This window comes from Ruegeria sp. HKCCA4633, assembly GCF_013034605.1.
Taxonomy (GTDB): domain Bacteria; phylum Pseudomonadota; class Alphaproteobacteria; order Rhodobacterales; family Rhodobacteraceae; genus Ruegeria.
The window spans coordinates 1308846-1363891 of sequence record NZ_WQGJ01000001.1 but is presented as its reverse complement, the minus strand read 5'-3'; the positions used below and the strand labels follow the sequence as shown (position 1 = coordinate 1363891).

General features: G+C 57.2%; 57 protein-coding genes (2 of these 57 cut by a window edge). 35 read left to right on the top strand and 22 right to left on the bottom strand.

What is annotated here, in order from left to right:
• A protein-coding gene (locus tag GOV85_RS06605; protein WP_171176136.1) for a class I SAM-dependent methyltransferase crosses the window boundary here: on the bottom strand, positions 1-506 show its beginning. The gene continues 562 nt to the left of window position 1, outside the view; only the first 506 of its 1068 coding nucleotides appear in the window; it begins with the start codon at positions 504-506; its stop codon lies beyond the left edge, outside the window.
• Positions 503-1390, bottom strand: a complete 888-nt coding sequence (gene lgt, locus GOV85_RS06600; RefSeq protein ID WP_171176134.1) for a prolipoprotein diacylglyceryl transferase — start codon at positions 1388-1390, stop codon at positions 503-505. The genes GOV85_RS06605 and lgt overlap by 4 nt, the downstream gene beginning before the upstream one ends.
• 97 nt (positions 1391-1487) lie before the next feature.
• Between lgt and GOV85_RS06595 the strand changes: the two genes are divergently transcribed.
• The 5 genes from GOV85_RS06595 to GOV85_RS06575 all read left to right on the top strand — a co-directional run bounded on the left by GOV85_RS06595 (position 1488) and on the right by GOV85_RS06575 (position 4694).
• Positions 1488-1736, top strand: a complete 249-nt coding sequence (locus GOV85_RS06595; protein WP_050604795.1) for an accessory factor UbiK family protein — start codon at positions 1488-1490, stop codon at positions 1734-1736.
• A 321-nt stretch (positions 1737-2057) separates the two neighbouring features.
• On the top strand, positions 2058-2558 hold the full coding sequence (locus tag GOV85_RS06590; RefSeq protein WP_171176132.1) for a YbjN domain-containing protein: 501 nt from the start codon (positions 2058-2060) through the stop codon (positions 2556-2558).
• A 39-nt stretch (positions 2559-2597) separates the two neighbouring features.
• Positions 2598-3413, top strand: a complete 816-nt coding sequence (gene proC, locus GOV85_RS06585) for a pyrroline-5-carboxylate reductase (protein ID WP_171176130.1) — start codon at positions 2598-2600, stop codon at positions 3411-3413.
• Positions 3406-3744 carry a tRNA-binding protein gene (locus tag GOV85_RS06580; protein WP_171176128.1) on the top strand — a complete coding sequence of 113 codons (339 nt, stop codon included), beginning with the start codon at positions 3406-3408 and terminating at the stop codon, positions 3742-3744. Before proC ends, GOV85_RS06580 begins: the two co-directional genes overlap by 8 nt.
• Positions 3744-4694: a D-glycerate dehydrogenase gene (locus GOV85_RS06575; RefSeq protein ID WP_171176126.1), complete on the top strand. Its 951-nt coding sequence runs from the start codon at positions 3744-3746 to the stop codon at positions 4692-4694. Before GOV85_RS06580 ends, GOV85_RS06575 begins: the two co-directional genes overlap by 1 nt.
• Here GOV85_RS06575 and GOV85_RS06570 read toward each other — a convergent pair.
• A complete protein-coding gene (locus GOV85_RS06570; RefSeq protein WP_171176124.1) occupies positions 4691-5269 on the bottom strand; it encodes a thymidine kinase in 579 nt (192 codons plus the stop codon). The two genes, GOV85_RS06575 and GOV85_RS06570, sit on opposite strands and share 4 nt — an antisense overlap.
• A 357-nt stretch (positions 5270-5626) precedes the next feature.
• Here GOV85_RS06570 and GOV85_RS06565 point away from each other — a divergent pair, with 357 nt between their 5' ends.
• A complete protein-coding gene (locus tag GOV85_RS06565) occupies positions 5627-6088 on the top strand; it encodes a hypothetical protein (protein WP_171176122.1) in 462 nt (153 codons plus the stop codon).
• A gap of 179 nt (positions 6089-6267) precedes the next feature.
• Positions 6268-8070: a hypothetical protein gene (locus tag GOV85_RS06560; RefSeq protein ID WP_171176120.1), complete on the top strand. Its 1803-nt coding sequence runs from the start codon at positions 6268-6270 to the stop codon at positions 8068-8070.
• Positions 8071-8077: 7 nt separating this feature from the next.
• On the opposite strand, the gene GOV85_RS06555 is transcribed toward GOV85_RS06560, so the two are convergent.
• Positions 8078-9202 (bottom strand): beta-ketoacyl-ACP synthase III, encoded by a 1125-nt coding sequence (locus GOV85_RS06555; protein WP_171176118.1) that lies wholly within the window; start codon positions 9200-9202, stop codon positions 8078-8080.
• Positions 9203-9361: 159 nt separating this feature from the next.
• On the opposite strand from GOV85_RS06555, the gene GOV85_RS06550 reads away from it, so the two are divergent.
• From GOV85_RS06550 to GOV85_RS06535, 4 genes are all read left to right on the top strand, one after another.
• Positions 9362-9829 carry a MarR family winged helix-turn-helix transcriptional regulator gene (locus GOV85_RS06550; protein WP_171176115.1) on the top strand — a complete coding sequence of 156 codons (468 nt, stop codon included), beginning with the start codon at positions 9362-9364 and terminating at the stop codon, positions 9827-9829.
• Positions 9826-10863: an efflux RND transporter periplasmic adaptor subunit gene (locus tag GOV85_RS06545; protein ID WP_171176113.1), complete on the top strand. Its 1038-nt coding sequence runs from the start codon at positions 9826-9828 to the stop codon at positions 10861-10863. The genes GOV85_RS06550 and GOV85_RS06545 overlap by 4 nt, the downstream gene beginning before the upstream one ends.
• 11 nt (positions 10864-10874) lie before the next feature.
• Positions 10875-13919, top strand: coding sequence for an efflux RND transporter permease subunit (locus tag GOV85_RS06540; RefSeq protein ID WP_171176111.1), 3045 nt, complete (start codon positions 10875-10877; stop codon positions 13917-13919).
• Positions 13920-14140: 221 nt separating this feature from the next.
• The gene (locus GOV85_RS06535; RefSeq protein ID WP_171176109.1) at positions 14141-15445 is read left to right on the top strand and encodes a glycoside hydrolase family 108 protein; all 1305 of its coding nucleotides are present in this window, start codon (positions 14141-14143) and stop codon (positions 15443-15445) included.
• Positions 15446-15467: 22 nt separating this feature from the next.
• On the opposite strand, the gene carB is transcribed toward GOV85_RS06535, so the two are convergent.
• Positions 15468-18812, bottom strand: coding sequence for a carbamoyl-phosphate synthase large subunit (gene carB, locus GOV85_RS06530; protein WP_171176108.1), 3345 nt, complete (start codon positions 18810-18812; stop codon positions 15468-15470).
• Between the two features lie 178 nt (positions 18813-18990).
• Between carB and GOV85_RS06525 the strand changes: the two genes are divergently transcribed.
• The 4 genes from GOV85_RS06525 (at position 18991) to aspS (ending at position 23243) form a co-directional block, all read left to right on the top strand.
• Positions 18991-20118, top strand: coding sequence for an aminodeoxychorismate synthase component I (locus GOV85_RS06525; protein WP_171176099.1), 1128 nt, complete (start codon positions 18991-18993; stop codon positions 20116-20118).
• Positions 20073-20720: an aminotransferase class IV family protein gene (locus tag GOV85_RS06520; RefSeq protein WP_171176097.1), complete on the top strand. Its 648-nt coding sequence runs from the start codon at positions 20073-20075 to the stop codon at positions 20718-20720. Before GOV85_RS06525 ends, GOV85_RS06520 begins: the two co-directional genes overlap by 46 nt.
• The gene (locus tag GOV85_RS06515; RefSeq protein WP_348540087.1) at positions 20717-21388 is read left to right on the top strand and encodes a CPBP family intramembrane glutamic endopeptidase; all 672 of its coding nucleotides are present in this window, start codon (positions 20717-20719) and stop codon (positions 21386-21388) included. The genes GOV85_RS06520 and GOV85_RS06515 overlap by 4 nt, the downstream gene beginning before the upstream one ends.
• A gap of 79 nt (positions 21389-21467) precedes the next feature.
• Complete coding sequence (gene aspS, locus GOV85_RS06510; RefSeq protein WP_171176095.1) at positions 21468-23243, top strand: aspartate--tRNA ligase; 1776 nt, start codon at positions 21468-21470, stop codon at positions 23241-23243.
• 181 nt (positions 23244-23424) lie between these two features.
• Here the strand turns inward: aspS and GOV85_RS06505 are convergent, their stop codons facing one another.
• Positions 23425-24144 (bottom strand): response regulator, encoded by a 720-nt coding sequence (locus GOV85_RS06505; RefSeq protein WP_171176093.1) that lies wholly within the window; start codon positions 24142-24144, stop codon positions 23425-23427.
• Between the two features lie 135 nt (positions 24145-24279).
• Here GOV85_RS06505 and mce point away from each other — a divergent pair, with 135 nt between their 5' ends.
• Both mce and GOV85_RS06495 read left to right on the top strand, forming a co-directional pair.
• Positions 24280-24684: a methylmalonyl-CoA epimerase gene (gene mce, locus GOV85_RS06500; RefSeq protein WP_109313240.1), complete on the top strand. Its 405-nt coding sequence runs from the start codon at positions 24280-24282 to the stop codon at positions 24682-24684.
• 25 nt (positions 24685-24709) lie between these two features.
• Positions 24710-24982, top strand: a complete 273-nt coding sequence (locus GOV85_RS06495; RefSeq protein WP_171091626.1) for a DUF1467 family protein — start codon at positions 24710-24712, stop codon at positions 24980-24982.
• 7 nt (positions 24983-24989) lie between these two features.
• On the opposite strand, the gene GOV85_RS06490 is transcribed toward GOV85_RS06495, so the two are convergent.
• Positions 24990-25688: an EI24 domain-containing protein gene (locus GOV85_RS06490; RefSeq protein ID WP_171176090.1), complete on the bottom strand. Its 699-nt coding sequence runs from the start codon at positions 25686-25688 to the stop codon at positions 24990-24992.
• Complete coding sequence (locus tag GOV85_RS06485; RefSeq protein ID WP_171176088.1) at positions 25685-26263, bottom strand: nitroreductase family protein; 579 nt, start codon at positions 26261-26263, stop codon at positions 25685-25687. Before GOV85_RS06485 ends, GOV85_RS06490 begins: the two co-directional genes overlap by 4 nt.
• 105 nt (positions 26264-26368) lie before the next feature.
• Here GOV85_RS06485 and GOV85_RS06480 point away from each other — a divergent pair, with 105 nt between their 5' ends.
• Positions 26369-26674 carry a DUF167 domain-containing protein gene (locus GOV85_RS06480; RefSeq protein ID WP_371809136.1) on the top strand — a complete coding sequence of 102 codons (306 nt, stop codon included), beginning with the start codon at positions 26369-26371 and terminating at the stop codon, positions 26672-26674.
• On the opposite strand, the gene GOV85_RS06475 is transcribed toward GOV85_RS06480, so the two are convergent.
• Positions 26662-26910, bottom strand: a complete 249-nt coding sequence (locus GOV85_RS06475) for a hypothetical protein (protein WP_050604775.1) — start codon at positions 26908-26910, stop codon at positions 26662-26664. The genes GOV85_RS06480 and GOV85_RS06475 overlap by 13 nt on opposite strands.
• A gap of 121 nt (positions 26911-27031) precedes the next feature.
• On the opposite strand from GOV85_RS06475, the gene GOV85_RS06470 reads away from it, so the two are divergent.
• From GOV85_RS06470 to GOV85_RS06450, 5 genes are all read left to right on the top strand, one after another.
• Positions 27032-27739: a M48 family metallopeptidase gene (locus GOV85_RS06470; protein ID WP_171176086.1), complete on the top strand. Its 708-nt coding sequence runs from the start codon at positions 27032-27034 to the stop codon at positions 27737-27739.
• Positions 27736-28104 carry a YigZ family protein gene (locus GOV85_RS06465; protein WP_171176084.1) on the top strand — a complete coding sequence of 123 codons (369 nt, stop codon included), beginning with the start codon at positions 27736-27738 and terminating at the stop codon, positions 28102-28104. Before GOV85_RS06470 ends, GOV85_RS06465 begins: the two co-directional genes overlap by 4 nt.
• A 71-nt stretch (positions 28105-28175) precedes the next feature.
• Positions 28176-28427, top strand: a complete 252-nt coding sequence (locus tag GOV85_RS06460; RefSeq protein ID WP_171176082.1) for a DUF6455 family protein — start codon at positions 28176-28178, stop codon at positions 28425-28427.
• A gap of 15 nt (positions 28428-28442) precedes the next feature.
• Positions 28443-28712: a DUF6455 family protein gene (locus tag GOV85_RS06455; protein WP_171176080.1), complete on the top strand. Its 270-nt coding sequence runs from the start codon at positions 28443-28445 to the stop codon at positions 28710-28712.
• Positions 28712-28972 carry a DUF6455 family protein gene (locus tag GOV85_RS06450; RefSeq protein ID WP_171176078.1) on the top strand — a complete coding sequence of 87 codons (261 nt, stop codon included), beginning with the start codon at positions 28712-28714 and terminating at the stop codon, positions 28970-28972. The genes GOV85_RS06455 and GOV85_RS06450 overlap by 1 nt, the downstream gene beginning before the upstream one ends.
• Here GOV85_RS06450 and GOV85_RS06445 read toward each other — a convergent pair whose 3' ends face one another.
• Positions 28973-29215, bottom strand: coding sequence for a CDGSH iron-sulfur domain-containing protein (locus tag GOV85_RS06445; protein WP_171176076.1), 243 nt, complete (start codon positions 29213-29215; stop codon positions 28973-28975).
• Positions 29216-29443: 228 nt separating this feature from the next.
• On the opposite strand from GOV85_RS06445, the gene GOV85_RS06440 reads away from it, so the two are divergent.
• The gene (locus tag GOV85_RS06440; protein WP_170346096.1) at positions 29444-29632 is read left to right on the top strand and encodes a hypothetical protein; all 189 of its coding nucleotides are present in this window, start codon (positions 29444-29446) and stop codon (positions 29630-29632) included.
• Positions 29633-29755: 123 nt separating this feature from the next.
• Here GOV85_RS06440 and GOV85_RS06435 read toward each other — a convergent pair whose 3' ends face one another.
• Positions 29756-30106, bottom strand: a complete 351-nt coding sequence (locus tag GOV85_RS06435) for a hypothetical protein (RefSeq protein ID WP_171176066.1) — start codon at positions 30104-30106, stop codon at positions 29756-29758.
• A 112-nt stretch (positions 30107-30218) separates the two neighbouring features.
• A complete protein-coding gene (gene rimO / locus GOV85_RS06430) occupies positions 30219-31607 on the bottom strand; it encodes a 30S ribosomal protein S12 methylthiotransferase RimO (RefSeq protein WP_171176064.1) in 1389 nt (462 codons plus the stop codon).
• A 95-nt stretch (positions 31608-31702) separates the two neighbouring features.
• Here rimO and GOV85_RS06425 point away from each other — a divergent pair, with 95 nt between their 5' ends.
• Positions 31703-33658: an AsmA family protein gene (locus GOV85_RS06425; RefSeq protein ID WP_171176062.1), complete on the top strand. Its 1956-nt coding sequence runs from the start codon at positions 31703-31705 to the stop codon at positions 33656-33658.
• 43 nt (positions 33659-33701) lie between these two features.
• Here GOV85_RS06425 and GOV85_RS06420 read toward each other — a convergent pair whose 3' ends face one another.
• Genes GOV85_RS06420 through GOV85_RS06405 form a run of 4 tightly spaced genes read right to left on the bottom strand, consistent with a single transcriptional unit; the run spans position 33702 to position 38273 of the window.
• Positions 33702-35198, bottom strand: a complete 1497-nt coding sequence (locus GOV85_RS06420) for a phosphomannomutase/phosphoglucomutase (protein WP_171176060.1) — start codon at positions 35196-35198, stop codon at positions 33702-33704.
• A gap of 15 nt (positions 35199-35213) precedes the next feature.
• Positions 35214-36047: a 3-deoxy-8-phosphooctulonate synthase gene (gene kdsA / locus GOV85_RS06415; RefSeq protein WP_171176058.1), complete on the bottom strand. Its 834-nt coding sequence runs from the start codon at positions 36045-36047 to the stop codon at positions 35214-35216.
• Between the two features lie 5 nt (positions 36048-36052).
• Positions 36053-37636, bottom strand: a complete 1584-nt coding sequence (locus GOV85_RS06410) for a capsule biosynthesis protein (RefSeq protein WP_171176056.1) — start codon at positions 37634-37636, stop codon at positions 36053-36055.
• Positions 37614-38273, bottom strand: a complete 660-nt coding sequence (locus tag GOV85_RS06405) for an ABC transporter ATP-binding protein (RefSeq protein ID WP_171176054.1) — start codon at positions 38271-38273, stop codon at positions 37614-37616. Before GOV85_RS06405 ends, GOV85_RS06410 begins: the two co-directional genes overlap by 23 nt.
• A 215-nt stretch (positions 38274-38488) precedes the next feature.
• Here GOV85_RS06405 and GOV85_RS06400 point away from each other — a divergent pair, with 215 nt between their 5' ends.
• Complete coding sequence (locus GOV85_RS06400; protein ID WP_171176053.1) at positions 38489-39076, top strand: uracil-DNA glycosylase family protein; 588 nt, start codon at positions 38489-38491, stop codon at positions 39074-39076.
• Positions 39069-39857, top strand: coding sequence for an SseB family protein (locus GOV85_RS06395; RefSeq protein WP_171176051.1), 789 nt, complete (start codon positions 39069-39071; stop codon positions 39855-39857). The genes GOV85_RS06400 and GOV85_RS06395 overlap by 8 nt, the downstream gene beginning before the upstream one ends.
• Before the next feature lie 60 nt (positions 39858-39917).
• On the opposite strand, the gene yghU is transcribed toward GOV85_RS06395, so the two are convergent.
• Positions 39918-40796 (bottom strand): glutathione-dependent disulfide-bond oxidoreductase, encoded by an 879-nt coding sequence (gene yghU, locus GOV85_RS06390; protein ID WP_171176049.1) that lies wholly within the window; start codon positions 40794-40796, stop codon positions 39918-39920.
• 236 nt (positions 40797-41032) lie between these two features.
• Between yghU and GOV85_RS06385 the strand changes: the two genes are divergently transcribed.
• A complete protein-coding gene (locus tag GOV85_RS06385) occupies positions 41033-41551 on the top strand; it encodes a YHS domain-containing (seleno)protein (RefSeq protein WP_171176047.1) in 519 nt (172 codons plus the stop codon).
• Between the two features lie 59 nt (positions 41552-41610).
• Here the strand turns inward: GOV85_RS06385 and GOV85_RS06380 are convergent, their stop codons facing one another.
• Together GOV85_RS06380 and metF are read right to left on the bottom strand one after the other, a co-directional pair.
• Positions 41611-42276: a J domain-containing protein gene (locus tag GOV85_RS06380; protein WP_171176045.1), complete on the bottom strand. Its 666-nt coding sequence runs from the start codon at positions 42274-42276 to the stop codon at positions 41611-41613.
• Between the two features lie 230 nt (positions 42277-42506).
• Positions 42507-43373, bottom strand: coding sequence for a methylenetetrahydrofolate reductase [NAD(P)H] (gene metF, locus GOV85_RS06375; protein WP_171176043.1), 867 nt, complete (start codon positions 43371-43373; stop codon positions 42507-42509).
• A 94-nt stretch (positions 43374-43467) separates the two neighbouring features.
• On the opposite strand from metF, the gene GOV85_RS06370 reads away from it, so the two are divergent.
• Both GOV85_RS06370 and GOV85_RS06365 read left to right on the top strand, forming a co-directional pair.
• Positions 43468-44373, top strand: coding sequence for a LysR family transcriptional regulator (locus tag GOV85_RS06370; RefSeq protein ID WP_171176278.1), 906 nt, complete (start codon positions 43468-43470; stop codon positions 44371-44373).
• 98 nt (positions 44374-44471) lie between these two features.
• A complete protein-coding gene (locus GOV85_RS06365; protein WP_171176041.1) occupies positions 44472-45257 on the top strand; it encodes an inositol monophosphatase family protein in 786 nt (261 codons plus the stop codon).
• A gap of 12 nt (positions 45258-45269) precedes the next feature.
• On the opposite strand, the gene GOV85_RS06360 is transcribed toward GOV85_RS06365, so the two are convergent.
• Positions 45270-46013, bottom strand: a complete 744-nt coding sequence (locus GOV85_RS06360; RefSeq protein WP_171176040.1) for a rhomboid family intramembrane serine protease — start codon at positions 46011-46013, stop codon at positions 45270-45272.
• Between the two features lie 42 nt (positions 46014-46055).
• Positions 46056-49454, bottom strand: coding sequence for a bifunctional proline dehydrogenase/L-glutamate gamma-semialdehyde dehydrogenase PutA (gene putA / locus GOV85_RS06355; protein WP_171176038.1), 3399 nt, complete (start codon positions 49452-49454; stop codon positions 46056-46058).
• A 108-nt stretch (positions 49455-49562) separates the two neighbouring features.
• On the opposite strand from putA, the gene GOV85_RS06350 reads away from it, so the two are divergent.
• Together GOV85_RS06350 and GOV85_RS06345 are read left to right on the top strand one after the other, a co-directional pair.
• Entirely contained in the window at positions 49563-50045 is a 483-nt protein-coding gene (locus tag GOV85_RS06350; RefSeq protein WP_171176036.1) for an Lrp/AsnC family transcriptional regulator, read from the top strand.
• 30 nt (positions 50046-50075) lie between these two features.
• A complete protein-coding gene (locus tag GOV85_RS06345) occupies positions 50076-50642 on the top strand; it encodes a hypothetical protein (RefSeq protein WP_253282738.1) in 567 nt (188 codons plus the stop codon).
• A gap of 39 nt (positions 50643-50681) precedes the next feature.
• Here the strand turns inward: GOV85_RS06345 and GOV85_RS06340 are convergent, their stop codons facing one another.
• Positions 50682-51455, bottom strand: coding sequence for a FadR/GntR family transcriptional regulator (locus tag GOV85_RS06340; protein WP_171176034.1), 774 nt, complete (start codon positions 51453-51455; stop codon positions 50682-50684).
• 335 nt (positions 51456-51790) lie between these two features.
• Between GOV85_RS06340 and GOV85_RS06335 the strand changes: the two genes are divergently transcribed.
• From GOV85_RS06335 to GOV85_RS06325, 3 genes are all read left to right on the top strand, one after another.
• Entirely contained in the window at positions 51791-52840 is a 1050-nt protein-coding gene (locus tag GOV85_RS06335; RefSeq protein WP_171176032.1) for a TRAP transporter substrate-binding protein, read from the top strand.
• Positions 52841-52956: 116 nt separating this feature from the next.
• Positions 52957-55020 carry a TRAP transporter large permease subunit gene (locus GOV85_RS06330; RefSeq protein ID WP_171176030.1) on the top strand — a complete coding sequence of 688 codons (2064 nt, stop codon included), beginning with the start codon at positions 52957-52959 and terminating at the stop codon, positions 55018-55020.
• A gap of 12 nt (positions 55021-55032) precedes the next feature.
• Positions 55033-55046, top strand: partial view of an alpha-hydroxy acid oxidase gene (locus tag GOV85_RS06325; RefSeq protein WP_171176028.1) — the 5' portion only. The gene runs 1138 nt beyond the window's last position; 14 of the gene's 1152 nt are visible here — the first part of the coding sequence; it begins with the start codon at positions 55033-55035; the stop codon falls past the right edge of the window.

Genomic DNA, 55046 nt, shown 5'->3' with positions numbered 1-55046 from the left:
CATCCGTCGCCTTCGCGCAGGAACTGACGAATGGGCAGAGCGTCAAAGAATTCGTTTGCCACCAGCAGCAATGGTTGTTCTGACAGCTCTGCGACACTGTCGATCCATTGAGGCGGGTGATCTTTCAGGGTTTGTGCCTGTATCTCTTTCAATACGGGTGAAGCTTCGACCAGCACGATCTGTGCGGCGTCGTGGAACCCGGACACAGACCGCGTTGCGCGTAGAACATCGGCCATCAATGTGCCGCGCCCTGGCCCAAGCTCGCACAGGGTAAAAGGCGTTGGTCTTCCTTGATCCATCCAGCACTGCGCCAGGGACAGGCCGATCAGTTCCCCGAACATCTGACTGATTTCCGGCGCGGTGGTGAAATCCCCCTTGGTCCCGAACGGATCGCGCGTTGTGTAATAGCCCAGCGTGGGGTGCAGAAGGCACTCGGCCATATAATCTGCCACGCTCATCGGTCCATCCTGCTGGATGCGGGTGATCAGGTGATCGGTCAGGCTCATGCCGCTCGCCGCGCGCGTAGGGCAAGCCAAAGGCCAATCGCGATCATCGGCAGTGAGAGGATTTGACCCATAGTCAGGCCATAGCCGCCCACATGCCAAGCCAGTCCCAACGGGTTGCCGGGTGACACGAACTGAGCATCCGGTTGGCGAAAAAACTCGACAATAAAGCGGGACACGCCATACCCGGCCAGAAACAGGCCCATGATCATGCCCGGTTTTTTAAAGGCCCCTCTGCGATAGACCAGCCACAGCAGCAATGCGCCCAACAACACACCCTCAAGCGCGGCTTCATACAGCTGCGACGGGTGCCTTGCGCACATTCCCGCAACCACGCCAGGGCAATCCTGCGCGGCGAAGCCGGGGAAAATCACGGCCCAAGGAAGCTCACTTGGTCGGCCCCACAGTTCCGCATTGACGAAATTGGCGAGTCGCCCCAACAGCAGGCCGGGCGGAACGGTGTAGGCGACCAGATCGCCCAGTGACAGGGTGGGGATATGATGTCGACGGGCAAATAGATAAGACGCGAGGATAACGCCCAACAGGCCGCCATGAAAGGCCATGCCGCCTTGCCAGACTTTCAGAATCTCTAACGGGTTCGATAAGTAATAGGCAGGCTGATAAAACAGGACAAAGCCTAGCCTCCCACCCAGAATCACGCCCAGAATGATCCAGGTGACCAGATCCTCCAGCTGATCCGGTTTCATCGGAGGGGTATCCGCGGGCCACAGGGCAGGGCGGCGCAGCGCCACAACGGCAAGTCGCCAAGCGATCAGAATTCCGGCAATATAGGCCAGCGCATACCACCTTAACGCGAACTCCATCCCGAACAGTGAGATCGAGAATAATTCGGGCGACAGATCGGGGAAGTTCAGAACAGCCTGCATGTGCGTCTCATTGCCCGGGGTTTGCAGGGCAAGTCAACCTTGAGCCTGCGCCATTCTTTGCCCATATACAGATAAACCGTGAGACCGGAGTGTACACATGCAGACCCGCAACAAGATCCTGGACGACGTGTCCCAACTGATGACTAACGCCATGGGCGTGGCGCAAGGCGCGCGGGAAGAGGCCGAGAACGCGATGAAGTCGATGATCGACCGCTGGCTGGCCGACCGCGATTTCGTCACCCGCGAAGAATTCGACGCTGTCCGCGCCATGGCCCAGAAAGCGCGCGAAGAAAATGCAGCGCTTGAGGCCCGCATCGCAGCGCTTGAGGCGAAACTGGACAAATAACGCCCCGACGTTTCCCGTTTCCAAATTATCAGGGCAAAGCTTAAAGCCGCGCAATCCAGCCCGGATTGTGCGGTGATGTGTATTTTGACGCATCGCAGAATTTAATCAAGACAAAGCTGGTGCGAGCGCCAATATTTTGATCGCCGTTGCCGACTGTCCACAACTTATTGCTGTTATCCCCAAGAAATAGGGTTGCCAGAACTCACGCCACATCGCACCATATTTAGTACAGGCCCACGGGGGAAGCCCGGCTTGTAGAGCAGGCAACTAGCGCTGGGGCGCTGCCAGCCCCAAATTGCTAGAGATTAGTGAGGTGGCATTATGGCCCTTTCCGAGCAGTATCTCGAAGAAGACATTCATCCGATCGACATTGTTGAACACCTGGCGGAACACCATGACTGGGATTTTGATCGTATAGGAGACGATCAGATCGCCATGGCTGTCGAAGGACAGTGGCGGACCTATTCGATCACTCTGGCCTGGTCCAACTATGACGAAACCCTGCGCATGGTGTGCTCTTTTGAGATGGAGCCGCCGACAGAGCGTGAAATGCAGCTCTATGAGTTGCTCAACAAGATGAATGACCAGTGCTGGGCAGGTGCCTTTACCTATTGGGCAAACCAGAAGCTGATGGTCTACCGCTATGGTCTGGTTCTTGCAGGGGGACAGACAGCCAGCGCGGATCAGATCAACACGATGATCACCGCCGCCGTCATGAGCGCCGAGCGGTATTATCCGGCGATCCAACTGGTGACCTGGGGTAATCGAGAGCCAGAAGAAGCCATGCAAGTGGCCATTGCAGAGGCTTACGGCCGGGCGTAAAGCTTTGCCCCAAACCGATATGTAACGCGGGAGGGGCAAATGGACATTACGCGTGTGGCCGAACAGGGGCTTGTGCTTCTGGGGTGCGGAAAGATGGGGTCCGCAATGCTGGCGGGATGGCTGGAACACGGCCTTCCGCCAGCGTCCGTTTGGGTGATTGATCCGTACCCGTCAGACTGGTTGAAAGCGCAAGGCGTCAACATCAACACCCCACTGCCCGAAGCGCCCGCCGTGGTACTTGTCGCCGTTAAACCCCAAATGATGGGTGAAGCTTTGCCAGCCATTCAGGCGCTGGGCGGTGGTAAAAGCCTGTTTGTTTCGGTAGCCGCAGGCACATCGATTGCCACATTTGAATCCGTTCTGGGCAGCGACACGCCCATCATTCGCGCGATGCCCAACACGCCTGCAGCGATCCGCCAGGGTATCACGGCACTGATCGGCAACAACCACGCTTCTGGTGATGATCTGACATTGGCTGAAAACCTGCTGTCGGCGGTGGGTGAGACCGTTCGTCTGGACAATGAGGCGCAGATGGACGCCGTGACCGGCCTCAGCGGCTCTGGCCCGGCCTATGTTTTCCACCTGATTGAAACGCTAGCCGCCGCCGGACAGGCGCAGGGCTTGCCTGCGGAACTGGCAATGAAACTGGCAAAGTCCACGGTGGCGGGGGCCGGTGCATTGGCCAAGGTCGCCGAGGATGACCCAACGCAACTGCGCATCAACGTGACCTCTCCAAACGGTACCACGCAGGCCGCGCTTGAAGTTTTGATGCATGATGAGCAGGGATTCCCCGATCTGCTGCACCGCGCCGTAAAGGCGGCAACCGACCGATCCAAGGAGCTGTCACGTGAGTGAGATTTCATTCGACGACTTTCTCAAGGTCGACATCCGTGTGGGCGAGGTGATCCGCGCCGAACCCTATCCCGAGGCCCGCAAGCCCGCGATCAAGATGTGGATCGACTTCGGTGAGGAAATTGGCGAGCGCAAAACCTCGGCTCAGATCACGGCGCATTACGATCCGTCGGCTCTGGTGGGCAAGCAGGTCATGGCGGTTGTCAATTTCCCGCCGCGCCAGATCGGTAAGTTCATGTCTGAAGTTCTGGTGCTGGGCCTGCCTGATGAAAACGGCGAGATCGTTCTGATCGGACCGGATGGCAAAGTTCCAACTGGCGGACGGATGCACTGATGAAACTGCTGATCACGCGCCCAATGACACCGGCGGTCGAGGCCCGCGCCCGTACCGAGTTCGACGTGGAGATACGTGAAAACACTCTGCCCATGTCGCAGCGGGAAATGTTGTCTGCTTTGACGGAATTCGACGTCGTTGTGCCAACGCTGGGCGATTTGTTCTCGGCTCAAGTCTTTGCAGATGCTGGTACAGTGCGCTGCAAGCTACTGGCCAATTTCGGCGTTGGTTACAATCATATCGACGTCGAGGCTGCGCGCGCGGCAGGGATTGAGGTGACCAACACGCCTGGCGCGGTCACCGATGCAACCGCAGATATCGCTATGACCCTGCTGCTGACCACGGCGCGTCGCGCAGGCGAAGGCGAGCGGCTGGTCCGATCGGGCCAGTGGCAGGGTTGGCACCCGACGCAGATGTTGGGGCAGCACGTCACTGGTAAGCGTGTTGGTATCGTTGGTATGGGCCGCATCGGGCAAGCCATCGCGCGTCGTTGTCATTTCGGCTTTGGCATGCAGGTGGCCTATCAGTCCCGCAGCGTCAAAGATCTGGACTTCCCGGCAGAGTTCTCACCTGACCTGCACAAACTGGCGGCTTCCATCGATTTCCTCGTGCTCGCGGTTCCCGGCGGCGCGGAAACTCGCCATTTGATAAATGCGCAAGTTCTTAAGGCGATGAACTCTGGGGCTATTCTGGTCAACATTGCGCGGGGCGAGGTCGTGGACGAAGCGGCCCTGATCTCGGCGCTTCAATCAGGTCAGATCGCAGGAGCCGGGCTGGACGTTTACGAGTTCGAACCCAAAGTACCTCAGGCCCTCTGCAATATGGAGAATGTCACCCTGCTGCCTCATCTCGGCACAGCAACCGAAGAAGTGCGCAGCAGCATGGGCCATATGGCGCTTGATAACGTGGCGGCTCATGTGGCGGGCAGGGCACTGCCCAACCCGGTTTAGTCGCCCACGGCCTCGCGCCAATGTTTACGGCAGAGCGAGACATAGGTTTCGTTCCCGCCGATCTGCACCTGGGCACCTTCGGTAATGGCATTGCCGTTTTCGTCCTGACGAATCACCATTGTGGCTTTGCGGCCGCATTTGCAGATGGTGCGCACCTCGCGCATTTCGTCGGCTAGGGCCAGCAGAGCGGCAGATCCGGGAAAAAGTTTGCCACGAAAATCCACCCGCAGCCCGTAGGCCAATACCGGTACATCCAGATCATCCACGGCACGCGCCAATTGCCAGACCTGATCATCCGACAAAAACTGAGCTTCGTCGATGAAAACGCAAGCAACCCGGCCCTGGTTCAGGCGGTTTTCGATCATGGCAAACACATCGTCATCGGGCCGGAACATATCAGCCTGTTCAGAAATACCGATGCGCGATGCAATCCGCCCGGTGCCTGCGCGCCCATCAATGGCGGCGGTCATCAGATAGGTCTGCATTCCACGCTCGCGATAGTTGTGCGAGGCTTGTAACAACACGGTCGATTTACCCGCGTTCATGGTCGAATAGTTGAAATACAGCTTTGCCATGACCGGGGTCTAAAACGCTTGGAGATTATGAACAAGACGGCAATCGCTTTTTACGGAAGCGACGTCGCCGTTGCTTTTGCAGGGGCCGAGCTACGCTCTAGGGGATGGAACCCCCACATCTGCAACAGCGACGCCGTCGGCCAACATGTGGCCAAAACGGAGCGAGGCCCAAACAATACCACCTCGCAATCACTCATTACCGGCATGAACTGCCGCCACTCACTCACGAAATCCCTCGCATATCTGAGGGATAGCCAATGTATGACATTTCAATTATGAATCTGTTATGGGAAATTTCCCGGCGCTTTCCCCCGTTTGGACACCGGGCAGGCGATTGCAGGTAACAAAGGTAAAACAATGGCAGATATTGGGGCCTATCTGAAAAAGCATACAGAAGCATTGGTCAAAGACGTCGGAATCGAAGCCGCATGTGAAATTACGGGGAAATCCAAAGCCACATTGGGCCGGTACTATTCCGACAATGCCGAACACGCAGACAGGTTCATGCCTGTGGACGCCGTAGCCCGTCTTGAAAACGCGGCAACTTATCCGCATGTCACGTCGGCCTTGGCGGATCTGAAGAACATCACCTTGTCTTATACCGACCGCAATTCGGAAGAACCGCGCACTGGTGGTGTAAACTCGGACGTGATCGCGCTCAGCCAGCGGTTTGCGATGCTGATGACTGAATATCAGGCGGCCATAGAAGACGGTATCATTACCGTTAACGAGGCCAAGCGGCTGTTGAAAGAAACCAGTTTGTTGCAACAGGTCCTGATCGAGATGAAGCTTCACCTGGAAGAAGAAAGCGTCAGTTAAGTCACTTTTCCGCTGTCGTCGTGGCCAATTCCAGCTAATTTTCGCCGGTCGGGTCGTTTGTGTGGCGCGACACAGATCAGCGGTCAGAGCAAGGTTCCAGATCGCGCCGCCTGCCTCAATAAAGTCACGTCCGTGCGATAGGCTCACCGCGCAGACAATTCCGTTGAGGACCCAAAAGCATGCACCCATCGCAACAGCGTTACAGGAGTCATACGGACCCGGTGGTTCGTTGGGGTTTTCTATGCGCCTGTGCGGCACTTGCGATCCTGATGACGCTCAGCGGCTATTACGAAGGGTCTGATGATGTGATGCGCTTGGTCGGTGTGCGAGATTTGCTGGCCGGACAAGGCTGGTTCGACACGTATCAGCATCGCCTGGGTCCCGACGAGGGTACCTTGATGCATTGGTCCCGCCTGGTCGATGCCCCGATTGCCGGGCTATACGTCGCGCTTCGTGCGGTCCTGCCAGCTGAAACCGCCTTGCAGATCACGGCATTTGTCTGGCCCGCCTCGTTGGCTGCCCTGACCCTGTGGGCCTTCGCGGTCACTGGCGGAGTGCTAGGGCGGCGCGAGGGCGCAATCTCGGCCTTGGTTATCGGAGTGCTGACGCTCGAACATTCGCGGAAGTTCGACTATTTCTCGTTCGATCACCACAACCTACAAATTCTTCTCTTTGCAGCGGCACTAGCGTTTTTTGTCTTACGCAAAGAAAGGCGCTATGCCGCCTGGATGCTGGGTGTCTGCCTAGCCCTTTCAGTGTCCGTTGGAACCGAGTCGATTCTTCAGATCGCCCTGATCGCGGTGTTTTGCGCCATCGACTGGATTTGCAACGGTGCTTCCGCGCGCCACCGCACCATAATCTTCGGTGTTGCCTTGGTCTTTACTCTTGCGTTGACCAGCCTGGCGACGACCGGGCGCGACGGGTTTCTTTACCCAAGCTGCGACGCTCTGACCCTCAGTGTGGCCTTACCTGCAACTGCTGCTGCTCTTGGGCTTTTGGCTGCGGCCTGGATCGGCTCTGGCTGGTCAATGCCGGGCCGGTTCGGGGCCTGTCTTGGTGTTGGCATCATGACGCTGGCCGTTGCCTTTGCCTTTGCGCCCCATTGCCTCAGCAATCCAATTGACGCGTTGCCTCAGGACATGCGGGACTACTGGCTGAGCCAGGTGGCCGAAGCCCAGAATATCTCGGTTGTGTTAGAGCGGCACAGGGGTGAAGCCCTGGCTCTGATGGCCATGTCTATGCTTACGATGGGTGCAGCACTTGCTTTCGCCGTCAAATCACGTGCTGGGTTGGACTATACCTTGTTTCTGGTTTTGATTGCGGTAGGGTTCTTCGTCTTCCTTTATCAGACACGAATGATGACCTTCCTCAGTGTTTCGCTTGTGGCGGTTCAGGCGCAGATTCTTCGCGTGCTTTATTGTTCTTATGCGCAGGATCGCCGAGTGATCACAGGGTTGGCAATGGTGGCATTTGTAATCTGTGCCTCACCCAAGGCGGGTATCAGTCTGGAAAGGCAGATCGGGTCGCTTTCCGGGCCCGCTTATTCGGCCACGGCCGCAGCCGTAGGGCAGGACACATCTGATACAGGTGCGTCTTGTCGCGCACCGCAAGCCTACGCCGCCCTGCAAGATCTGCCCAGCGGCATGATTCTTGTTGATTTCGACTTTGCTGCGCATGTTCTGCGCTACACGGATCATTCGGTTCTGGGCGGAAATTATCACCGGAATCAGGCAGGGATTCTGGCGCAGATCGACCTGTTCCGATCCAATGCGTCTGAAATCGCGCCGCGATTGGGCGCGCTGGGCGTCGACTACATTATGCTTTGTGCTTCCGCGCCCCGGGCTGAGTTCTGGGCCTGGGCGTCGGGCAGCAAGGGTTTGCAAACCAGGCTGGTTGAAGGCGAGGTCCCGAACTACCTCAGCAGCATTCCGGGCGCGCCCAGCGACGCGTTCCGAATTTTCAAAGTAACTGCCGAAAAATAGGTGCTGGTCAGGCGTGGCGCTTCACGATGACCGATCCAACCGAATACCCGGCTCCAAAAGAACAGATCAGACCTAGGTCACCTTCTTGCAGGTCATCGGAATATTTTGAGAACGCGATGATCGACCCGGCGGATGAGGTGTTGGCGTAATCCTGAAGGATGTTTGGTTGCTCACCGGTCTCGGGCGTGCGGCCCAAAACCTTCTTGCCAATGAAATCGTTCATGGTCTTGTTGGCCTGATGCAACCAAAGGCGTTTCAGGTCGGTGTTTTCGATCCCTTCCGCTTCCATGTGGTCACTGATGTGCTTGCTGACCATCGGCAGAACTTCTTTGAACACTTTTCGCCCGTTCTGAATGAATTGCATGTCGCGCCGGTCGATCAGACCATCCGGGCGTGAGCGGCGCAGGAAGCCGTTGTTGTTGCGGATATTATTGGAAAACGCTGTGGCGCAACGGGTCGAGAGGATTTCGAAATGTGGGCCTTGCGCCTCTTCTATCCGTTCGATCAGGGTTGCCGTCGCCACGTCGCCAAAAATGAAGTGGCAATCGCGGTCCCTCCATTCCAGATGACCCGAGCAGATCTCGGGGTTGACCACCAGCGCCGCTCGCACCGATCCAGACCTCACCATGTCCGCCGCCGCCTGTATGCCAAAAGTGGCCGAGGAGCAGGCAACGTTCATGTCAAAGCCAAATCCGTCGATGCCCATCTCTTGCTGGATCTCGATTGCAATCGCAGGATAGGCACGCTCATGGTTCGAAGCCGCGCAGATCACCAGATCAACATCCGCCGCCGTGCGCCCCGCCTGCGCCAGCGCCTTGTTGCAGGCATCGATCGCCATCTCGGTCATGATCCCGGGCTCGTCATCACTGCGCTGACGCAGCGACGGGTGCATTATATCGGGGTCCAAAACCCCGGCCTTGTCCATCACATAGCGGTTCTCGATCCCCGAGGCCTTTACGATGAACTCCTCAGACGAATGCTGCATCGGCTCGATCTGACCTGCTGCGATGGCCTCGGCGTTCTTCGCGTTCTGTTTGTCGGCATAAGCGTTGAATGCTTCGACAAGCTCGGCGTTGGTGATGATGTTTTCTGGCGTGAAGACACCGGTACCGGTGATGGCGGGGGTATACATGGCGGGCCCTGAATGTTTCGGATCTGCCCAAAATGCAGTCATGGTGTCATTTGATCAAGGTATGTTGACCCAAGGGAATGCACTGGGAAGAGCCGCTTCATATCTTGAATAGTTCATAAATCGAAGTATATCGCCCCGTAACGCGCGCGGAGATTCCTAATGACAGACGATATCAGCACCAGACTTGGCCGTCTCAGCCCCGAGATCCAGGCGATCATGGGGGTGTATGCTTTGTATTGGAAACTGGAAGAGACATTTGACTGTATCGAAACGGACCTAAGCCATCCCGAATGCCACATGCTGATCAAGCTGGATCAGCCAAAGCGCATGGGGGTGCTGGCCGCAGACATGCTGAGTGTGCCGTCAACGATCACGGCCACTACGGATTCCCTTGAAAAAGCAGGTTATCTGACGCGCAAACGAGACCCCGAAGACCGCCGGGCGTGGTTGCTGGTGTTGACCGAGCAAGGTGAAGAGGCCCGCAACATGCTGGTGGCCGAGGCCGGAGATCTTTTTCACAGAGCCTCTGGTCTGGACAAAGAAGAAACAGCCGAATTCGCGCGACTGGCGCGCAAAATCCGTGACAACGTGTTGAAAACGGGAATTCCCGAGGGATTGAAGAAATGAAACTCCTGACCTCTATCGGCTTTGCACTGGCCGTTCTGGCAAGCCCAATTGCCGCTCAAGACACCCCGAAACCGGTGAAACTTATTGAGGTGCGCGAAACGGCTCCTGGGTTCACCCGCCAATTCTTTGGCCGCGTCGCTGCGCGTCAGACTGTTGATCTGGCCTTTCAGGTGGCAGGCCAGATCGTCGAGATGCCCATCAACGAAGGTTTTGTGATCCCCAAGGATGGCCTGATCGCGCGACTGGATCAGGAGCCATTTGAGCTGCGCCTCAACCGGGCCCGGCTGCAAAAGGAACAGGCCGACCGTACCGTCGCGCGCCTGTCGCGCCTTCGGGGGACAACCGCCAGCCAAGTGACTGTGGATGACGCCGAAACCGAAGCGCAACTAGCCGCAATCACATTGCGCGACGCAGAATACGATCTTGAGCACGCGACACTAACCGCGCCCTTTGACGCGCTGGTTTCAAGCCGTGCGGTCGAGGCTTACACCACCGTCTCTGCAGGCACCCCCATTGTCCGTATCCACGACATGTCCGAACTACGGATCGAGGTGGATGTTCCTGAAATTCTATTCCAGCGTTCGGGCCAGAACGACGATATCACGATCACCGCCAGATTCCCTATTAGTGACGAGGTTTTCCCACTGGAAATTCGTGAATTCGACGCTGAAACCTCAAGCGTTGGACAAACCTTCCGCATCCAGTTTGGTTTGACCCCGCCCGAGGGGCTGCAAATTCTCCCCGGCTCGTCGGTCACAGTGAACGTACAGGTTCAGGACGAACGTACAGGCATCATCGTGCCCGCGACAGCAATAGTCGCTGATGCTACGGGTGAACTGAGTGTTATGGTGTTCTCCCCGGGCGGTGCCGATGGAGGCACCGTTCGTCGCGTTCCTGTGACCATTGAGCCCACGCAAACCGGCGACGTTCGGGTGCTAACGGGCTTGTCCGATGGTGACGAAGTGGTCGTGGCTGGCGGCGCTGTACTGACAGACGGTCAGGCCGTGCGCCGGTTCACTGGTTTCGCGAACTGAGGTGCTGACAGATGAACATCGCTCGTGCCTCGATCGATCGGCCGCTTTACACATGGCTGATCATACTCATAGCCCTCTTTGGTGGCATTTGGGGTTTTCTGTCGCTGGGCCGGTTGGAAGACCCGGCCTTCACGATCAAAAACGCTGTTATAGCCACGCAATACCCCGGTGCCACAGCGGAACAGGTGGCGCTGGAGGTCTCGGAACCGCTTGAATCCGCCATTCAGCAAATGGGTGAAGTGGACGTTATCACCTCGGTCAACCAACCCGGGCAATCGCTGATCGAGGTTGAGATCAAGTCAACATATGACGGCTCCGAACTACCAGACATCTGGACCCGCTTGCGGGCCAAGGTGCGCGACGACGCCCGAAGTTTGCCGTCTGGCGTTGGCCAGCCTTTTGTAAATGACGGATTTGGCGATGTTTTTGGCCTTTTCTATGCCGTCACTGCAGAGGGCTTCTCGGACGCCGAAAAGCATGATCTGGCCACGTTCCTGCGGCGAGAATTGTTGGCCGTGGAAGGTGTGGCGGATGTTGAAGTACAGGGCCTGCCCAACGAAGCGATTTTTGTGGAACCTGATCTGGCGATCTCGGTAAACCAGAACGTCCCGCTTCAAGCGATCAACGAGGCCATTGCCAATGCGGATTCAGTAAATTCTTCGGGTTCCCTGCGTTCGGAAAACGGTCGGACACCTATTTTGACGGCTGAAGGGTCCGACAGCGTGTCGGCCATCGCCGGTTTGTCGGTTGGCTCACAGGGGCAGGTGATCAACCTCTTTGATATGTCCGACGTGTATCGTGCCCGCCAAAACGATCCCGATATCATGATCCGCTATAACGGGGCCGAAGCCTTTACCCTTGGCATCGCCGGGCTTTCAACGGAAAACATCGTCGAAGTTGGCAAGCGGGTCGATGCCAAATTCGCCGACCTGAACACCAATATCCCCTTCGGTGTCGATATCCTGCCGATCTACCAGCAACACGTTGTGGTCGAGCAGGCCTCGAACGATTTCCTTGTGAACCTTGCCATGTCGGTGGCCATCGTGGTTGCCGTGCTGGGTATCTTCATGGGGTGGCGTGCGGCCATTGTTGTGGGCTCAACCCTGTTACTGACCGTGGTGGGTACGCTCTTGTTCATGTCGCTTTTCTCGATCGAGATGGAGCGCATTTCGCTTGGGGCCTTGATAATCGCCATGGGGATGCTGGTGGACAACGCCATCGTGGTGGCCGAAGGGATGCAAATCGCGATGTTGCGCGGTAAATCCTCGCGCGATGCTGCCGAAGATGTTGCATCGAAAACCCAGATCCCGCTGCTGGGGGCCACCGTAATCGGTATCATGGCCTTTGCAGGGATCGGCCTCAGCCCGGATGCAACGGGTGAATTTCTGTTCTCGCTGTTTGCGGTGATCGGCATTTCGCTGCTGCTTAGCTGGATACTGGCTATCACCGTGACACCTTTGCTTGGGCACTACTTCTTCAAGCAAGGCAAAGAAGGTGAAATTGATGCTTACGGAGGCATTCTGTTCCGCGTCTACGGCGCGATCCTACGATTTGCGCTGCGCTTCCGCTGGCTGGTTGTCGCAGGTCTCATTGGAGTAACGGTGGTGTGTTACGCCGGGTTTGGGCTGATGAAACAGCAGTTCTTTCCCAACTCGAACACGCCTTTGTTCTTTGTCCATTACAAGCTGCCTCAGGGCACACCGATTGCGCGTACGGCAAAGGATATGGCGGTGTTCGAAGAATGGTTGGCTGAACGCGAAGACGTGGTTTCCGTCACAACTTTCGTTGGGCAGGGAGCCACACGTTTCATGCTGACCTATTCGGCGGAAAAACCGAACCCGAGCTATGGACATATGATCATTCGCACCGAAAGCCTGGATGACATCCCGGCCTTGCAAGCGGATCTGGAAGCGTTTGGGTCTGTTCAGTTCCCCGAAGGTGAGTTCGGCACAAAGCGTCTGGTCTTTGGCCCCGGTGGTGGAGACCCGATTCAGGCCCGGTTCTCGGGCAGTGACCCGGTTGTTTTGCGTCAGCTTGCCGACGAGGCGGTTCAGCGTATGGCAGCGGCGTCGCCCAACGCGCTGCTTGTCCATCACGACTGGCGTGAACAAGAGTTGGCGGTTCAGCCGATCTATGCCACGGAACGGGCGCAGACCGCAGGTGTAACGCGCGAAGATATCGCCGCCACGCTGCAATTCTCGACCGACGGCATCACGGGTGGTGTGTTGCGTGAACGAGACCGTTTGATCCCGATCATCCTGCGCCGACCGGCGGATGGGGATTATTCAATCGTCGATCAGGTGGTGTATTCGGATCAGTCCGAGAAGTTTGTGCCCATCGAACAGATGGTCGACGGCTTCGAGTACAAATCGCTCAATACACTGGTGCATCGTCGTGACCGGGTTCTGACCATCACAGTCGGCGCGGACATCCCACCCGACCTGACGGCCGCGCAGGTCCATGCCGAAATCCGCGACGCCATCGAGGCCATCGAGCTGCCCACCGGATACAAGATGGAATGGGGCGGGGAGTTTGAAAACTCACGCGATGCGCAGGAAAACCTGGGCAAGCAATTGCCGCTGAGCCTGCTGATCATGGTGCTGATCTCGGTCCTGCTGTTCAACGCAATCCGCCAGCCGATCATCATCTGGCTGCTGGTGCCGATGTCGGTGAACGGCGTGGTGATTGGCCTGTTGGGAACCGGCTTGCCCTTTACGTTTACCGCACTTCTTGGTCTGCTCAGCCTGTCGGGCATGCTGATCAAGAACGGCATTGTTTTGGTGGAAGAGATTGACCTTGTCCGCGCCACGGGCAAACCCCTACGCGAGTCTATTGTTGAGGCGTCGGTATCCCGTTTGCGCCCCGTGATGCTGGCGGCGGTCACAACCATTCTGGGCATGGCGCCGCTGCTGACGGATGCGTTCTTTGTGTCGATGGCGGTGACGATCATGGGCGGTTTGGCCTTTGCCACCGTCCTGACCATGGTCGCCGCGCCGGTGTTCTACCTGCTTTTCTTTAAGCGGGAAGAGGCAAAATCGAAAACCGTCGTGGCCTAAATCTGCATAATCTGTCCATGCCCAAAGCCGCACGTTGGTTTTGGGCAAGGCCGCCTGAACCACGCGGGATTGCAACTTGAAACCGGTAGGCGACCAGCCCCGCAGATTGTCTGGGACCTGCGCATTCGGGGTAAACATGCGCTGGAAAGCGACTTTTTCGCGCGGTTGTGTTATAGTTCCCTTTTATAAGTTTATTCACATACTTTGGGGGAAGTTTTGGTATGAGCCCTTTAATCGTTTTAGCGTCCAACATCCTGCCCGAAATCCTGAAATCTGTGCTGAGTGCGAAGCACAGGCAGTCAGTTGATACCGTGTCAGACGCAGTAATCAGTGCAGTCAAGGAAACCACAAAGAAAGAAGACCCGGAAGAAGTTGCGGACATTCTGGCCAAGGATCCGCAAATTGCTGCAGACCTGCGGATGAAGCTGGCCGAGATCGCGGCAAAAGAAGAAGCTGAGCAACGCGCTTTCGAGCTTGCGCAACTGGAGAAGAACCAGACTCATGCGCTGAGCGTTATGCAAGCCAAGCTTGATGCAAACAAAGAAGATCAGCAGCAGCAATTTAACGTGTTCAAAGAGGAAATCGCAGATGCGCAGGACGCGCGCGGGCGGTTCGCCCAACTTGCAGAAACCGGAAGCAAGCTGGCCTGGGCGCAACCCATAATTTCCATCGTCATAATTCTGGGCTTCTTTGTCGTGCTTGGACTTTTGCTGATGGGAAAGAACCTGCCAGCGTTCAGTAGCGGGCCCGATAACCCATTCGGGGAACGCCTGTTTCAGATAATCAACATTGTGATCGGCGCGCTCACCGCTGCTTTTGCCACGGTTGTCAGTTTCTGGCTGGGGTCGTCGCAAGGGTCCAAGCAGAAGGACATCAACAACTTCAAGGCCCAGGCTCAGCAGTTCGAAGCAGAAGAACAGCGCACCCGGATGCTGGTCAATACGGTCAAGTCAAATCAGCCCGCGGCAGTTCCAACCGTGATTGCGCCGCAGGAAGAGAAGAAGTTTGCCAATGAAAACAATTTTCCCCGCTGCGTGGATATCATCCTCAGCAAAGAAGGCGGCTATGTCGATGATCCGGACGACCCCGGCGGCGCCACGAACATGGGCATTACCTTCGATACTTTGAAATCCTGGCGGAAGGCACCGATTACCAAGAAAGACGTAAAGGATCTCAGCGTCGAAGAAGCCAAACAAATATACCGGGCAAACTACTGGAACGCACTCAGTTGCGACGATCTTCCGGCGGGCGTTGATCTGGTTGCGTTCGACTTTGGCGTGAATGCGGGAACAAGCCGATCCGGCAAACTCTTGCAGCGAATCGTCGGTGTGGCACAGGATGGCCAAGTTGGCCCAATAACGCTTGCCGCAGTCAAGGCCGTGGATCCCGCCCATATCATTCGACGCTTTAGCGAACTGCGGCTGAACTACTATCAGAGCCTGCCCCATTTCCCGAAATTCGGCAAAGGCTGGACCAACCGCACAAACTCGATCGAAGCTGACGCGCTGAAGTTTTTGAACGTGTGAGGGCTGGGTGCGCAGGGCAGTTTCAGCCCTGCAGCGACTTTACCTCTACATCCCCTTCGGCCTGCGCCTTGATCGCAAGCGCAGCGGCGTTCGCTCCGGCGGCGGTGGTGAAATAAGGGATCTTGTCATATAGCGCGATGGACCGGATGGCCTTGCTGTCTTCTACCGCCTGCGCGCCTTCGGTGGTGTTCATCACCAACTGCACCTGACCGTCTTTCAGCATGTCCACAACGTCCGGGCGGCCTTCGTAGACCTTGTTCACAACGTCACAGGCAACGCCTTGCTCGTCCAGCCAGCTTTGGGTGCCACGCGTGGCCACCAGGGTAAAGCCCTGATCCACCAGAACCTGCGCCGCTTCCTGCATGGCGTAGCCCTTGTCGGCATCCTTGATTGAAATGAACGCACGGCCCGACGACGGCAGCACCATCCCCGCGCCCATCTGCGCCTTCAGGAAAGCGCGCGGGAAGTCGCGGTCCCAGCCCATGACTTCACCGGTCGAACGCATTTCCGGACCCAAAATGGTGTCTACGCCAGGGAAGCGAGCGAAGGGCATCACAGCCTCTTTCACCGAGAACCACGGCATATCCGGGTCGGCCAGCGTCATCTGGTCGGCGATCTTGGTGTCCTGACCTTCCTTGTAGGCAGGGCGCATCGGGAAGTTGGCCAGTTTCTCACCTGCCATGACGCGCGCTGCGATCGAGGCAATCGCGCTGTCGGTCGCCTTGGCGACAAATGGCACGGTGCGTGAAGCGCGCGGGTTCACTTCGATCAGATAGATCTCATCGTCTTTGATCGCGAACTGCACATTCATCAGACCAACAACGTTCAACGCTTTGGCCAGCTTGAACGCCTGATCCTTGATCTGGTCGATAATCTCTTTGGACAGCGAATAGGGCGGCAGTGAACAGGCGGAGTCACCCGAGTGAACGCCTGCCTCTTCGATGTGCTGCATGATGCCGGCGACGTGGACGTCAGTACCGTCGCACAGCGCGTCGACATCCAGCTCCACCGCGCCAGCCAGATAACTGTCGAGCAGAACGGGGCTGTCACCCGAAACCACTACGGCCTCGTTGATGTACCGTTTCAGCTGATCCATATCGCGGACGATTTCCATCGCGCGGCCACCCAAGACGTAAGAGGGGCGAATGACCAGTGGGAAGCCGATTTCTTCAGCGATATCGAGCGCTTGTTCGTCAGTCGCCGCGATGCCGTTCTTGGGCTGCTTCAGGCCCAGTTCGTTGACCAGCGCCTGGAACCGTTCGCGGTCTTCGGCCAGGTCGATGGCGTCCGGGGTGGTGCCAAGAATCGGAATACCTTCAGCCTCAAGCGCGTTCGCCAGTTTTAGCGGGGTTTGACCACCGAACTGAACGATCACACCGTGCAGCGTGCCGTTTTCCTGCTCTTTGGTCAGGATTTCCATGACGTGCTCAAACGTCAGAGGCTCGAAATACAGACGGTCCGAGGTGTCATAGTCGGTCGAGACCGTCTCGGGGTTGCAGTTGACCATGATGGTTTCATAGCCCGCCTCGGTCAGCGCGAAACAGGCGTGACAACAGCAATAATCGAACTCGATACCCTGACCGATACGGTTCGGGCCGCCGCCGAGAATGACGACCTTTTTACGGTCGCTCGGGCGAGCTTCGCATTCGACCTCGCCCATCATCGGGGCCTCATAGGTCGAGTACATGTAAGGCGTCTGAGCTTCGAATTCGGCGGCGCAGGTGTCGATGCGTTTGAACACGGCGTTGACGCCCAGATTGCGGCGGGCGCGGCGGACGTTGTCTTCGTCACGGCCGGTCAGATTGCCCAAACGGGCATCGGTGAAGCCCAGCATTTTCAGCTTGCGGATACCGTCTTCGGTGACGGGCAGGCCGTCCCTGCGAACCTGACGCTCGGCGTCAATGATCTCGCGGATGCGGGCCAAGAACCAGGGGTCGAACTTGGTCACACCGAAAATCTCGTCGTCAGTCAGACCATGACGCATCGCTTGTGCAATGGTGCGCAGACGGTCTGGCGTTTGCTGGCTGATCGCCTTGATCACAGCGGCTTTGTCGTCGGCTTCCTCCCACACGCCCACGTTCAGGCCGGGGATTTCGATCTCGTCAAAGCCTGTCAGGCCTGATTCCATCGAAGCCAGCGCCTTTTGCATCGATTCGTGGATGGTGCGACCGATGGACATCGCTTCGCCGACCGATTTCATCGCGGTGGTCAGATAGGGCTCGGACCCCGGGAACTTCTCGAACGCGAATTTCGGGATCTTGGTAACGACATAGTCGATTGTCGGCTCGAACGACGCTGGCGTAACCTTGGTGATGTCATTGTCCAGCTCGTCCAGAGTATATCCGACGGCCAGCTTCGCGGCGATCTTGGCAATCGGGAAACCGGTTGCCTTGGACGCCAGCGCCGAAGAGCGTGACACGCGCGGGTTCATCTCGATTACGACCATGCGGCCGTCATCAGGGTTGATCGCCCATTGCACGTTCGACCCGCCGGTCTCGACCCCAATCTCGCGCAGAACGGCGATCGAGCCGTTGCGCATGATCTGGTATTCCTTGTCGGTCAGCGTCAGGGCAGGGGCCACGGTGATCGAGTCACCGGTATGCACACCCATCGGATCGACGTTTTCGATGGAGCAAACGATGATGGCGTTGTCAGCGGTGTCGCGCACCACCTCCATCTCATACTCTTTCCAGCCCAGTAGGCTTTCATCGACAAGAATTTGGTTCACCGGCGAGGCGTCCATGCCCGAACGGCAGAAATGGATGTAATCCTCGCGGTTATAGGCCACACCGCCACCTGTGCCGCCCAAGGTAAAGGCAGGGCGGATGATCGCGGGCAAGCCGATCTCTTCCAGCTCGTCCAGCGCCATTTGCACACCTGCCTCCAGATCGGCAGAACCGTCTTCTTTCTTAGGTGCGGTCACGATCGTCGCTTTGGGGTTCTCAAGACCCAGCCGGTCCATTGCCTCGCGGAACAGTTTGCGGTCTTCGGCCATTTCGATGGCGTCACGCTTGGCGCCGATCATCTCGACACCAAACTTGTCCAGCACACCCATCTCTTCCAGTGCGAGCGATGTGTTCAGGCCGGTCTGACCACCCATGGTGGGCAGCAGAGCATCAGGGCGTTCCTTTTCGATGATCTTAGCGACAACTTCGGGGGTGATCGGTTCGATATAGGTGGCATCTGCCAGACCGGGATCGGTCATGATCGTCGCAGGGTTCGAATTCACCAGAATGACCCGGTAGCCTTCCTCGCGCAGGGCTTTACACGCCTGAGCGCCGGAGTAGTCGAATTCGCAGGCCTGGCCGATAACAATGGGGCCCGCCCCGATGATCATGATCGACTGGATGTCGGTTCTTCTCGGCATTGGCCTTGTTCCTTCGATTGTCCGCGAGTCAGGGCACCGCCCCAGTGCCCAAATTGTCCTGCGTTATAGGGACCGCGCAAAAAGGTTCAAGGGGTATCGGAAACAGGGGCGAAATTGCCGCTTTCCCCTCTTTCACTTGGCGGAGTATCCTCTATACGGCCCCTTGCGGCAATTGAGGATGCAAGTGCGTATTCGTTTCGATCAGGGACCGGCCGGGCGTGGCACCCGGTTTCAGCGCCCGTCTCAGATCATCCGCGCGGATGTGGCGGAAGAGGTGCCCCAGGCTCTGGCGGCGCTGGATGAGGCGCGCGAGAACGGTGCCTGGGTGGCGGGCTATGCGAGCTATGAGCTTGGTTACGCGTTGGAACCCCGGCTGCTGAACCTGTTGCCCAAGGACCGCCGTCTGCCTTTGCTGTGCTTTGGGGTGTACGACGCGCCGGATCGCGCAGCGTTGCCAATGTCCAGCGGCGAGGTCAGCGACTTTCAACCGCGCTGGGATGAGGCGCGCTATACTCAGGCATTCCGCGCCGTGCACGATGCTATCGGCGCAGGCGATATCTATCAGGCCAACCTGACCTTTCCCATTGACCTGACGGTTTCAGGCGAAAGTGAATCGCTTTATGCGGCGCTGGTCGCCGGGCAACCGGTGGGGCATGGCGCGCTGGTGCAGCAGGACGGGTTGCCGGATCTGCTCAGCCGGTCGCCCGAACTGTTCTTCCGCACGGACGAAGGTGGCAAGATTGAAACCCGTCCGATGAAGGGCACACAGCCGCGCAGCGATGACCTGGAAGAAGACGCACTGCGTCGGGCCTTTCTGACCTCGGATGAAAAGAACCGTGCCGAGAATCTGATGATCGTTGATCTGCTGCGCAACGATATCAGCCGCGTGGCGCTTCCCGGATCGGTGCATGTGCCCGAGCTGTTCAAGGTCGAGACCTACGCCACTGTGCACCAGATGGTCTCTCTGGTGCGTGCTCAGTTGCACAAATACGTGGGGCTGGGTGAGATTCTGACAGCGTTGTTCCCGTGCGGATCGATTACAGGCGCCCCCAAGATACGCGCGATGGAAATTCTGGCCGAGCTGGAACCCTGGCCGCGAGACATCTATTGTGGCACCATTGGATGGGCCGCGCCGGATGGCCGGTCCGAGTTCAACGTGGCCATCCGCACCCTGATGCTTGAGGATGATCGCGCCACGCTGAATGTGGGTGGTGGCCTCGTTTGGGACAGTACTGCCCCTTCAGAATACGAGGAGGCGCTATGGAAAGCCCGCTTTGCCCGGCAAATGAGCCTGATTTCCGCCTGATCGAAACCCTGGCCTTCCGGCCAGACGAGGGATTCGTGCGGCAGGGCCGCCATCTGGCTCGTATGGCCCGCACGGCACGGGTCTTTGGGTTTCCTTTTGACTTGGAAGAAGCCGTAGCCGCGCTGACCGCCGCAAAAGGCGAAACCGCGCTGCGCTGCCGATTGACGCTGGACTCTGCTGGTGCGTTTGACTTGACCATTGGTGCCTTGGCTGAGAATCCACCGGTTTGGCGCGTGGCCGTATCCGAGAACCGTTTGGCGTCCAACGACCTTTGGTTGCGGCACAAGACCACCCACCGTGCGCTTTACGACTCGGCACGGGCGGCTCTGCCGGCAGGTATAGATGAGTTGCTGTTCCTGAACGAACTAGGCGAGCTGTGCGAGGGGACGATCACGAACCTGTTTGCCAAGATGCCCGATGGTCGGTTCCAGACACCTACGCTGTCCTGCGGGCTGTTGCCGGGCATTTTGCGCGAAGAACTGCTGGATAAAGAAACAGTGACCGAGGCCGTGCTGACCTTGACCGACCTGAAAAACGCGCAAACTGTTTATGTAGGCAATTCATTGCGCGGGCTGATCCGGGTGGAGCTGATAGACACGTGACTAAAGACAGCACGATGATCGGACCGCCGGTTGCGCTGCCGCGGCTGAGGCTGGAATTTGGCCTTTTCTATATCGGACTGCCACTGTTGATTGCCGTACTCTTTCCGCCTAACTGGATGTTTCCGGCGCTGTTCGCGCTGACCGGGCTGGGCATCGTTTTGCTGCATCAGACACCTGGCTTTCACTGGGCCGAACTGCGTTATGAATGGGCCAATTGGTCTTTGCGCGAGGTGTTGCTGTTCACCGTAGTAGTGACGGTTTTCTGCGTAGGGCTAATCCAGATGACGCGCCCGGACGCCGCGTTTTTCTTGGCAATCCATCGGCCTGATATGCTGGCCTTCATCTGGGTTGGCTATCCGCTTTTGTCGGCTTTGCCGCAAGAGCTGTTGTTCCGCCCTCTGTTCTTTCGCCGGTACCACGCGATCCTGCCAAAGGGGCGCGCGGCCTATCTGCTGAATGCGGCGATATTCTCGTTCGCGCATCTTATGTATTGGAGCTGGATTGTTGCCTTCATGACCTTAGCGGGCGGGCTTCTGTTTACATGGGCTTACCGGCAGCGCGGCTCATTCTTCTACGCAGTTCTGCTGCACGCGATTGCGGGCAATATCATCTTTGCGGTTGGGCTGGGTGTCTATTTCTACTCGGGCAACGTGCAAAGGCCGTTTTGACGAGGCGACCCGCCTTGACTTTCCGGGCCTGACAGGGTGTATCGGCGCGACGAATTCTGCGCCCGAAGGGATATGATCCATGCACGCCTATCGCAGCCACACCTGCGCCGCTCTGACCGCCGCAAATGTCGGAGAAACTGTCCGCCTGTCCGGATGGGTGCATCGGGTTCGAGATCACGGCGGCGTGCTGTTCATCGACCTGCGCGACCATTTCGGGGTAACTCAGGTTCTGTGCGACGGCGACAGCGCGGCCTTTGCCGAGCTGGAGAAGGTCCGGTCCGAGTGGTGTATTCGCATTGATGGCACCGTCAAGGCGCGCGATGTCGAATTGGTGAACCCGAAACTGCCGACCGGTGAGATCGAGGTTTACGTGCGAGAGCTAGAGGTTCTGGGTGCGGCCGACGAACTGCCGCTGATGGTGTTTGGCGATCAGGAATACCCCGAGGAAACGCGCCTGCGCTATCGCTATCTGGACCTGCGCCGCGAAGCGATGCAGCAGAACATGACTCTGCGGTCGGACGTTGTTGCATCCATGCGTAAACGCATGTGGGATCAAAACTTCCGCGAATATCAGACGCCGATCATCACGGCCTCTTCTCCCGAAGGCGCGCGTGACTTTCTGGTACCGTCGCGTCTGCATCCCGGCAAATTCTACGCTTTGCCGCAAGCGCCTCAGCAGTTCAAGCAGCTGATCATGGTGTCTGGCTTCGACAAGTATTTCCAGATCGCACCCTGCTTCCGTGACGAAGACCCGCGCGCAGACCGCTCACCCACCGATTTCTACCAGCTTGACCTTGAGATGTCCTTTGTCGAGCAGCAGGATGTGTTCGACACGATCCAGCCCGTTCTGACCGGCGTGTTTGAAGAGTTCGGAGGCGGCCGCAAAGTCGATCAGGAGTGGCCGCAGATTTCCTACAAGGACGCAGCGCTGTGGTACGGCACCGACAAGCCCGACCTGCGGAACCCCATTAAAATGCAAGTGGTCTCTGACCACTTCCGCGGGTCTGGCTTTGCGATTTTCGCAAAGCTGTTGGAGCAGGACGGCACCGAAATCCGCGCCATCCCGGCGCCCACTGGTGGTAGCCGCAAGTTCTGTGACCGCATGAACGCCTTTGCCCAGAAAGAGGGTCTGCCGGGGATGGGGTATATCTTCTGGCGTGATCAGGGCGAAGGCATGGAAGCCGCTGGTCCCCTGGCCAAGAACATCGGCCCCGAGCGTACAGAAGCGATCCGTCAGCAACTGGGTTTAGGCGTGGGCGATGCCGCGTTCTTCTTGGGCGGCAAGCCGAAAGCTTTCGAAAAGGTTGCTGGCAAGGCCCGCGACGTGATCGGTGAAGAACTGAACCTGACCGAGAAAGACCGCTTTGCTTTTGCCTGGATCGTGGATTTCCCGATCTACGAGCAGGACGAAGAAACCGGCGCGATCGATTTTGAACATAACCCGTTCTCGATGCCGCAGGGTGGCATGGATGCGCTGAATGGTGATCCTCTGGACGTGCGCGGATACCAGTACGATCTGGCCTGTAACGGGTACGAGCTGGTGTCCGGCGCGATCCGGAACCACAAGCCTGAAATCATGCTGAAAGCCTTTGAACTGGCGGGGTACGGCGAGGATGAGGTCAAATCCCGCTTCGGCGCTCTGTTCAACGCTTTCCACTACGGCGCACCGCCGCACGGTGGCTGTGCTGCGGGCATTGACCGGATTGTCATGCTGTTGGCGGACGAAGCCAATATCCGCGAAGTCATGATGTTCCCGATGAACCAGCGTGCCGAAGATCTGATGATGGATGCGCCCTCTGATCCTACTTCGGATCAGTTGATGGAGCTTGGTCTACGCATTATCCCTCAGGACTAAGAAAAATCGCCCGCATCAAGCGGGCGGTTTTCGTTTGGCGATTGGAAACGTTCCGTCTGTTAGTCCAGTGGGTTTTCCAGATGATCTCGGTTGACCCGAATACTGCGGGCAGCATGACGTGTCCGAAGATATGCCCAAAGGCACACGAGCGTTGCGGTTATGAAGTAGGCCGTCACCATTTTCAGATCGCCTCTCGCTGTTCCAGGCGAGACTGAACCATCCCAGCGACTTGCGCCGCCTGCACGGTAAAGGGCGCGCCGTTTGCGCGGGACCAAGCAAGTTTACGCGCAGCTTCTGCCAGAGGGTTATCCCCGGCTTCCCGTGCGACGCCCTGCAGGAATTGGGCGGCATAATCCAGAGTGTGATGGTCGTTGGGTCCTGTCAGAACATCGGCGATATGGGCCATGTCGTCCTGATAGGCCATTGGATCAGGTTCGATAACCTCATCCCGGATCGCATGTAAGCCGCTTGGTCGCCGGTCTTCGGGTAGGCGTTCCAGAATGGATTTCTGAAAATAAGTCATTGATTTGATCGGCTTGGACAAAAACCCGTCTGCTCCGGCGGCCAGAGCGCTACTTTCGTAGGTATCGTTGCCTGACAGGCCCATAATGACACCGATACGGGGTGTTGCTTCGGCCAGCTCAGAAATTAGGTCGGCCCCGCACCCATCTGGAAGGCCCATATCGATAAGTATGACCGAGGGGCGATAGATCTGAAGGTGTCGTCGGGCCGATTTCAAACAATCCGCGCGGCGAATGCGTGCACCGCTGTGCAGGCACATCAGGCGGATCGCGTCGCAAGCGTAGCGGCTGTCTTCAACAACCAAAATGGTCTGACCCAGCAAAGGCCGCGTTGCGGTGGGCGTGACGGTGGTGGTGGCAAGTAGGCCCGAATCGTCCATGGCAGCTCTCCTATCCAGCAGATGCTTCACGCTAGGAACTTCTGGCTAACACGACGTTAACGCGCGATTTGGCGCACTTGTCCTTTCACGAAACAGCCCCCATAACCCATGAAAAGCAGGACACAGGAGTGAGACATGATTGGACGCCTGAACCACGTCGCCATCGCCGTACCGGATCTTGAGGCGGCGTCCGAGCAATACCGCAATGCACTGGGCGCCAAGGTCGGCGCACCGCAAGATGAGCCGGATCACGGTGTCACGGTTGTGTTTATCGAATTGCCCAATACCAAGATCGAGCTGCTTTACCCGCTGGGTGATGACAGCCCGATAAACGGGTTTCTGGAAAAGAACCCTGCCGGCGGCATCCATCATGTGTGTTACGAGGTCGAAGACATTATCGCAGCGCGCGACCACCTGAAAGAAACAGGTGCCCGTGTTCTGGGATCAGGCGAGCCCAAGATCGGTGCGCATGGCAAGCCCGTGCTGTTCCTGCATCCCAAGGATTTCAACGGCTGCCTCGTCGAGCTGGAGCAGGTGTAACACCCCAAACCCCGGAGGGTTTGAAATGACCATTACTGCCGCACTTGTACTTTTCGCAGTCATCTGGTTTCTGACGCTGCTGATCGTTCTGCCCGTTCGCATAAAAACACAAGGCGATCTGGGTGATATTGTCCCTGGCACCCATGCTGGCGCGCCGGAAGTGCACCACATGAAGAAAAAGATGTGGATCACAACCGGCATTTCCGTGGTTTTGTGGGCCATCATTGCGGGTATTATTTTATCGGGATTGATCTCGGTCCGGGATTTCGACTGGTTGAACCAGCTAGAGCCCCGCTGACCCAATGTCAGGCCCTTGGGCCTGACACCGCGTGATAAATGTGGGTGAACGTGGCTGCACCTATAATTGGAATCACCAGATTGACCAGCGGTACGGACAGTGGAATTGCCATCAACGTGCCTGCCACCCAGATGGTTGTTGCATGTTTGGCACGTAGCTTGCGCGCTCCGTCGCGCCCGACCCTGCGAATAGCGGCCAGCGTGAAATACTCTCGACCCAGCAGGAACCCGTTCATCGCCCAGAAGATAAAGGGCGCGAGCGGTGTGAAAATTGCATAGAGGATCAGCGCCAGCAGGTTGGCGACAATGAGCACGCCAAGAAAGCTGAGACCGTCAAGTACCGCCTCCGACACCGGAATACGCCGTGCGGGCTGCAGGGATGGAAAATGCTTGTCCTCGACCGCCTGTGCCACCTCATCCAGAAAAATCGAGGTGATCGCCGAGGCCACAGGTACCATCAGGAAAACCGGCAGAATCAGGACCAATACGATGCCGGAATAATTCAAAACGTCGTTCAGCCAGGGCACAGCGCCGATGAAGGGCAGGGAAATTTCATTTCCGGACAACCAGTTGATCAACCAGATCGCCCCAGCGCAGGCGGCAATCAGGAGCAGGATCGTCAAACCAACGCCGCGCAGCAGAACACCCCGGAACTTCGGATCGCCGATCTGTCCGAGTGCGTTGAAAAAGGCATTCAGGATGATCATTCGGTGATCCATTCCGTCAAAGCAGCCACGTCGGGTCGGGGACGTTCGGGCGGTACCGATCCTTCGGTCGCGATATGAATCAGCCCGGCCACACGTTCATTCTCGGCAAGTCCAAAGGCTTCACCGCAGAAGTCGCGGTCATGCGTTTGCCAGCCAGACAGCCAGTTTGCGCCCCAACCTGCCGCCAGCGCAGCATTCAGCAGGGCCAGACAGACTGCGCCAGCCGAATAGGTTTGCTCAATAGCGGGGATTTTTTCGGACGGTTTTTGCACTTCAATCACGGCCACCGCCAAGTGCCCAATGTCAAACTGGCTGCGCGCCTTGGCGATGTCTTCGGTGCTTTTGCCCAGCTTTTGACCACACGCCTCGGTCATTGCCGACAGGCGTGACATGGCACCTTTTTCCAAAACGACAAAGCGCCAGGGCTCAAGTTTGCCATGATCGGGGCTGCGCGCGGCGGCGGTCAGCAGAGGCAGCAGTTCGTCCCGTGTAGGGGCCGGTGCAATCAGTGTTTTGGCGGGCCGGGACCTGCGCGCCTGCAAAAACTCCAGAGCGGCGGGGTTCTTCAGGGACATATGTTAACCTTCTTTACATCACGACGTTGTATGTTGGTCGGCAACTCGCCTGTTTCAAGGGTGCGCCGATGCGTTGCGTGGATCATTTTCATTCTGGTGCCCGTCATGCAAGACTTTGAAGAAAAAGGGATGACAATGGCGAAATCCAACCTGCGTGACTTGCCTGATCTCAAGTCGCTCGCACAGGCCGGGGCAACATTGAACGTGAAGGTGACGCCCAAGGCAGCACGGGATCGGGTGATCTGCGAAGATGATCAGATCAGGGTATTCGTGACCGCTGCGCCCGAGCACGGCAAAGCCAACCAGGCGGTTCTTCAGTTGCTTGCCAGGTGTCTTGGTGTTGCACCTTCAACGTTAACGCTGAAACAGGGGCAGACCGCGCGGAACAAGGTGTTTGTTTATGACCCCTGAGGCCCGGTTTCGCGAATCTGATAAACGCCTTCGGGAAGGTCTAGAGCGGCGGCCAGATCACGAACCTGTTCCGGTGACAGAGTGATCTTTTGAACCTGTTCGGTGCGTGGATCCAGCTGCTCCAGCGTGACACATTCAGCGAAATTGTTGATCACGACATCTTCCTGCAAAGGTTTCTCACCTTCGTCCACAAGCGTAATGACCGTCGAGTCGAATTCATGCTCAATCGAAAACATGTGACCACAGTGCAAGCCACCGGGATGCAATGCAAGCCGTTCCTTCCGCTGTGGGCTGTGGCATCGGCTGAAGGGGCATACTATGTTGAAATGACGGCTCGAATGGCCCAAAGGAAACACCATGCGCAGATGCTTTGTTTTACTGTTGTCCCTGCTGCTTGCGGCCTGTGCGCAGGATACACTGCGTGTGCAAACATCAGAAGATTGGCTGAGGGACGAGCCTGGTTCCCGTGCCGAGGTTCAGACCTTTCAGCAGGTCAGTCAGGCCATCGGCGCCGAGGCGCGTAATCAATGCCTAAAGCAACCCGGACGAAAGAATTGCGAGTTGCGGATGTTTGTCGATCTTAACCCGCGCGCGCAGGCCAACGCGTTCCAAACACTCGATGAGAATGGGCAGCCGGTAATCATCTTCACTCAGTCTATGATCCGATCCGCGCAAAACGCCGATGAACTTGCCTTTGTTATGGGCCACGAAGCGGCCCATCACGTGCTGGGGCATATCGCCCGGCAAAGCGAAAACGCCAGCGCCAGCGCCGCGGAGTTTGGCAGGCGCGAGCAATTGCGCGGCGGCGATGCAGCGGCCATAGAAGCGGCGCAAAAGCAGGGGGCCAAGGTCGGCATTCAGGCTTACGTGAAGGATTTCGAGCTAGAGGCAGACCAGTTGGGTACGATCATAACGTATAATGCTGGGTATAATCCTCTGATTGGGGCAAAGTTCTTTGAACGAATTCCAGATCCCGGCGACACGTTCCTAGGAACCCACCCGCCAAATGCACAGCGCGTTCAGATTGTGATCGAAACCGCGGCAAAGTTGGGCCTGACACAATGACCGATCTTGTGCGTTTAGGGATGATTCTGACAGACCGAGGCTCGAAATATGCGGTTTCAGGGGCGCCCGTGGCGTCTCGGGCTGAAATCGATGCCGTGCTGGATGACCTTAAGTCGGACAAAAGCTATGCCAAGGCGACCCATAACACCTGGGCGGCAACTCTGCCGACCGGTGCGCTCAAGGCAGATGATGGGGAAAGCGGGGCTGGAATGGTGATCCTGCGTATGATCGAACGGGCAGGCCTGCAGAACCACGTGATCATCGTCACGCGGTGGTATGGCGGCAAGAAGCTGGGCGGGGATCGATTTCGCCGGGTTCAGGATGCCACCCGGGCCTATCTGGATCACATCGGCGTCCAATCTTGACCTGTGTCAATGTTTCAAGGTGCAATTCCACTACCCTTTTTGGCAAAGCGCGAAAGGGAAAGGAAAACACCATGCCCACTCGAAACACCTTGAGGCTGCACGCCGGTTTGGTGGACGATATGGCCAGAATGCTGGACATCGACCTTGAAGAAGCGGCCATTGGCGGTTCGGTTTCCGTGGATCAGATTTCCGAAGCAGTCCTAAGATGCACCGACTGCCCAAACCCGCAACACTGCCGGTCTCTGTTGAGCCAGGCCACAACCGCGCGGCGGGCGCCCGAATACTGCCGAAACCAGGAATTGCTCCATAAACTCATGCCTTAACCCGGAGGTCATGCCATGCCACGTCTGGGCAACATCATGACTCATTTGCGGCTTGTGCTGCGGATGGGGCAAGCCACCGGCACAGACCTGGTCGGGGCTTATCGCAAGGGCCATCTGAACCACGAAGAATGGGCTGAGATCGTACAACAATGCCGTGGCTGTGCTTGGGCGCATGATTGCCCAGAGTGGCTGGAGCAGCGGGACCAAGTCGATCAAGCGCCTAGTACCTGCCCTAACCGGGACCGATTCGCTGCACTGAAAGCGCAGCAATTGGAGGACGCATGATGGCACAGGTTCCCTTGGGTGAGATTGAAAAGCACTTTTGGTTGACGCGATCTGTCTCGCGATGCATGGGCATTTCACTGACCGAGGCAATGGCGGACGGTCGCCTGACGCCAGAAGGTTATTCGGAACTTGTCACACGGTGCCGGGCTTCAAATTGCGAGGGCCAATGTGCATTGTGGCTGGCCGAGCAGCAGATGCTGGCCGACAGCGCCCCGGATTTTTGTGCAAATGCCAACACCTTGAATGGTTTGAAAACCTGATCACAGCTCACTGTGGCTGCCGTCGCACAAAGGTCGTTTCGCGCTGTGTTTGCAGCCGCAAAAGAAGACCTTCTTACTGGTATCCGCCGTATATTTCACGGGTTCAAACGCACTGCCCTTGTGGGATCCATCACAAAACGGTTGTCGAGAAGACTTTCCACATGAGCACCAAAAATAGGTCTTCCCTTCGACAACCTCGACCGGAATCGGCGATTTCTGGGCAATGTTTGGGGCGTCTGACATGTGGCTTCTCCGTCTTTGGCTGATGTTGTGACACACTTTAGAGCAGTGCAGTCAAAAAGGTAGGTTCGACCCAGTAAATTGCTTTTCCTAAAGGCAAAACTGGCATGGAATCGCCCTGACTCACAAAGTCGTGATCGATTCAGTTGCCAGATCGAGGTTCTACCCGTATTCTGAATACGGCCCCGAAAAGTTGGGCAATATCAGAAAAGTAATAGAGGATTGACGGACATGAAACTGAAACTCGCTGCCGTTGGCGCATTTGCTCTGATCCTGACTGCCTGCGCGCAGCAGGAAGAACCGACACCTGTATACGTCCAGCCCAGCTATGACAAAGCCGGCACCCCCAGCTGCCCAGGTGGGTATGAGCTGGCGACAACCGAAGCAGGCCAGACTGTCTGTAACCCGGTTACTCAATAAGCTATTCGCAGGCGGTCCAAGACCGGACCGCCTGCACCATTTTGCATTTGCCGCCGCCTTTCATGGCGGCTTTTTCTTGCCTGTATCTACCGATACGCCGGTTGGCGCACGTTTCGCGGTGGGTCAGTACTTCTTGAAACGGTAGGGGTATTTGAACCGATGCGGTTTAAATTTGTGCCGCTTGATCGACGTGTAGGGAATATGCCCGAACACGCGCCGCTTTGGTGTGTAGTTGCCAAGGGTTGGTCGTGATCTTTTGCGATGAACCTTGGGGCGTACCTTGGCTTTTGGGGCCAGGTAATACCGCTTGATCTTGATTTGACCGTGTTTGTGCAAGCTTGGTTGCTTGCCGCCTGCCGCGATGAAGCTCGTTGATCCGACATAAATGGCCTGCGCATAACCGGGCGTCGCCAAAAACTGCGTAGCCAACAGAAAAACCACGCTGTTTAAGCTAAGTCTAAAGGCAGAAGACATGAAAACCTCCGAATTTGGCTTTCCGTCTAAGATCGGGCGTGGCGGCGTATTAGGCCAATAAACTCACTTCACGCTTTGCCCATGTGGCGTGTGACTACTGAGGTTTCAGGGGTTACACAGGTTTCCCCCACAAATCGTATTCCCCGGCGTCGTCCACTTCGACTGTGACAATGTCCCCTGGTTTGAGGTCTTCGAAACCTTCGTCAATGAACAAGTTTCCGTCGATCTCTGGTGCGTCTGCTTTAGTGCGGCAGGTGGCGGCTTCGTCATCGACCTCATCCACGATGACCTGCAAGGTCTGGCCGACTTTTGCCGCCAGTTTGGCTGCGGAAATCGCTTGGGCCTTTTCCATGAAGCGATCCCAGCGCTCTTGCTTGATTTCTGCCGGGACGTGATCGGGCAGGTCGTTCGACCGCGCGCCCTCCACATTTTCATACTGAAAACAACCGACGCGATCCAGTTGCGCTTCGTCCATCCAGTCCAGCAGAGTCTGGAATTCAGCCTCGGTCTCACCTGGATAACCGACAATAAAGGTCGACCGCAGGGTGATGTCCGGGCAGATGTCGCGCCAAGCCCGGATTTCGTCCAGCGTTCTGGCCGCGGCAGCTGGGCGGGCCATACGTTTCAAAACGTCCGGGTGAGCGTGCTGGAAGGGAATATCCAGATAGGGCAGCACATTGCAGCCCGCGTCCGCCATCAGTGGGATCAACTCGCGCACATGCGGGTAGGGGTAAACATAATGCAGGCGCACCCACGCCTCCAACTGTCCCAACTCCCGCGCCAGATCGGTGATATGGCTGCGCACTTCGCGGTCTTTCCACGGGTTCACATCATATTTCCGGTCCAGCCCATAGGCCGATGTGTCCTGCGAGATCACCAGCAGCTCGCGCACACCGTTATCGACCAGCTTCTCCGCCTCGCGCAGAACCGCATGGGCCGGGCGGCTGGCCAGTTTCCCACGCATATCTGGGATGATGCAGAACTTGCATTTATGATTACAGCCTTCCGAGATCTTCAGATAGCTGTAGTGGCGCGGGGTCAATTGCACGCTGCTGGTTGGAAGTAGATCGACAAAAGGATCGGGCGCGGGTGGTACCGCAACATGCACCGCATCCAATACTTGTTCGTATTGATGCGGTCCGGTGACGGCCATGATGCGGGGATGATGTTCCCGGATGTATTCCGGTTCTGCCCCCAGGCATCCTGTGACGATGACTTTACCGTTTTCAACCAGGGCCTCTCCGATCGCGTCCAGCGATTCTGCCTTGGCGCTGTCCAGAAATCCGCAGGTGTTCACAATGACGGCATCAGCCCCGGCATAATCGGGTGAAATGCCGTATCCTTCGGCGCGAAGCCGGGTCAGGATGCGTTCGCTGTCCACCAACGCCTTGGGGCAACCCAGCGACACCATGCCGATGGTCGGCTGGTCGGAACGGGGTGTCTCGGTGATCCGGGCGGCTGGCGCCAGGTCGGGGCGGAGGTTTGGCGGGTTCGTTGTCATGGCGCGGCATATAGTGGGGAACGCTTCCCCTTGCAAATGTGACGTGTGATTTGAATGATCACGGCAATGATAAGCCAAAAGGCGGAGAGCAGATTATGAAATGGCTGATGCGCATCCTTTTTGTTGTGGTCGCAGTTCTGGGCCTGGTCATCGGCGCGCTTTTGCTGATGCCGGGTGAAAAACTGGGCGCGATTCTGGCCGAGCAGGTGAAGGCGCAAACCGGGCGCGACCTGACGCTGAGCGGCGACGTGCGTCTGTCCTTCTGGCCTGTGCTGGGGATGGAAACAGGTCCGGTGCAGTTCGGCAACGCAAGCTGGGCAGAGTCCGAGCCGATGCTGAGCGCCGACAGTCTTGCCGTTGGCGTGGACGCCGCCGCGTTGTGGAACGGCGATCTACGAATCAAACGTGTTTTTGCAGACAATCCCGTGTTGCGTCTGGAAACATCTGAAGGCCAGGTGAATTGGGAGTTTGGCACCTCTGCACCTGCTTCGACCACAAATAAGACCGAGTCCGCCGGGACCAACGGGGCGACAGGTGAGGTTACTTTGGATCAGCTAGAGCTGACCAACGCGCGGCTAATTTACGTTGAGAACGGCGCCACCCAGATGGATTTTTCTGGTGTGACACTGGCCGCAAGCTGGCCCGAGGTCACATCTCCCATGATCATGCAAGCCACAATGGCCGCGCTTGGCGGAGCCGTTGAAGTAGACTTGAAAATCCCGGACCTGCCTGCCTTTTCCGATGGCGACGTTACGGCGCTGGAACTGTCTTTGACTGCGCCGGGGGGCGAGATCGGGTTTGACGGGCGCGTCAATCTGGCTGGTGAAATGGACGGAACCACCAAAGTTGTGGCCCGGGACAGCGAAAGGATGTTTGCCGCATTTGGTCAGGCCGGTGTGTATATTCCACCGGGGCTGGGCCGAAGGGCCAACATCGTTGCGCACATGACCTATACGCAAGATGGGCGGATTTCTTTGCGGGATATGACCGCACAGCTGGATAACAACCGTTTCAAAGGCGAGGCGGACATCACCATCTCGGATCCACCACAGATCGTGGCGCGACTCGATACAGGTGATTTTGATCTTTCGCGGATATCTGAATCTGAACCTACCAAGGGCGGCACGTCTAAGTCGAGTGAACCGCCAGTGGATGGGTGGTCGAAAGAGCCTATTGATGCATCCGTTCTGGCGCTGGCGAACGGTAAAATCCGTCTGACTGCAAACTCGATCGCAGTTCCGGGAATGACTTTTGGAAAAAGTGATCTGACCCTGTCTTTGGACCGATCACGCGCAGTTCTGGAAATGCATCCGGCCACATTATTTGCAGGTCAGTTGAACGGCCAGATGGTTGCCAACAATCGCAATGGCTTGTCCGTAGGCGGCAATATCACGGCCAGCGGGATTGATCTTAAACAGGCGCTCGCCACGCTTGTCGGGGTTGAACGGTTGTCCGGCTCGGCTGCGGGCAGTCTGGAGTTTCTGGGCGTTGGCCAGTCTGAGGATCAAATCATGCGCTCTCTCAGCGGTAAGGGGAATCTGGATGTCGGGTCAGGGGTGATTTCCGGATTCGATCTGGATCGGCTTATGGGGCGAGGAACCGGATCGGGCGGAACAACAGTTTTCAACAGCCTGACGGGCAGCTTCACAATGGATCAGGGTGTTCTGGCTAACAAAGACCTGCTGATGTCGCTGAAGAACTATCGCGCTGATGGGGCGGGCCAAGTTGGGCTTGGCGCGCGGGATATTGATTACCTTTTCACGCCCGTAGCGCTTCGTGCCAATTCCGGACAGGGTATCTCGGTGCCGGTTCGTATTGTTGGTCCGTGGAGCAACCCGTCGATCAAGCCGGACCTGACCAAGGTCATCGAGGCGGCGGCAGATGTGAAGGTCAAGGAACTGGAAGACGATGCCAAGCAGAAGGTATTTGAGAAGGTCGGGAGTGAGTTGGATACAACCATCACCGACAGCAATCAAATCGAAGATGCGCTTAAGAAGAAGCTGGAAGACGAGGCGAAGAAAGGTCTGCTCAAGCTGCTTGGCGGAGATTGAGCTTGCTTGGCTTGGAGCACGATGATGCTCCAAGCCGATACATTCAGATGGTCTGGTCGTAATCACCAACACCCGGCTCGGTTCGGATGACGGCATCGATATCGGCAAAGATCGCGCGCATCTCAGCTTCGCTTTCGCTGCTTTCGCAAACAACCACCAGATTGGGGGTGTTGGACGATGCCCGCACCAACCCCCAACTGCCGTTGTCCAGAATAACGCGCGCGCCGTTGACTGTAACAACCTCCTTGATAGCGCGGCCCGCAAAGGTTTCGCTCGCTTCGCCTTTGGCAACCAGCTTGTCGACCAAGCGCTGAAGGATATCGTATTTCTCGGTGTCAGAGGCATAAGGTGACATGGTCGGGGTTGACCAGGTTTTTGGCAGCGCTTTGCGCAGGTCCGACATGCTTTGATCCGGGTTGCGGTCCATTAGCTTGCAGATCTCGACCGCCACGCGCATACCGCAGTCATAGCCACGCCCAACGGGCTCGGCCAGAAAGTAGTGGCCGGACTTTTCGAACCCGGCCAATGCGCCAATTTCTTTAACGCGTCGTTTCATGTGGCTGTGGCCGGTTTTCCAGTAATCCGCTTTGACATCCAAAGCCTTCAATTCGGGGTCACTGGCAAACAAGCCGGTGGATTTCACATCCGCGACAAAAGTCGATCCCGGATACAGCTTGGCCAGATCGCGGGCCATGATCACGCCCACCTTGTCTGCGAAAATCTCTTCACCCTCGTCATCGACGACACCGCAACGGTCGCCGTCCCCGTCAAACCCAAGCGCCAGATCGGCACCGCTGGATTTCACCGTGGCGGACATGTCGTGCAACATCTCCATCGCTTCGGGGTTCGGGTTGTAATGAGGGAAGGTATAGTCCAGCCGGTTGTGGCTGGGTACGACCTCGACCCCGATCCGCTCGAAAATCTCAGGCGCAAAGGCTGAGGCGGTGCCATTGCCAGTGGCACAGACCACCTTCAGCGGGCGGGACATTTTGAAATCACCGACGAGGTCATCGATGTAAGCTTCCTTCACGCCTTCGACGAATTCGTATGATCCACCTTCGTGCTGTTGGCCTTCACCGTTCAGCACGATATCGCGCAGTTCCGACATTTCGTCCGGGCCATGGGTCAGAGGGCGATCAAAACCCATTTTCACACCGGTCCAGCCGTTTGGGTTGTGGCTGGCCGTGACCATCGCAACGGCAGGCACATCAAGATGAAACTGCGTGAAATAAGCCATCGGGCTGAGCGCGGGGCCAATATCCTTAACGCGGATACCGGCCTGCATCAGGCCAAGGATCAAAGCATTTTTGATCGCCAACGAATAATCGCGATAGTCGTTGCCAACGGCGATCACGGGCTCAATGCCGCGCCTGCGTATCTGGGTGCCCAGCCCTAAGCCCAGTGCAGTCATGCCGGGCAGGTTGATCTCTTCGGGGTATTTCCAGCGGGCATCATATTCGCGAAACCCGGTGGGTTTGATCATCGCGTCGCGCAGAAAGCTCCAGGTGTTGGGTGTCACCTCGGGGAGGGGTTTGGTCATAACAGGTCTCAATCGTTAAATCTGAATAGGATTCGCTTTGGCCAGCGCATCAAAACGCATCAATGTGTCAATAAGTTGAGGCATTTGGTCCAATGGGATCATGTTTGGGCCGTCAGACGGCGCTGTGTCAGGTTCTTGATGCGTTTCAATAAAAACTGCGCCAATTCCCAATGAAACAGCCGCCCGGGCCATCACGGGCGCGAACTCGCGCTGTCCGCCGGACGAACCGCCTTTTCCACCGGGTTGCTGGACCGAATGGGTCGCATCCATGACAACCGGATAGCCGGTTTTTGCCATTTGGGGCAGGCCGCGCATGTCTGCGACCAAGGTGTTGTATCCAAACGACGTGCCACGCTCGGTCAGCAGAATGTTCTGGTTTCCCGTGCTTTCTACCTTGTCGACGATATTCGTCATCTCCCAAGGGGCCAGGAATTGACCTTTCTTGACATTGACAGCCCTGCCGGTTTCACCAGCGGCCAGCAGCATGTCTGTCTGACGGCACAGGAAGGCTGGGATTTGCAGGACGTCCACCGCTTCGGCCGCGATAGCGCATTGTGCTTCGGTGTGAACATCTGTCAGGACCGGGATGCCCATCGTTTTGCGAATGTCATCCAGAACCTGCAGGCCCGCATCGATTCCCATGCCACGCTTGCCTGACAGTGACGTCCGGTTCGCTTTGTCATAAGACGCCTTGAACACATATTGCGCCCCAGCCGCATCACAGGCTTCTTTCATCTTGCCCGCAATCATTTGCGCGTGGTCTGCCGTTTCAAGCTGGCAGGGGCCTGCGATGATGGTCAGCGGAAGGTCATTGCCGACTGTCAGGTCGGAGATTTTTACATGTTTCATGGGTCTTATGAGGATACCTGTTCACGAAGGACCGACGCGGTAAGCGAGATCATCAGGTAGATACCAGCAAATAACAGGAATGCCAAAATCGTATTTTCGAACTTGCGCGGATAGGTGGGTTCCTGACTGGGAATAGGGTTCACCGAAACGGTCAGGTACCGAACTTGCCGGTTGGCTTCGGATCGGGTCGATTCCATTTGCTGCATTGCCGTTTGCAGCATCATGTCACGGGCGGCCAGATCAGCCTGGGCGATCTGTATGCGCACGCTCAGCCTTGCCAGCGAGTTTTCGCCGGCTGAGGCATCCAGCATTTCGGCATTCAGGTCTTCCAGCACTTTTTCCAACCGGGCGATATCGGCCTCAACCCCGTCAACTTTGGCTTTGTTTGGTCGAAGGTTGTCCAGCAGGGCGGCAAGCTCAAGCTCTTTGTCTTGAACCAATATTTCGACTTCGGTAATTCGGCTTCTCAGGCTGGCGATCACGTTTTCTGGGTCCAGAACCGCGCCCTGAAGCTGAAGCTCAATCAGTTCTTCCTGCGCTTGTTTGCGCGCCTCCTGCGCGGACTCAAAGCTCTGGATGGCGTCGCGCATCTGGTCTTCGCGCTTTTTCCCAGACAGCGCGTTCACCCGGTTTTCCGCATAGGAGATCAAACGTTCCGAAAACTCGGTAGAGGTTTGTGGATCCGGGGCGGCGACTTCCATCCGGATGACCCCTTCTGTTGGGTCATAGCCGATGGTGATCATACGTTTGAACAGTTTGTATGCGTCTTCCAACGAGGCATCGGGCGCCAGTCTCTGGATCGGGTCGATCCAATCTTGTTTGAAGACATCAGAAAATCCTGCGTCCTGATCCAGCAGCAGCAGCGCCTCTTTCGATTCAAGGAAAGACTGTACCGAAATCGAATCCTGTGTTGTGGCAAACTGGGTTCCCGCCAACAAGCCGCCGACGCTGCCTGGCCCGCCATCGGCCTGTAGGATCAAAAACTCGGAATCGCTGGCGTACATCGGAGTAGCGATGCGGTAGAAATAGAAGCCCACGACAAAGGTCGGCAGAAAAACAAAAACGGCCAGACGCGCAAATAAGGCAAACAGCTTGCGCCGACGTCTGCGGGCAATGTCTTTCTGTATTTCCCCAATCTCAAGGTTGCGGCGTTCAGTGGGGCTGAGCTCGGGTCCGGGTAGGTTGGATTTTTCCGCGCCTACGGCCTGCGGCAGTTTTATACTGACCTTGTCTTTGGCGTTCTTGTTCTCGTTCTGAGCAGAGGGCTTGGCCGCAGCAAGATCCAGAAGATTTGTGCGTTGGAAAGGGTCGATGCCTTTCTGACGCAGCAGGCGCACGGCATCGTAATCCGAGGTCGCAGCCAGCCCATGTTTCTGCGCCAGCCTGCGCGCGATGCGCAATTGTCGGCCAGTCAGGCCCTCACGTTTGATGTCGTCCAGCTGCGCGCCCGGCTGGGCTTCATCTACAGAAGGCTGGCCTTGCGTTGCATTGCGAATGCGCGAGATCGCATCGGCCCGCGCCTCAGCCGAACCTTCGCTTGGCCGGTTGCGGTGCCCGCTATACTTTCTAACCTTGGGATTCGTAGTCATATAGCTGCTTAGCCTCTTCCAAGGATTCAAACATGTACAATTGACCGTTCAGCAAAACGGCGGCTTGCTGGGCAAACTTTTCCAACACAGACGAGCTGTGCGAAACGATGACCAGCGTTGTGGTCCTTAGTTTTTCTTTCAGGATTGATCCGGCCTTTTCGTTGAATTCGACATCCGTCGACGCAGGCATCCCTTCGTCGATCAGATACATGTCGAAATCCAGCGCCAGCATCAGTGAAAAGGTGAACCGGGATCGCATCCCGGCAGAATAGGTCGCAAGCGGCTGATCGAAATACTCACCCAACCCGCAGAGCCATTTGCAATAGGCTTCGACATAGTCCGGGTCCATGCCATAGATCTTGGCGATATAGCGCGCGTTCTCCAGCGCGGACAGTTTTCCCGACACACCACCGGTGAACCCCATGGGAAACGACACACGACATTCGCGACGGATCACGCCTTCGTCAGGTTTTTCCAAACCGGCCATCATGTTGATCAGCGTGGTTTTTCCGGTGCCGTTCGGGGCCAGAACGCCCAGCGACGTACCCAGTTCGACCCGGAACGAGACCTGATCCAGAATCACCTTGCGGCGTGTTCCGGTCCAGAAGGACTTGCTGACATTGTCGAATTCTAACATTCGGGGCCTGCTGCTCGTGTTCCGTGGCGTTGCCGTTCTTTGAGACGGCTGCAAAGGGTTATTTTTACCAATCCATGTTGGCTACATTATGTCGAATTATGAAACAAATGATCAATGCATTGCGGTAAAACCTGTGACAACTGCATTGGCGGTGTGGCTGGTGGACCCTATGTTCCCCATCGTGACACTTGGGCCGCAAGAGGTTTTGAATTCCGATGGACAGCCTTGCCGAGGAAATTCGCGCTTGCCGACTGTGTGCTGATAAGTTTGCGCAGACTGAAACAGCCCATGAACCCCGCCCGGTTGTTTGGTTCCGCGTTGGTACGCCCATTTTGATCGCAGGGCAGGCCCCAGGTGCGAAAGTGCACGAGTCGGGGCGGCCCTTTACCGATCCGTCAGGTGACAGGCTTCGGCAATGGTTGGGGATTGATGAGACGATCTTCTATGATCGTGACCGCGTGTCGATTGTACCTATGGCGTTCTGCTTTCCCGGTTACGATGCACGCAGCGCGGACCTTCCGCCGCCCGCCGTGTGCCGAAAGACCTGGCATGATCGGGTGATGAGCGTTTTGGGCCAGGTGCCGCTGACCGTTTTGGTTGGTGGTCATGCGCACAAGTATCACCTTGGTGCGCGAGGTTCGGTCACAAGCACCGTGCAAGGCTGGCAGGACCATGCGCCGCGGGTCTTTGCCTTGCCACATCCGTCCTGGCGCAATACGGCATGGTTGAAGAAAAACCCGTGGTTCGAGACCGAGCTTTTGCCGGTTCTGCGCGCGCGGGTCCAAGAGGTGTTGAATGACTGAAACCACGGCGTTGGACGCAGCACATGCCGCGATGCAGGCGGATCCGCGAAACGATGCCGCCCGGCTACGTTTCTTTGAGCGGCTTGCCGACAGCGAGCTGTTCTTGATGCTGACCGAGGAAGCGAAGGACGAGAATATCTCGCCCGAATTGTTCGACGTAGCGGATGGGCGCTATGTGCTGGCCTTTGACCGAGAGGAACGGTTGGCGCAGTTCGCAGGTCGCCCTGTACCTTACGTGGCGCTTTCAGGGCGGGTGCTTTCCGGGATGCTGGCAGGGCAGGTGATTGGGCTGGGCCTGAACCTGGAAACCGCGCCTTCATCGATGCTGGTGCCGGCAGAGGCATTGGAGTGGCTGGCCGAAACGCTGCAACACGATCCACAAGAGGTCGAGGAAAAGCTGGCTGAATTCATGCCGCCGTCTGGCTTGCCCGATACTTTGCTGACCGCCTTGGATGCCAAACTGGCAACCGCGGGCGGGCTGGCGCGCGCCGCCTATTTGGTTGCAACCAAGTCAGAGGCCGGCGCACAGGGGCATATGTTGGGCTTTGTCGATGCAGTTGACGGGGCCGAGGCCGCGTTGGCCAAGGCCGCGTCCGAGGCGCTGACCTTTTCCGGGATCGAGGCTGGTGCAATGGATGTTGGTTTTTTCGCGGCCAGTGCGCCCACTGCCGCGTTGCTGGCCAAAGTGGGGCTTCGGTTTGATCTGCCTCAGCCGCAGGTGGCTGAGCCGATGCGGGAAGCCCCCGGCAGCAACCCTGACAACCCGCCAATTCTGAAGTAACCGACAAGACGCAAACACGCGGCGCACGTTGCACCGCGTGGTGTTTCGCTTGGAATGCGGTTACTCCGCAGCCGCTTCCAACTTGTCCTGCGTACGGTTTTCGAAATCGCTGGCGTCATGGCGCTCGTGAAGCTGCGTGTGCGGCTCGCCAAAGGCGCGGTTGACCATTCGACCACGCTGAACTGCTGGACGCGCGTCAATCTCTTTGGCCCAACGCATGACGTTCTTGTATGATTCAACATCCAGGAACTCGGCAGCACTGTAGAGGCGACCCAGAACCAGCTGGCCATACCACGGCCAGATCGCCATGTCGGCAATCGTGTACTCGTCTCCAGCGATGAAGGTCTTATCCGCCAATTCCCGATCCAGAACGTCTAGCTGGCGCTTGGTCTCCATCGCGAAACGATTGATCGGGTATTCCCATTTCTCGGGTGCATAGGCGTAGAAATGGCCGAACCCGCCGCCCAGATAGGGCGCGCTGCCCATCTGCCAGAACACCCAATTCATCACTTCGGTCCGCTCAGGGCCGGACGCGGGCAGGAACGCTCCAAATTTTTCGGCCAGATGGAACAGGATCGAGGCGCTTTCGAACACGCGAACAGGCTCTTTGCCCGACCGATCCCAAAGGGCGGGGATTTTTGAGTTCGGGTTGGCATCGACAAAGCCCGAACCAAACTGATCACCCTCACCGATGTTGATCAGCCAGGCGTTGTATTCGGCCCCCTCGTGGCCTAGCGCCAAAAGCTCTTCCAGCATCACAGTGACCTTCACGCCGTTGGGCGTGGCCAGCGAATACAGCTGCAGGGGGTGGCGTCCGACAGGCAGGTCTTTGTCGTGGGTCGCACCGGCAATCGGCCGGTTGATATTGGCGAACTGGCCGCCGCTTTTACTGTCCCAGGTCCAGACCGCTGGGGGGGTGTAGGGGAATTGGTCGCTCATCTCTTGCCTTTCATGCCTATACCATGGCTGTCTTACAGCTAATATTGCAAATCGCCGAGTCCAACCCGGTGCTTCAGGCTTTTTCTGTAACAATCCGCGACCAAACTCTCACGTTTTCCCGTGCGGGGTCACAGGGGCGTTAGGAGGACTACGAACCGCGCGGGAATCGCATATTGTCTTGGCAGACCTGCCATGACGGCTCCACGGACACAGTTGATACGAAAAGGATAGACCACATGAAACACTTTGCATTGACCTTCGCTGCAGCCATGGCCTTGGCGGTACCCGCTTTTGCCGGACCTCAATATGTTGATGGAACCGGTTTTGCGGTTTCGGGCTATGACGTTGTTGCCTATCGCAGCCTGGATCAGGTTTCGATCGGCCAGTCACAGCCAGAAGGTGTGCGCGGAAACGCTGATATAACCGCAGAATACAACGGCGCAACCTGGGCTTTCGCGACTGAAGAAAACCGTGACAAGTTCCTTGAGAACCCGGCCTATTATGCTCCGCAATATGATGGCCACTGCGCTTATGGTGTGTCCAAGGGCGGTAAAGTTCCGGCCAACCCTAACCTGTGGCGCATCGTCGATGACAAGCTTTATCTGAACATCACCGATGTGGTTGTTGGCTTCTGGGAAGAAGATGTGCCGGGCAACATCAACATCGCAGAAGGCAACTGGCCAGGCATCGAATCCTCGGACGCCTCGACCAATGTTATCCCAAAATTCACCTCGGAAGGTCCTATTACCAACTGATCTGACAACGAGACTTTGAAAAGTTCAAAGCCCGGCTACCTTAGCCGGGCTTTTTGCGATCAACCCGCCAGCCAGAATTGATCCCGGATGTCCTGATCGGCGTCAAACCGGATCTTCACGCTCTTGGCCCCTGGGAATTTGCGTTCACGGATCGTGTCCGGGATCACCACCTCTCCGGCGCCGGTATCCTTGGACTGAAAGCTCAGGATCTCTGCCTCGGTATGTCGCGCACCGCTTAGCACCGTGGTCGGCAGAGCCACCCGATTTGCGCCATGATGCACAGGCGTGGTGACGAAGTAGGTCAAATGCCGACCGTAGCAGCCAACTGCGTCCGGTACATGGTCCGATACGCACGCTTCGGGTATGCCTGGTGCATCATCTTCGCCGTGTCGATGTGACAACACCTGATCGGGACTTAGCATTGCCTTGCAGGCCGAAACTTCTTCCTGCGGAAGTTCAATGATCCGCTTTTTCAAACGGGGACGGCGCGGCTGAGTCGGGCCAGCATTGCCCCCACCTTTTTTTGCCAAACCTTCTTTCCGCAGAAAGTCATAGGCGGCCTTGGCGCGTGAAAACCCAGAACTGTCCCCTTCCCTGTGATCGGGATGCGAATGAAAGGCGATCTGTCGCCACGCCTCTCGGATTTCGCGGGAACTGGCAGATGGGGGTAATCCCAAATCTGCAAGGGCATCGGTGCGCGCACGCACTTTATCTACAGGTTCCATACTCAAAACACTCATTACAAACTACACGCCCCAAGTGTCGCCCTGGACATAGTTTTGTCAAATTTCGGGGTGGATTTGCGGGGGTGCGGATAACAATTGGGATCTTGAGATTCAATTGTCGCGAAAACTGTGAATTTGGTTATGAGAGTGTGAAACAGTTTGCACAAAGTAGGATGAAAATCGCCCGAGTGTGAACGTAACCCGGGCGAATCATTGATGATTTTGGTAAGTCAGGCGACGTTTTCCAGTTCAACCTGCGGCGTAATGCCGAGTGCGAAACATACATCCCGCGTCAGTTCCGGGCGGTTGAGGGTGTAGAAATGCAGCTTATCCACGCCGCCATCGATCAGATCTGAACACAGCTCGGTACAGATCGCTGTTGCCAGCAAATCTTCACGCCCGTCGCGCACAGCTTTTTCAAAGGCGTTTTCGACCCACACAGGAATATGTGTACCGCAGCGCTTGGCGAAATTGCGGGCACCTGCCCAGTTCTCGATCGGCAGAATGCCGGGCACAATCGGCTTATCGATTCCCGCTTTGGCACAGGCGTCACGGAACCGAAAGAAGGTTTCAGCCTCGAAGAAAAACTGCGTCAGAGCTTCATCAGCACCAGCGTCCAGCTTGGCCTTAAGCCAATCAACATCAGCAGCCATATCTGCGGCTTCTGGGTGAGTGTCTGGATAGGCGCCGACGCGAATGCTGAACATCTCGGTTTCGGCCAGGGCTTCGATCAACTCAACCGAATTGGCAAATCCGTCGGGGTGGGGTTCGAATTTGTCCTGACCCTTCGGCGGGTCACCGCGCAGGGCAACAATGTCCTGCACACCGGCGCGCGCAAACGTGTCGGCGATCTCCAATGTTTCCTGCCGTGAGGCATCGACGCAGGTCAGATGTGCAGCGACGTTCAACCCTGACGACTTATGCAAGGTCGAGACCGCGTCGCGTGTAAGTTCACGTGTCGTGCCACCTGCACCATAGGTGACCGAAACAAAGCGAGGGTCCAATGGAGCCAAGGTCTGAACCGTGTCCCAAAGACGAAAAGAGGCTTCCAGAGTTTTGGGCGGAAAGAACTCAAAGGAAATTTCAGGTTTGGACATAACGGCCTCGCTGGATCATCTGAGCCTCTTGTGCCATGGCGGACAATGTGAGACAAACTCATATTATTCAACAACAACATGAATGCTGTTCGAAATGCACATTGAGTTCCGGCACCTGCGTACTATCAAAGCGATCCATGAATGCGGTGGGCTGGCCCGTGCAGCAGACCAGTTGAACATCACTCAGTCTGCGTTAAGCCATCAGATCAAAGGGTTAGAGGATCAGGCGGGGGTCGAACTGTTTCTGCGCCGCTCGAAACCCATGAAACTGTCGGCCGCCGGGTTGCGCTTGCTTCGCTTGGCTGAACAGATCCTGCCGCAGGTTGAGGCCGCTCAGCATGAATTTTCTTCGCTGAGGGACGGGCGCACCGGGCGGATGCATATCGCAATCGAATGCCACGCCTGTTTCGAATGGCTGTTTCCGGTGCTCGAAGCCTTCAGAAAGTCTTGGGGCGATGTCGATGTGGACATCCGCCCAGGTCTGGCCTTTGACGCGCTTCCGGCCTTGCAAAAGGAAGAGGTAGATCTGGTGGTCTCGTCCGACCCCGAAGACCTGCCGGGTGTCGAGTTTGTGGAGCTGTTTGACTACAACGCTGTCTTTGTGGCGGCTTCAACCCATCCCCTGGCTGAAAAAGAGTATATCGAGGCCGAAGATTTTCGGGGACAAACCCTGATCACATATCCGGTCGAGCGCACGCGTCTGGATGTGTTCAGCCAGTTGCTGATCCCTGCACGGGTTGAGCCCGCAACAATCCGCCAAGTGGAACTGACCGCCGTAATACTGCTGCTGGTCGCGTCAAACCGGGGGGTTTCGGTCCTGCCGGATTGGGTTGTGCGCGAGGTCAAATATAACTCGGATTACGTGACCCGGCCCCTGACAAAAGAAGGGATCACGCGACGCCTGTACGCTGCGATCCGGTCGGAGGATCTTGAGAAACCTTACGTTCAGGAACTGGTGAAACTGGCCCGAGATGAGGCGCGCAAGCTGCAATCCCAGTAACGGCGTTTTCCGGGGGTCTGTTATGCGTATCATTCCTCTTGGCAAGGGCGCATTGCAGCAGTATACGCGCGGTTTGACCGGACAGGAGCCTTTTGACAATGGTTGGCAGTGCAAATCTCAACATCATGATCAAAGCCGCGCGCAAAGCGGGGCGTTCTTTGGTCAAGGATTTCCGTGAAGTCGAGAATTTGCAGGTGTCGATGAAAGGCGCGGGAGACTTCGTCTCAAAGGCCGATATCGCCGCCGAAGCCATCCTGAAAGAAGAGTTGCTGGGCGCGCGACCAACCTATGGCTGGCTGGCCGAAGAAGGTGGCGCGATTGACGGCGAAGATCCGACCCGCCGCTGGATTGTCGACCCGCTGGATGGCACCACCAACTTCCTGCACGGCCTGCCGCATTGGGCGATCTCAATCGCGCTTGAACACAAGGGCAAGATTGTTGCCGGTGTGATCTATGACGCAGCCAAGGATGAGATGTTCTTTGCCGAAAAAGGCGAGGGTGCATGGATGAACGACACCCGCATTCGCGTGTCGGGCCGTCACCGCATGATCGAGTCGGTCTTCGCGACTGGTCTGCCCTTTGGGGGTCGTTCGGATCTGCCGGCGACCCTGCAAGATCTGGCGCGTTTGATGCCCGCCTGCGCTGGTGTGCGTCGCTGGGGTGCTGCTGCGCTTGATATGGCGTATGTCGCCGCTGGCCGGTACGAAGGTTTCTGGGAACGCCGCCTGAACGCGTGGGATCTGGCGGCTGGTATCATCATCGTGAAAGAGGCTGGCGGCTTTGTACAGGCTTTGAACCCCGAAGGCAGTGTTCTGGAGGATGGTGAAGTGATCTGTTCGAACGAACCGATCTTTGATCAGTTCGCCAAAGTGATCCGGGGCTAAGCACTTTTTAACTTACTTGCGCGGAACACGTGGAATGCGTGACTGCGAAAGCTTGTACTTCGCTTCGGGGTGGGGCGGGTGCCCGCGGGTGCGGTCCCAGAACTGCGCGCCTCCACGCCGCAGCCAAAGCGGTATGCACAGGATCAAACCCACGGCAAAGCCTCCGGTATGGGCCCAATAGGCAATACCGCCTTCGTCTGGATTGCTGGTGATGCTGCCAAAGAACTGTATCGCCAGCCAGATCCCCAGCATGATGAAGGCCGGAATGGTGAAGACCCTGAAATAGACGATCAGGATCAGCAAAATATCTACCCGTGCTTTCGGAAACAGCAGCAGATACCCGCCCATCACACCTGCAATCGCGCCCGAGGCGCCAACGGTCGGCACCTGAGAGTCCGGCCCAGTGATGATGTGAATGAGGCCAGCGCCAATCCCAGCTGCCAGATAGAACAGAAGGAAGGGCAGGTGGCCCATCTCGTCTTCCAGGTTGTCTCCGAAGATCCATAAGAACAGCATGTTTCCCGCCAGATGCATCCAGCCGCCGTGCAGGAACATGGATGTCACAAGGGTTTCCAACCCAAACCCGTCGCTGACCCGCGCCGGGATGATGGCGTAGTCATAAAACAGCCTGCTGATCTTCGGCCCTTCATCCATGATCCCCACATAGCTGAGAAAGATCAAGATGTTGGCGGCCATCAGGGCATATACAACGTAAGGCGTGCGCCCCGAAGGGTTATGGTCACGGATCGGAAACATGATGAGACGCTGGGCTTTTGCGCGCCCAGCGTCAATGCAAGCTTATGCCGCACCTCCTAACAACGCAGCGTTTCCGCCCGCAGCTGTCGTGTCGACGCAGACATGACGTTCGCCCAGAACCCGCGCACGGTCGGGCTTGCCGGGGATCAGCGGCAGAATTGGGCCGTCGCGGCGCGCCAGATGCTGCTCGATCTGCCGGGCTGTTTCGTCATCCCCCCACCACAACACGCCTGAGATGTCGGTCAGGTTTTCCAACCGGTGCAGGTCCAGCATCCCGATCGCTTGAATGACCGTACCGCCAAGCGCCTGAACAGCCTCGGCCTGCGCGCGCGCTGCGGCCTCTCCAGGGCCCATACATAGCAAGGGTGAGCGTGGGTATTCGCTCAGGCGGTTTGATTCACCTGTGGGACCGGGCAAGGATTGAGTTTTGACCGGCACAGGCTGCCCTTGAGGAGCGGGCAAGTCGGCTATAGCACGCCAGGTATCCGCCGCATTTTGACGATCCGGCGCACAGAAGCGGGCCATGTAGTTCGGCCCACCCGCCTTGGGGCCGGTGCCCGAAAGCCCTTCGCCCCCAAAGGGCTGAGAGCCAACGATGGCGCCGATCTGGTTGCGGTTCACATAGATGTTGCCCGCATGGATCGCCTCGGTCACATGCTGCACCCGGTCGTCGATGCGCGTGTGCAGTCCAAAGGTCAGCCCGTATCCAGTGGCGTTTATTTCGGCGATGACCTTGTCGATCTCCTGCGCCTTGAATCGGGCCACGTGCAGCACAGGACCGAAAATCTCGCGTTCCAGCGCGGCAATACCAGAAACCTCGATCAGGGTAGGGGCAACAAAAGTGCCTTCGGGCGGCAGCGGAAGCTCTTTCAGAACCCGCCCTTTGCTGCGCGCTTTGGCCACGTGATCAGCTATGCCTTGCCGGGCCTGCTCGTCGATCACCGGGCCGCAATCGGTTGAGATCAGCCAAGGATCTCCAATGCTCAGCGCGTCCATTGCCCCTTTGAGCATTGTCAGCACGTCTTCGGCGATGTCTTCCTGCAGATACAGACACCGCAGGGCTGAACAACGCTGACCCGCCGACTGAAAGGCGCTTTCGATGATTGATTGTACTGCTTGTTCGGGCAGGGCCGTGCTGTCGATGATCATTGCGTTCAAGCCGCCAGTTTCCGCGATCAGCGGCGTACCGGGGCGCATGTTCTCGGCCATCGCGGCCCTGATTTTGAGCGCGGTGGCTGTCGACCCGGTGAAGGCCACACCCGAAATGCGTTCATCCGACGTCAGCGCTGCGCCTACAGCAGGTCCTCCGGGCAGCAATTGCAGTGCGTCGCGCGGTACGCCCGCCTCGTGCATCAATTGAATGGCGCGATGCGCAACCAATGGCGTTTGCGGTGCAGGCTTGGCCAACACAGCATTTCCGGTGGCCAGCGCCGCTGCGATCTGCCCTGAGAAAATGGCCAGAGGGAAGTTCCACGGGCTGATACAGGTGAAAATACCCGCAGGCTTGGCCGCAGGAATGTTGGCCGCGTAATACCGTAGGAAGTCCACCGCCTCGCGCAGTTCCGCCACCGCGTCAGGCAGGGATTTCCCGGCTTCGCGAGCAAGAAGGGCGAAAAGCTCGCCATAGTTCGCTTCATAAAGATCGGCAGCAGCGTTCAGAACGCGCGAACGCTCAGCAGCCGGTGTGTCCCAGGGGTTGGCCGAGGCCAGGGCCAACTCTACATCCGCCGCGCTGGCTGGCGCAACGAATCCGGGCCGGTCCTGCGGGTTGGCCGGGTTGGTAACAGGTTCTTCGGCCTCTGGTTTGGCCTTGTCGGCCAATAGAGGTTGAGCAAACCAGTGATAGGCCCGGAACCCATCCCGCGCCGCCTCGATCCGATCCAGAGTGGGTGTGTGGTGCAGATCAAACCCTTTGGAGTTAGGGCGTTCTGGTTGAAACAGCTCGGGCCCTGTCGGCAGGGCGGGCGGCGGCGTCTGTACAATGACAAACGGATCTGCGGCGACCTCTTCCGGGGGCACGTTTTCATCGACGATCTGGTTCACGAAAGAAGAGTTTGCCCCGTTTTCCAACAGGCGTCGCACCAGATATGCCAGCAGGTCACGATGCGCCCCGACCGGCGCATAAATCCGGCACCGGGTGTTCTGTTTGTTCATCACGATCTGATGCAAAGTTTCGCCCATGCCGTGCAGGCGTTGGAACTCATAGGGCTGCTCGTCAGCCATATGCCGAATGGCGCTGACCGTATGGGCGTTATGGGTGGCAAATTGCGGATAGATTCGGTCGGTCATGTTCAGCAACTTGCGGGCATTGGCGATGTAGGAAACATCGGTTGCCGCCTTGTGGGTGAACACCGGAAACCCATCCACGCCTTCGACTTGCGCGCGTTTGATCTCGGTGTCCCAATAGGCCCCTTTGACCAGGCGCACCATCAGCTTGCGGTCGTGGCGCTGCGCCATGTCGTACAGCGTATCCAGAACCAGCCCGGCGCGCGGTCCGTAAGCCTGCACCACGATACCGAACCCGTGCCACCCGGCGAGGGCCGGATCAGACATGACCGCTTCGATAACCTGCAGCGATAGCGACAGGCGGTCTGCCTCTTCTGCATCGACGTTCAGACCCATGCCGGCGGCTTTGGCCAGCAATGCAAGAGCCCGCAGTCGCGGGACCAACTCGTCCATGACCCTCTGTTCTTGCGCCAGCTCATAGCGAGGATGCAGGGCGGACAGCTTGACCGAGATACCTGGATTGGCACGGATGTCGTCATGGGTGCAAGCATCGGCAATGGCCGAAATAGCGCGGGAGTATGACAGGTGATAGCGCGCTGCGTCCGCCTCAGTCCGCGCGGCTTCGCCCAGCATATCGTAGGAGTAGGTATAGCCCTTTCCCTCCATTCCACGGGCGCGATCCATCGCGGATTGAATGGATTCACCCAGAACGAATTGCCGTCCCATTTCCTTCATCGCTCGGGCCACGGCGGTTCGGATCACTGGCTCACCCAGTCGTTTTATGGCCCCTCGCAATGCCCCGACCGGAGAGGCTTTGCCCTCGTCCAGAACCTTACCGGTCAGCATCAGCGCCCACGTGGACGCGTTCACCAGCGATGACGAGGATTTTCCCAGATGTTTGCCCCAGTCGGACGGAGCGATCTTGTCATCGATCAACGCGTCGATAGTGTCAGCATCCGGCACGCGCAGCAACGCTTCGGCCAAACACATCAATGCGATGCCTTCATCAGTAGACAGGCCGTATTCGGCCAGAAACACTTCCATCAACCCCGGCGAAGTGCTGGAGCGGATGTCGCGAACCAACTGCGCCGCGGCGGCGCAGATTGTGACACGATCTGCATCCGTCAGGTCTGCTTGAGTGATCAGGGTATCAAGGACAGCCGATTGATCGGCATAGGTTGGCGTGTCGATAAGTGTGCGCAGGCTGTGTGACATGAGTCCTCCGGTCTTTGCGCTAATATAGGGTGGAAAATACAGGACAATGGCCCAAAATTTATGTATCCGAAGGCAAGTGTTCTGATTTTGTGGAAATAGGCAGTGCAAATGGACTTTCCTGATCTGGATCGGTTCGATCGGTCGATTCTGAAAATTTTGGCTGAAGACGGTCGTGCTTCGGTCGCCGATCTGGCGCGCGAGATCGGCTTGTCGAAATCCCCGACACAGGCGCGGCTCAAGCGGTTGGAGGCGAGCGGAGTGATTAAGGGGTATCGGGCAATGCTGGATCCGATCCGCCTTGGGCTGGATCACGTGGCTTTTGTCGAAGTGCGCATGACGGACACGCGCGAAAAGGCGCTGGCCGAGTTCAATGCCGCTGTCCGTAAGATCGCCGAAGTCGAGCAGGCGCATATGATTGCATCGAATTTCGATTATCTTCTAAAAGTTCGCACCGCCACGATGTCCGAGTACCGTCGTGTCTTGGCCGAGAAAATCTCATCCCTGCCGCATGTTGCCAGCACGTCAACTTTTGTGGCGATGGAGGCTGTTAAAGAAACCGGTATGCTTGGCGGGTTTGAACAACAGGCTTGACGGAACAGGATTTCAACCCACCCTAGGGGCATGAAACGAGTATTCGCTGCCACGAGTCTTATGATCGCCTTTCCGCTTTTGGCGCTCGCTGAAACATGCCCTATGTCTCCGGATCATACGGAAGGGGTTGAGGCGCTCATTAAGCAGGTTCAAAAGGCAGAGTCGCAAAGCGACGCGCGTGCCATCTCGGATCAGATGTGGGTGCTTTGGACGGATGCACCGGACTCTCGATCACAAACCTTGTTGGATCGGGGGATGGCACGACGAGAAGCTTGGGATTTGCTGGGCGCCTTGGACGACTTCAACCAACTTGTCGACTATTGTCCGACCTACGCTGAAGGTTACAATCAGCGAGCTTTTGTAAACTACCTCAGGCAGGATTTTGGTGTGGCTTTGCAAGACTTGAACGTCGCAATTGAATTGTCGCCAAACCACATTGGGGCACTCAGCGGGCGTGCTTTGTCTTTGCTGGGTTTGAAGCGCCTGGAGGATGCGCGAGCGGCACTGTCTGAGGCTCTTGATCTCAATCCCTGGCTGTCAGAGCGGGCGTTGATAGAGCCGGGTGGTCTGTTGGAACCGCCTGGAAAGGACATCTGACAATAGGGCCTTGGTATCCGAATAGCCGGTGGGCACGCATTAACGTGATAGTATTCGCCGCTTTTCAGCCATGGCCTCACGTCGTCTCTGTTCAATTCCCAGTTTGAAAGACTTTTCGACAAAGTCGATGTGTTCGGTTGCCGCTTTTTCGGCTCGTTCTTCATCACCGTCGATCACCGCGCGACCCAATTCTAGATGCTGCTGCAGCAGCTTTTCCCCCGTTCCGTCAATCGTGCGCAGGAAATCACGATTGTAGAAAACGCCTTTACGGGTGAGTTCGTAGATCGACGCCATCATATGGATGAGGGTTGCGTTCTGACTGGCATCGACAATCGCTGAGTGAAGCGCAAAGTCTGCCTCTTGCGAGGCTTTGGCGTCTTGCTCCTGCCACGCACGCTCATTTTCGTCTAGGATTTCGGCGATCCGCTCCTTGTCCGCCTTGGTTGCCCGACGTGCAGCAAGGCGGGCCGCGAAGCCTTCCTGCTCGCGGCGGTATTCCAGATAATCAAAAAAAGCAGGCTCGTGCCGTTCATACAGTGCAAGAAGAGCAGGCATCATGGCCTGTCCGGTCAGGGCTGCCACGAACGTGCCTTCGCCGTGCTGCGTGGCAACCAGACCGCGTTCTTCCAGCACCTGAAGCGCCTCGCGTAGCTTTGGGCGCGATACGCGCAACATTTCGGCAAGATCGCGTTCCGAAGGCAGTTTCCGGCCCTGTTTCAGGATGCCCGAGGCGATCAGATCTTCGACTTGTGCAACCACAGCCTCGGCCAACGATTCGTGTCCAACCGGTTCAAAAATTGCCTTGGTGTTCATGATGCACTGCCCTGTTTGAAGCTGGAAATCCGCAGCAACTGGTAAACAAACATAACCGTATCCGCGCGAAACTCAAGCTTCTGAGCGTTCTTACAAGTAGCTAGGTACTTTGTTGTTCGTGAAAGGTTTTTGGGATTTGTCCTATTTTTTAGCAGATCTCAAAAGTTGTTCTTTAGGCCGCGTCTAACGTCGCAGGGATTTTTGGGAATCAACCAATGGTAAATAAAATTGTTGACTGGCTAACTCTGGTAAAGTTAGTTTACCACCGGAGCGGCGCTGGAAGAGCCTGCGCCAATGATCGGGCTGAAACCCCGACCAACCCTGGAGGAGAATTCATGAAGAAGACCCTGACGAGCTTGGCCGTGGCGGCCAGCATTATGGCCGCGCCTGCGGTTGCCGCAGACAAACTGCTGTTGAAAACGCCGATTGCGTTCTCGACCGAATTGCCGGGCTTGGGCTCGCCGATCCCGCGTGTTGCCGAACAGCTTGACGTGATGTCGGGCGGCACGCTGAAGATGAAAGTGTACGAGCCGGGCAAGCTGGTTCCGCCGTTCGAAATTTTGGACGCGGTATCCACTGGAAAGATCAACTCGGGCTACACCACAGCCGGATATTGGGCCGGTAAAATCCCGGCTGCGCCGCTGTTTTCGGCTGTGCCTTTTGGCCCCGAAGCGGGTGAATACATGGCGTGGCTCTACTACGGCAACGGCATGACTCTGTATCAGGAAATGTATGATCAGGCCGGTTACAACGTAAAAGTTCTGCCTTGCGCAATCATCGCACCCGAAACCTCGGGTTGGTTCGCAACCGAGATCAACTCGCCCGAAGACCTGAACGGTCTGAAGATGCGTTTCTTTGGTCTGGGCGGCAAAGTTATGCAGAAGTTGGGTGTTGCAACGTCGCTGCTGCCGGGTGGTGAGATATTCCCCGCGCTGGAAAAAGGCGCGATTGACGCGACTGAATTTTCGATGCCCGCCATTGATGCGCGCCTGGGCTTCCATAAACTGGTCAAGTTCAACTATTTCCCCGGCTGGCACCAGCAGGCGACTGTGTTCGAACTGCTGATCAACAAAGACGTCTGGAATGAAACCAGCGACCAGCACAAGGCAATCATTGAAAGCGCCTGTAAGGCGTCGATGGCGGACAGCTTTGCCGAAGGTGAAGCGATCCAGCATGCCGCGCTGATCGACAACGTTGAAAACAACGGTGTCACCATCAAGCAGTGGTCGCCCGAGATGCTGGATACCTTCCGCGCCACCTGGGACGAAGTTGCCGCTGAAGAAGCCGCAAACGATGCCTTTTTTGCACAAGTCCTGGCCGACATGAACGAATTCCGCGACGGCTACAACCTGTGGAAGACCAACGCGTTCCTCCCACGTCAGTAAACTCTCCCTAACTGACGTTACCGGGGCGGCGGAATCCGCCGCTCCGAACTCTCCCAAAAACGGAATTTCTAACCTTTCACTGCCCCGCACGCCGGGGTGCTGAGCGAGGAATGACCATGGCCAACGAACTATATACAAATGATCCGGTCGAAGCCTATGAAGGCATTCTGGAGCATCCCGAAACAGACCGCCAGAAAATTGCCGTCGCTATCGACACGGGCGTCAAAGCGGTAGGCCATGTGGTCATGTGGGCGAATATCCTGCTGATGGCTGCGATCTTCAGCCAGGTTTCGCTGCGCTACCTGTTCAGCCAGAATTACCCCAAGCTGGACGAGATCCAGTGGCATTTCTACGGCATTGTCACGATGATCGGCATTTCCTATGCCTTGATCACCGACAGCCATGTCCGCGTTGACGTCCTGCATATGCAGTTGTCACGCCGCGCGCAGCGGATCATCGAAGTGATCGGTATCCTGACCCTGCTGACACCGTTCATCTATTTGATGGTCGACCAGGGGTACGACTATTTCTACGAAAGCTTCCGCGTCAATGAACGCTCGGACAGCCCAACGGGTCTGCCTGCGCGCTGGGCGTTTAAGGCGGTCATTCCGATCAGTTTCATCCTGCTCGCCCTGGCGGCACTCGCACGGTTGATCCACGATGGGCACGCGCTGCTTTACGGACCGGCCTCGGAACGGGAAGGCGCGCCGCTGCGTCGTATCCTGCTGGTTCTGGCCGTGTTCGCTGCCGTCTGCGTGGGCCTGACCTTCCTTGTCGAAACGACCGAGGAAAAGCTGGTCATCGCCATGTTCCTGACCTTCATCGCGCTGCTGTTCACCGGCTACCCGGTGGCGTGGGTGCTGGCCGGTGTCGGCGTGGCCTATTGCGGTCTGGCTTACCTGTTCGACAACGATCTGATGCTGTGGACGGGGCTGGAGAGCACCTTTACCGGGCTCGATTACCTGACCCTCGGAGCGGTCGTGAACCGGGTCTATGCCACCATGTCCAACGCAGTTCTGGTTGCGCTCCCGATGTTCATCTTCATGGGCCTGATGCTGGACGAATCCGGTGTGGCCGAGCGTCTGATGTCCTCGATGCAGCGCCTGTTCGGCACCGTGCGCGGCGGTCTGGCGATCACCGTGACCCTGATCGGGATCATTCTGGCAGCCTCGACCGGCATCATCGGAGCATCGGTCGTGCTGCTGGGCGTGCTGTCGTTGCCGTCGATGATGCAGCAGAAATATCAGCCGACGTTGGCTGCTGGCGTGGTTTCAGCGTCCGGTACGCTGGGTATCCTGATCCCACCGTCCATCATGCTGGTGATCATGGCCGACCAGATGGCCTTGTCTGTCGGAGACCTGTTCATGGCGGCTGTCTTCCCCGGCGTGATCATCGGTGGCCTGTACCTGACCTACATCTTCATTCTCGCACTGGTGAAGCGTGATGCGGCCCCTGTGCCCGAGGGCGCAAAAGCTCCCGATTGGGCCGCTGTCAAGGACGTTCTGATTGCCGTCATCCCAACGCTGATGCTGATCCTCGCCGTGCTGGGTTCGATCTTTGCAGGTCTGACCACGCCGACCGAAGCCTCGGGCATCGGTGCGCTGGGTGCGACGCTGCTGGCACTGGGCTATCGTAAGCTGACCTTTGCGAAACTGTGGAACGTGCTGGTGTCGACCTTCAACACCACTGCGTACATCTTCGCGATCTTCCTTGGTGCGACCGTATTCTCTTACGTCCTACGGGAACTGGGCGGAGACGAGCTGATCGAGCATGTGGTGCAATCCACCGGCTTTGGTGCCTACGGCACAATCCTTTTCATCCTGTTCATCGTCTTCTTGCTGGGCTTCGTTCTGGACTGGATCGAGATCACGCTGATCGTGTTGCCTCTGATGCGGCCCATCGTGAACGGGTTGGGCATCGACATCCCCGGCTTTGGCGTTCTGGATGAACCCGCGCTGGTGTGGTTCGTGATCCTGGTGGCGGTGACGCTGCAAACCAGCTTCCTGACGCCGCCTGTGGGCTTCGCCCTGTTCTATCTGAAAGGCGTTTGCCCGCCCGAGATCAAGCTGACCCACATTTACAAAGGCATCATCCCCTTCGTGTTGTTGCAGTTGACCGGTCTGGCGTTAGTCTTCCTATGGCCGACCCTAGCCACCTGGCTGCCCTCGGTCGCCTACTAAGGAGCCTGCCTGATGCGTCTGAGCCA

Excerpts from the sequence above, each read along its gene's own strand:
- GOV85_RS06360 (WP_171176040.1), bottom strand. The coding sequence starts at position 46,013 with ATGTTTCCGATCCGTGACCATAACCCTTCGGGGCGCACGCCTTACGTT.
- GOV85_RS06480 (WP_371809136.1), top strand. The coding sequence starts at position 26,369 with ATGCAAGACTTTGAAGAAAAAGGGATGACAATGGCGAAATCCAACCTG.
- GOV85_RS06550 (WP_171176115.1), top strand. The coding sequence starts at position 9,362 with ATGACAGACGATATCAGCACCAGACTTGGCCGTCTCAGCCCCGAGATC.
- GOV85_RS06345 (WP_253282738.1), top strand. The coding sequence starts at position 50,076 with ATGAAACGAGTATTCGCTGCCACGAGTCTTATGATCGCCTTTCCGCTT.
- GOV85_RS06440 (WP_170346096.1), top strand. The coding sequence starts at position 29,444 with ATGAAACTGAAACTCGCTGCCGTTGGCGCATTTGCTCTGATCCTGACT.
- GOV85_RS06395 (WP_171176051.1), top strand. The coding sequence starts at position 39,069 with ATGACTGAAACCACGGCGTTGGACGCAGCACATGCCGCGATGCAGGCG.
- GOV85_RS06435 (WP_171176066.1), bottom strand. The coding sequence starts at position 30,106 with ATGTCTTCTGCCTTTAGACTTAGCTTAAACAGCGTGGTTTTTCTGTTG.
- GOV85_RS06365 (WP_171176041.1), top strand. The coding sequence starts at position 44,472 with ATGGTTGGCAGTGCAAATCTCAACATCATGATCAAAGCCGCGCGCAAA.
- GOV85_RS06565 (WP_171176122.1), top strand. The coding sequence starts at position 5,627 with ATGGCAGATATTGGGGCCTATCTGAAAAAGCATACAGAAGCATTGGTC.
- GOV85_RS06370 (WP_171176278.1), top strand. The coding sequence starts at position 43,468 with ATGCACATTGAGTTCCGGCACCTGCGTACTATCAAAGCGATCCATGAA.
- lgt (WP_171176134.1), bottom strand. The coding sequence starts at position 1,390 with ATGCAGGCTGTTCTGAACTTCCCCGATCTGTCGCCCGAATTATTCTCG.
- GOV85_RS06545 (WP_171176113.1), top strand. The coding sequence starts at position 9,826 with ATGAAACTCCTGACCTCTATCGGCTTTGCACTGGCCGTTCTGGCAAGC.
- GOV85_RS06485 (WP_171176088.1), bottom strand. The coding sequence starts at position 26,263 with ATGTCCCTGAAGAACCCCGCCGCTCTGGAGTTTTTGCAGGCGCGCAGG.
- GOV85_RS06340 (WP_171176034.1), bottom strand. The coding sequence starts at position 51,455 with ATGAACACCAAGGCAATTTTTGAACCGGTTGGACACGAATCGTTGGCC.
- GOV85_RS06455 (WP_171176080.1), top strand. The coding sequence starts at position 28,443 with ATGCCACGTCTGGGCAACATCATGACTCATTTGCGGCTTGTGCTGCGG.
- GOV85_RS06385 (WP_171176047.1), top strand. The coding sequence starts at position 41,033 with ATGAAACACTTTGCATTGACCTTCGCTGCAGCCATGGCCTTGGCGGTA.
- GOV85_RS06470 (WP_171176086.1), top strand. The coding sequence starts at position 27,032 with ATGCGCAGATGCTTTGTTTTACTGTTGTCCCTGCTGCTTGCGGCCTGT.
- GOV85_RS06575 (WP_171176126.1), top strand. The coding sequence starts at position 3,744 with ATGAAACTGCTGATCACGCGCCCAATGACACCGGCGGTCGAGGCCCGC.
- GOV85_RS06400 (WP_171176053.1), top strand. The coding sequence starts at position 38,489 with ATGGACAGCCTTGCCGAGGAAATTCGCGCTTGCCGACTGTGTGCTGAT.
- carB (WP_171176108.1), bottom strand. The coding sequence starts at position 18,812 with ATGCCGAGAAGAACCGACATCCAGTCGATCATGATCATCGGGGCGGGC.
- metF (WP_171176043.1), bottom strand. The coding sequence starts at position 43,373 with ATGTCCAAACCTGAAATTTCCTTTGAGTTCTTTCCGCCCAAAACTCTG.
- GOV85_RS06555 (WP_171176118.1), bottom strand. The coding sequence starts at position 9,202 with ATGTATACCCCCGCCATCACCGGTACCGGTGTCTTCACGCCAGAAAAC.
- GOV85_RS06495 (WP_171091626.1), top strand. The coding sequence starts at position 24,710 with ATGACCATTACTGCCGCACTTGTACTTTTCGCAGTCATCTGGTTTCTG.
- rimO (WP_171176064.1), bottom strand. The coding sequence starts at position 31,607 with ATGACAACGAACCCGCCAAACCTCCGCCCCGACCTGGCGCCAGCCGCC.
- GOV85_RS06535 (WP_171176109.1), top strand. The coding sequence starts at position 14,141 with ATGAGCCCTTTAATCGTTTTAGCGTCCAACATCCTGCCCGAAATCCTG.
- GOV85_RS06420 (WP_171176060.1), bottom strand. The coding sequence starts at position 35,198 with ATGACCAAACCCCTCCCCGAGGTGACACCCAACACCTGGAGCTTTCTG.
- GOV85_RS06520 (WP_171176097.1), top strand. The coding sequence starts at position 20,073 with ATGGAAAGCCCGCTTTGCCCGGCAAATGAGCCTGATTTCCGCCTGATC.
- GOV85_RS06330 (WP_171176030.1), top strand. The coding sequence starts at position 52,957 with ATGGCCAACGAACTATATACAAATGATCCGGTCGAAGCCTATGAAGGC.
- GOV85_RS06410 (WP_171176056.1), bottom strand. The coding sequence starts at position 37,636 with ATGACTACGAATCCCAAGGTTAGAAAGTATAGCGGGCACCGCAACCGG.
- GOV85_RS06350 (WP_171176036.1), top strand. The coding sequence starts at position 49,563 with ATGGACTTTCCTGATCTGGATCGGTTCGATCGGTCGATTCTGAAAATT.
- GOV85_RS06525 (WP_171176099.1), top strand. The coding sequence starts at position 18,991 with ATGCAAGTGCGTATTCGTTTCGATCAGGGACCGGCCGGGCGTGGCACC.
- yghU (WP_171176049.1), bottom strand. The coding sequence starts at position 40,796 with ATGAGCGACCAATTCCCCTACACCCCCCCAGCGGTCTGGACCTGGGAC.
- GOV85_RS06380 (WP_171176045.1), bottom strand. The coding sequence starts at position 42,276 with ATGGAACCTGTAGATAAAGTGCGTGCGCGCACCGATGCCCTTGCAGAT.
- kdsA (WP_171176058.1), bottom strand. The coding sequence starts at position 36,047 with ATGAAACATGTAAAAATCTCCGACCTGACAGTCGGCAATGACCTTCCG.
- GOV85_RS06490 (WP_171176090.1), bottom strand. The coding sequence starts at position 25,688 with ATGATCATCCTGAATGCCTTTTTCAACGCACTCGGACAGATCGGCGAT.
- mce (WP_109313240.1), top strand. The coding sequence starts at position 24,280 with ATGATTGGACGCCTGAACCACGTCGCCATCGCCGTACCGGATCTTGAG.
- GOV85_RS06450 (WP_171176078.1), top strand. The coding sequence starts at position 28,712 with ATGGCACAGGTTCCCTTGGGTGAGATTGAAAAGCACTTTTGGTTGACG.
- GOV85_RS06540 (WP_171176111.1), top strand. The coding sequence starts at position 10,875 with ATGAACATCGCTCGTGCCTCGATCGATCGGCCGCTTTACACATGGCTG.
- GOV85_RS06475 (WP_050604775.1), bottom strand. The coding sequence starts at position 26,910 with ATGTTTTCGATTGAGCATGAATTCGACTCGACGGTCATTACGCTTGTG.
- GOV85_RS06445 (WP_171176076.1), bottom strand. The coding sequence starts at position 29,215 with ATGTCAGACGCCCCAAACATTGCCCAGAAATCGCCGATTCCGGTCGAG.
- proC (WP_171176130.1), top strand. The coding sequence starts at position 2,598 with ATGGACATTACGCGTGTGGCCGAACAGGGGCTTGTGCTTCTGGGGTGC.
- GOV85_RS06570 (WP_171176124.1), bottom strand. The coding sequence starts at position 5,269 with ATGGCAAAGCTGTATTTCAACTATTCGACCATGAACGCGGGTAAATCG.
- GOV85_RS06405 (WP_171176054.1), bottom strand. The coding sequence starts at position 38,273 with ATGTTAGAATTCGACAATGTCAGCAAGTCCTTCTGGACCGGAACACGC.
- putA (WP_171176038.1), bottom strand. The coding sequence starts at position 49,454 with ATGTCACACAGCCTGCGCACACTTATCGACACGCCAACCTATGCCGAT.
- GOV85_RS06465 (WP_171176084.1), top strand. The coding sequence starts at position 27,736 with ATGACCGATCTTGTGCGTTTAGGGATGATTCTGACAGACCGAGGCTCG.
- GOV85_RS06425 (WP_171176062.1), top strand. The coding sequence starts at position 31,703 with ATGAAATGGCTGATGCGCATCCTTTTTGTTGTGGTCGCAGTTCTGGGC.
- GOV85_RS06560 (WP_171176120.1), top strand. The coding sequence starts at position 6,268 with ATGCACCCATCGCAACAGCGTTACAGGAGTCATACGGACCCGGTGGTT.
- GOV85_RS06505 (WP_171176093.1), bottom strand. The coding sequence starts at position 24,144 with ATGGACGATTCGGGCCTACTTGCCACCACCACCGTCACGCCCACCGCA.
- aspS (WP_171176095.1), top strand. The coding sequence starts at position 21,468 with ATGCACGCCTATCGCAGCCACACCTGCGCCGCTCTGACCGCCGCAAAT.
- GOV85_RS06590 (WP_171176132.1), top strand. The coding sequence starts at position 2,058 with ATGGCCCTTTCCGAGCAGTATCTCGAAGAAGACATTCATCCGATCGAC.
- GOV85_RS06595 (WP_050604795.1), top strand. The coding sequence starts at position 1,488 with ATGCAGACCCGCAACAAGATCCTGGACGACGTGTCCCAACTGATGACT.
- GOV85_RS06460 (WP_171176082.1), top strand. The coding sequence starts at position 28,176 with ATGCCCACTCGAAACACCTTGAGGCTGCACGCCGGTTTGGTGGACGAT.
- GOV85_RS06335 (WP_171176032.1), top strand. The coding sequence starts at position 51,791 with ATGAAGAAGACCCTGACGAGCTTGGCCGTGGCGGCCAGCATTATGGCC.